Source organism: Plantibacter sp. MPB07 (assembly GCF_046619465.1).
Classification (GTDB): Bacteria; Actinomycetota; Actinomycetes; order Actinomycetales; family Microbacteriaceae; genus Plantibacter; species Plantibacter auratus.
Genome location: NZ_CP177043.1, coordinates 173,015 through 228,681 on the forward strand (window position 1 = coordinate 173,015; position 55,667 = coordinate 228,681).

Annotated in this window: 65 protein-coding genes (2 of these 65 running past the window's edge); 58 read left to right on the forward strand and 7 right to left on the reverse strand. The window is 67.8% G+C overall.

What is annotated here, in order from left to right; genetic code table 11:
* The 54 genes from ACLIME_RS00765 to ACLIME_RS01030 all read left to right on the forward strand — a co-directional run.
* A protein-coding gene (locus ACLIME_RS00765) for an AAA family ATPase (protein ID WP_079001701.1) crosses the window boundary here: on the forward strand, positions 1-819 show its 3' portion. 150 nt of this gene lie to the left of the window's left edge; 819 of the gene's 969 nt are visible here — the last part of the coding sequence; its start codon lies off the left edge, out of view; it ends in the stop codon at positions 817-819.
* Positions 816-2,195 (forward strand): DUF58 domain-containing protein, encoded by a 1,380-nt coding sequence (locus ACLIME_RS00770; RefSeq protein ID WP_411557995.1) that lies wholly within the window; start codon positions 816-818, stop codon positions 2,193-2,195. Before ACLIME_RS00765 ends, ACLIME_RS00770 begins: the two co-directional genes overlap by 4 nt.
* The gene (locus ACLIME_RS00775) at positions 2,192-4,645 is read left to right on the forward strand and encodes a transglutaminase domain-containing protein (RefSeq protein ID WP_411557996.1); all 2,454 of its coding nucleotides are present in this window, start codon (positions 2,192-2,194) and stop codon (positions 4,643-4,645) included. The genes ACLIME_RS00770 and ACLIME_RS00775 overlap by 4 nt, the downstream gene beginning before the upstream one ends.
* Before the next feature lie 37 nt (positions 4,646-4,682).
* Entirely contained in the window at positions 4,683-5,324 is a 642-nt protein-coding gene (locus tag ACLIME_RS00780) for a spermidine/putrescine ABC transporter substrate-binding protein (RefSeq protein ID WP_192004665.1), read from the forward strand.
* A 120-nt stretch (positions 5,325-5,444) separates the two neighbouring features.
* The gene (locus ACLIME_RS00785) at positions 5,445-6,920 is read left to right on the forward strand and encodes a hypothetical protein (protein WP_411557997.1); all 1,476 of its coding nucleotides are present in this window, start codon (positions 5,445-5,447) and stop codon (positions 6,918-6,920) included.
* Positions 6,921-7,267: 347 nt separating this feature from the next.
* Positions 7,268-7,642 carry a 30S ribosomal protein S12 gene (rpsL, locus tag ACLIME_RS00790; protein WP_056008169.1) on the forward strand — a complete coding sequence of 125 codons (375 nt, stop codon included), beginning with the start codon at positions 7,268-7,270 and terminating at the stop codon, positions 7,640-7,642.
* On the forward strand, positions 7,642-8,112 hold the full coding sequence (gene rpsG, locus ACLIME_RS00795; protein WP_064296707.1) for a 30S ribosomal protein S7: 471 nt from the start codon (positions 7,642-7,644) through the stop codon (positions 8,110-8,112). The genes rpsL and rpsG overlap by 1 nt, the downstream gene beginning before the upstream one ends.
* Positions 8,113-8,199: 87 nt before the next feature.
* The gene (fusA, locus tag ACLIME_RS00800) at positions 8,200-10,314 is read left to right on the forward strand and encodes an elongation factor G (protein ID WP_079705261.1); all 2,115 of its coding nucleotides are present in this window, start codon (positions 8,200-8,202) and stop codon (positions 10,312-10,314) included.
* A gap of 141 nt (positions 10,315-10,455) precedes the next feature.
* Positions 10,456-11,646, forward strand: coding sequence for an elongation factor Tu (gene tuf / locus ACLIME_RS00805; RefSeq protein WP_064296705.1), 1,191 nt, complete (start codon positions 10,456-10,458; stop codon positions 11,644-11,646).
* A gap of 170 nt (positions 11,647-11,816) precedes the next feature.
* Positions 11,817-13,637: a DUF4012 domain-containing protein gene (locus tag ACLIME_RS00810; protein ID WP_411557998.1), complete on the forward strand. Its 1,821-nt coding sequence runs from the start codon at positions 11,817-11,819 to the stop codon at positions 13,635-13,637.
* 469 nt (positions 13,638-14,106) lie between these two features.
* Positions 14,107-14,415 (forward strand): 30S ribosomal protein S10, encoded by a 309-nt coding sequence (gene rpsJ / locus ACLIME_RS00815; RefSeq protein WP_005050520.1) that lies wholly within the window; start codon positions 14,107-14,109, stop codon positions 14,413-14,415.
* 24 nt (positions 14,416-14,439) lie between these two features.
* Positions 14,440-15,093: a 50S ribosomal protein L3 gene (gene rplC, locus ACLIME_RS00820; protein ID WP_056008154.1), complete on the forward strand. Its 654-nt coding sequence runs from the start codon at positions 14,440-14,442 to the stop codon at positions 15,091-15,093.
* 4 nt (positions 15,094-15,097) lie between these two features.
* A complete protein-coding gene (gene rplD, locus ACLIME_RS00825) occupies positions 15,098-15,763 on the forward strand; it encodes a 50S ribosomal protein L4 (RefSeq protein ID WP_079705263.1) in 666 nt (221 codons plus the stop codon).
* Entirely contained in the window at positions 15,760-16,059 is a 300-nt protein-coding gene (gene rplW / locus ACLIME_RS00830) for a 50S ribosomal protein L23 (RefSeq protein WP_056008147.1), read from the forward strand. The genes rplD and rplW overlap by 4 nt, the downstream gene beginning before the upstream one ends.
* A 28-nt stretch (positions 16,060-16,087) precedes the next feature.
* On the forward strand, positions 16,088-16,927 hold the full coding sequence (gene rplB, locus ACLIME_RS00835; RefSeq protein WP_064296701.1) for a 50S ribosomal protein L2: 840 nt from the start codon (positions 16,088-16,090) through the stop codon (positions 16,925-16,927).
* A gap of 12 nt (positions 16,928-16,939) precedes the next feature.
* Positions 16,940-17,221: a 30S ribosomal protein S19 gene (gene rpsS / locus ACLIME_RS00840; RefSeq protein WP_064296700.1), complete on the forward strand. Its 282-nt coding sequence runs from the start codon at positions 16,940-16,942 to the stop codon at positions 17,219-17,221.
* Positions 17,222-17,247: 26 nt separating this feature from the next.
* Positions 17,248-17,640: a 50S ribosomal protein L22 gene (rplV, locus tag ACLIME_RS00845; protein ID WP_056008137.1), complete on the forward strand. Its 393-nt coding sequence runs from the start codon at positions 17,248-17,250 to the stop codon at positions 17,638-17,640.
* Entirely contained in the window at positions 17,640-18,428 is a 789-nt protein-coding gene (gene rpsC / locus ACLIME_RS00850) for a 30S ribosomal protein S3 (RefSeq protein WP_064296699.1), read from the forward strand. Before rplV ends, rpsC begins: the two co-directional genes overlap by 1 nt.
* Positions 18,429-18,430: 2 nt before the next feature.
* Positions 18,431-18,850 (forward strand): 50S ribosomal protein L16, encoded by a 420-nt coding sequence (gene rplP / locus ACLIME_RS00855; RefSeq protein WP_056008131.1) that lies wholly within the window; start codon positions 18,431-18,433, stop codon positions 18,848-18,850.
* A complete protein-coding gene (rpmC, locus tag ACLIME_RS00860; RefSeq protein WP_079705264.1) occupies positions 18,850-19,185 on the forward strand; it encodes a 50S ribosomal protein L29 in 336 nt (111 codons plus the stop codon). The genes rplP and rpmC overlap by 1 nt, the downstream gene beginning before the upstream one ends.
* A gap of 2 nt (positions 19,186-19,187) precedes the next feature.
* A complete protein-coding gene (rpsQ, locus tag ACLIME_RS00865; protein WP_056008125.1) occupies positions 19,188-19,508 on the forward strand; it encodes a 30S ribosomal protein S17 in 321 nt (106 codons plus the stop codon).
* Between the two features lie 31 nt (positions 19,509-19,539).
* A complete protein-coding gene (rplN, locus tag ACLIME_RS00870) occupies positions 19,540-19,908 on the forward strand; it encodes a 50S ribosomal protein L14 (RefSeq protein ID WP_064296696.1) in 369 nt (122 codons plus the stop codon).
* Between the two features lie 3 nt (positions 19,909-19,911).
* Entirely contained in the window at positions 19,912-20,271 is a 360-nt protein-coding gene (gene rplX / locus ACLIME_RS00875) for a 50S ribosomal protein L24 (RefSeq protein ID WP_056008121.1), read from the forward strand.
* Positions 20,271-20,855, forward strand: coding sequence for a 50S ribosomal protein L5 (gene rplE / locus ACLIME_RS00880; RefSeq protein WP_056008119.1), 585 nt, complete (start codon positions 20,271-20,273; stop codon positions 20,853-20,855). The genes rplX and rplE overlap by 1 nt, the downstream gene beginning before the upstream one ends.
* A gap of 145 nt (positions 20,856-21,000) precedes the next feature.
* On the forward strand, positions 21,001-21,399 hold the full coding sequence (gene rpsH, locus ACLIME_RS00885; RefSeq protein ID WP_064296695.1) for a 30S ribosomal protein S8: 399 nt from the start codon (positions 21,001-21,003) through the stop codon (positions 21,397-21,399).
* 6 nt (positions 21,400-21,405) lie between these two features.
* Positions 21,406-21,942 (forward strand): 50S ribosomal protein L6, encoded by a 537-nt coding sequence (gene rplF / locus ACLIME_RS00890; protein ID WP_064296694.1) that lies wholly within the window; start codon positions 21,406-21,408, stop codon positions 21,940-21,942.
* A gap of 2 nt (positions 21,943-21,944) precedes the next feature.
* Complete coding sequence (gene rplR, locus ACLIME_RS00895) at positions 21,945-22,304, forward strand: 50S ribosomal protein L18 (protein ID WP_064296693.1); 360 nt, start codon at positions 21,945-21,947, stop codon at positions 22,302-22,304.
* Positions 22,305-22,342: 38 nt separating this feature from the next.
* Complete coding sequence (gene rpsE, locus ACLIME_RS00900) at positions 22,343-23,011, forward strand: 30S ribosomal protein S5 (protein ID WP_229939737.1); 669 nt, start codon at positions 22,343-22,345, stop codon at positions 23,009-23,011.
* Positions 23,011-23,193, forward strand: a complete 183-nt coding sequence (gene rpmD, locus ACLIME_RS00905; RefSeq protein WP_079001710.1) for a 50S ribosomal protein L30 — start codon at positions 23,011-23,013, stop codon at positions 23,191-23,193. The genes rpsE and rpmD overlap by 1 nt, the downstream gene beginning before the upstream one ends.
* The gene (rplO, locus tag ACLIME_RS00910; protein WP_411557999.1) at positions 23,193-23,777 is read left to right on the forward strand and encodes a 50S ribosomal protein L15; all 585 of its coding nucleotides are present in this window, start codon (positions 23,193-23,195) and stop codon (positions 23,775-23,777) included. Before rpmD ends, rplO begins: the two co-directional genes overlap by 1 nt.
* Before the next feature lie 93 nt (positions 23,778-23,870).
* Entirely contained in the window at positions 23,871-25,199 is a 1,329-nt protein-coding gene (secY, locus tag ACLIME_RS00915; RefSeq protein WP_064296691.1) for a preprotein translocase subunit SecY, read from the forward strand.
* Positions 25,196-25,804: an adenylate kinase gene (locus ACLIME_RS00920; RefSeq protein ID WP_159877955.1), complete on the forward strand. Its 609-nt coding sequence runs from the start codon at positions 25,196-25,198 to the stop codon at positions 25,802-25,804. The genes secY and ACLIME_RS00920 overlap by 4 nt, the downstream gene beginning before the upstream one ends.
* Positions 25,805-25,870: 66 nt before the next feature.
* Positions 25,871-26,665: a type I methionyl aminopeptidase gene (gene map, locus ACLIME_RS00925; RefSeq protein ID WP_411558811.1), complete on the forward strand. Its 795-nt coding sequence runs from the start codon at positions 25,871-25,873 to the stop codon at positions 26,663-26,665.
* A 57-nt stretch (positions 26,666-26,722) separates the two neighbouring features.
* Complete coding sequence (locus tag ACLIME_RS00930; protein ID WP_411558000.1) at positions 26,723-27,607, forward strand: aminodeoxychorismate lyase; 885 nt, start codon at positions 26,723-26,725, stop codon at positions 27,605-27,607.
* Between the two features lie 149 nt (positions 27,608-27,756).
* The gene (infA, locus tag ACLIME_RS00935) at positions 27,757-27,978 is read left to right on the forward strand and encodes a translation initiation factor IF-1 (RefSeq protein WP_017885304.1); all 222 of its coding nucleotides are present in this window, start codon (positions 27,757-27,759) and stop codon (positions 27,976-27,978) included.
* An 80-nt stretch (positions 27,979-28,058) separates the two neighbouring features.
* Positions 28,059-28,172, forward strand: coding sequence for a 50S ribosomal protein L36 (rpmJ, locus tag ACLIME_RS00940; protein WP_021759549.1), 114 nt, complete (start codon positions 28,059-28,061; stop codon positions 28,170-28,172).
* Between the two features lie 162 nt (positions 28,173-28,334).
* On the forward strand, positions 28,335-28,709 hold the full coding sequence (gene rpsM / locus ACLIME_RS00945; RefSeq protein WP_064296688.1) for a 30S ribosomal protein S13: 375 nt from the start codon (positions 28,335-28,337) through the stop codon (positions 28,707-28,709).
* A 41-nt stretch (positions 28,710-28,750) separates the two neighbouring features.
* Positions 28,751-29,149, forward strand: coding sequence for a 30S ribosomal protein S11 (gene rpsK / locus ACLIME_RS00950; protein ID WP_056008094.1), 399 nt, complete (start codon positions 28,751-28,753; stop codon positions 29,147-29,149).
* A gap of 157 nt (positions 29,150-29,306) precedes the next feature.
* Positions 29,307-30,299: a DNA-directed RNA polymerase subunit alpha gene (locus ACLIME_RS00955; RefSeq protein ID WP_056008091.1), complete on the forward strand. Its 993-nt coding sequence runs from the start codon at positions 29,307-29,309 to the stop codon at positions 30,297-30,299.
* Between the two features lie 44 nt (positions 30,300-30,343).
* Entirely contained in the window at positions 30,344-30,901 is a 558-nt protein-coding gene (gene rplQ, locus ACLIME_RS00960) for a 50S ribosomal protein L17 (protein WP_064296687.1), read from the forward strand.
* 94 nt (positions 30,902-30,995) lie between these two features.
* Positions 30,996-32,009 (forward strand): GNAT family N-acetyltransferase, encoded by a 1,014-nt coding sequence (locus tag ACLIME_RS00965; RefSeq protein ID WP_411558001.1) that lies wholly within the window; start codon positions 30,996-30,998, stop codon positions 32,007-32,009.
* A complete protein-coding gene (gene truA / locus ACLIME_RS00970) occupies positions 31,999-32,943 on the forward strand; it encodes a tRNA pseudouridine(38-40) synthase TruA (RefSeq protein WP_411558002.1) in 945 nt (314 codons plus the stop codon). Before ACLIME_RS00965 ends, truA begins: the two co-directional genes overlap by 11 nt.
* Before the next feature lie 176 nt (positions 32,944-33,119).
* Complete coding sequence (gene rplM / locus ACLIME_RS00975) at positions 33,120-33,566, forward strand: 50S ribosomal protein L13 (protein ID WP_071259493.1); 447 nt, start codon at positions 33,120-33,122, stop codon at positions 33,564-33,566.
* Between the two features lie 28 nt (positions 33,567-33,594).
* Positions 33,595-34,080, forward strand: coding sequence for a 30S ribosomal protein S9 (gene rpsI, locus ACLIME_RS00980; RefSeq protein ID WP_064296683.1), 486 nt, complete (start codon positions 33,595-33,597; stop codon positions 34,078-34,080).
* 25 nt (positions 34,081-34,105) lie between these two features.
* Positions 34,106-35,467 (forward strand): phosphoglucosamine mutase, encoded by a 1,362-nt coding sequence (glmM, locus tag ACLIME_RS00985; RefSeq protein WP_159877963.1) that lies wholly within the window; start codon positions 34,106-34,108, stop codon positions 35,465-35,467.
* A 46-nt stretch (positions 35,468-35,513) separates the two neighbouring features.
* The gene (gene coaA, locus ACLIME_RS00990) at positions 35,514-36,467 is read left to right on the forward strand and encodes a type I pantothenate kinase (RefSeq protein WP_064296681.1); all 954 of its coding nucleotides are present in this window, start codon (positions 35,514-35,516) and stop codon (positions 36,465-36,467) included.
* A 126-nt stretch (positions 36,468-36,593) separates the two neighbouring features.
* On the forward strand, positions 36,594-38,441 hold the full coding sequence (glmS, locus tag ACLIME_RS00995; RefSeq protein ID WP_079706234.1) for a glutamine--fructose-6-phosphate transaminase (isomerizing): 1,848 nt from the start codon (positions 36,594-36,596) through the stop codon (positions 38,439-38,441).
* Between the two features lie 74 nt (positions 38,442-38,515).
* Entirely contained in the window at positions 38,516-38,872 is a 357-nt protein-coding gene (locus tag ACLIME_RS01000; RefSeq protein ID WP_064296680.1) for a holo-ACP synthase, read from the forward strand.
* A complete protein-coding gene (gene alr, locus ACLIME_RS01005) occupies positions 38,869-40,029 on the forward strand; it encodes an alanine racemase (protein ID WP_411558003.1) in 1,161 nt (386 codons plus the stop codon). Before ACLIME_RS01000 ends, alr begins: the two co-directional genes overlap by 4 nt.
* Positions 40,026-40,526, forward strand: coding sequence for a tRNA (adenosine(37)-N6)-threonylcarbamoyltransferase complex ATPase subunit type 1 TsaE (gene tsaE / locus ACLIME_RS01010; protein WP_411558004.1), 501 nt, complete (start codon positions 40,026-40,028; stop codon positions 40,524-40,526). Before alr ends, tsaE begins: the two co-directional genes overlap by 4 nt.
* A 10-nt stretch (positions 40,527-40,536) precedes the next feature.
* Positions 40,537-41,166, forward strand: coding sequence for a tRNA (adenosine(37)-N6)-threonylcarbamoyltransferase complex dimerization subunit type 1 TsaB (gene tsaB, locus ACLIME_RS01015; RefSeq protein WP_411558005.1), 630 nt, complete (start codon positions 40,537-40,539; stop codon positions 41,164-41,166).
* Positions 41,163-41,699: a ribosomal protein S18-alanine N-acetyltransferase gene (gene rimI, locus ACLIME_RS01020; RefSeq protein ID WP_411558006.1), complete on the forward strand. Its 537-nt coding sequence runs from the start codon at positions 41,163-41,165 to the stop codon at positions 41,697-41,699. The genes tsaB and rimI overlap by 4 nt, the downstream gene beginning before the upstream one ends.
* Positions 41,696-42,754: a tRNA (adenosine(37)-N6)-threonylcarbamoyltransferase complex transferase subunit TsaD gene (gene tsaD / locus ACLIME_RS01025; RefSeq protein ID WP_411558007.1), complete on the forward strand. Its 1,059-nt coding sequence runs from the start codon at positions 41,696-41,698 to the stop codon at positions 42,752-42,754. The genes rimI and tsaD overlap by 4 nt, the downstream gene beginning before the upstream one ends.
* A 94-nt stretch (positions 42,755-42,848) precedes the next feature.
* A complete protein-coding gene (locus ACLIME_RS01030; RefSeq protein ID WP_411558008.1) occupies positions 42,849-43,625 on the forward strand; it encodes a DUF4190 domain-containing protein in 777 nt (258 codons plus the stop codon).
* 39 nt (positions 43,626-43,664) lie between these two features.
* Here ACLIME_RS01030 and ACLIME_RS01035 read toward each other — a convergent pair whose 3' ends face one another.
* Positions 43,665-44,870, reverse strand: a complete 1,206-nt coding sequence (locus ACLIME_RS01035; protein WP_411558009.1) for a THUMP-like domain-containing protein — start codon at positions 44,868-44,870, stop codon at positions 43,665-43,667.
* A gap of 158 nt (positions 44,871-45,028) precedes the next feature.
* Here ACLIME_RS01035 and groES point away from each other — a divergent pair, with 158 nt between their 5' ends.
* The 3 genes from groES to ACLIME_RS01050 all read left to right on the forward strand — a co-directional run bounded on the left by groES (position 45,029) and on the right by ACLIME_RS01050 (position 47,924).
* Positions 45,029-45,325: a co-chaperone GroES gene (gene groES / locus ACLIME_RS01040; protein WP_056008047.1), complete on the forward strand. Its 297-nt coding sequence runs from the start codon at positions 45,029-45,031 to the stop codon at positions 45,323-45,325.
* A 201-nt stretch (positions 45,326-45,526) separates the two neighbouring features.
* Positions 45,527-46,459: an EamA family transporter RarD gene (rarD, locus tag ACLIME_RS01045; protein WP_411558812.1), complete on the forward strand. Its 933-nt coding sequence runs from the start codon at positions 45,527-45,529 to the stop codon at positions 46,457-46,459.
* Between the two features lie 187 nt (positions 46,460-46,646).
* The gene (locus ACLIME_RS01050) at positions 46,647-47,924 is read left to right on the forward strand and encodes an ABC transporter substrate-binding protein (protein WP_079705276.1); all 1,278 of its coding nucleotides are present in this window, start codon (positions 46,647-46,649) and stop codon (positions 47,922-47,924) included.
* A 342-nt stretch (positions 47,925-48,266) separates the two neighbouring features.
* Here ACLIME_RS01050 and ACLIME_RS01055 read toward each other — a convergent pair whose 3' ends face one another.
* The 5 genes from ACLIME_RS01055 to ACLIME_RS01075 all read right to left on the reverse strand — a co-directional run bounded on the left by ACLIME_RS01055 (position 48,267) and on the right by ACLIME_RS01075 (position 53,631).
* A complete protein-coding gene (locus tag ACLIME_RS01055) occupies positions 48,267-49,211 on the reverse strand; it encodes a hypothetical protein (protein ID WP_192004679.1) in 945 nt (314 codons plus the stop codon).
* A gap of 477 nt (positions 49,212-49,688) precedes the next feature.
* Complete coding sequence (locus tag ACLIME_RS01060; RefSeq protein WP_064296669.1) at positions 49,689-50,465, reverse strand: ABC transporter ATP-binding protein; 777 nt, start codon at positions 50,463-50,465, stop codon at positions 49,689-49,691.
* A complete protein-coding gene (locus ACLIME_RS01065) occupies positions 50,462-51,433 on the reverse strand; it encodes an ABC transporter ATP-binding protein (protein WP_411558010.1) in 972 nt (323 codons plus the stop codon). The genes ACLIME_RS01060 and ACLIME_RS01065 overlap by 4 nt, the downstream gene beginning before the upstream one ends.
* Positions 51,423-52,403, reverse strand: a complete 981-nt coding sequence (locus tag ACLIME_RS01070; RefSeq protein WP_124768833.1) for a branched-chain amino acid ABC transporter permease — start codon at positions 52,401-52,403, stop codon at positions 51,423-51,425. Before ACLIME_RS01070 ends, ACLIME_RS01065 begins: the two co-directional genes overlap by 11 nt.
* A gap of 10 nt (positions 52,404-52,413) precedes the next feature.
* Complete coding sequence (locus ACLIME_RS01075) at positions 52,414-53,631, reverse strand: branched-chain amino acid ABC transporter permease (protein WP_079706237.1); 1,218 nt, start codon at positions 53,629-53,631, stop codon at positions 52,414-52,416.
* Between the two features lie 315 nt (positions 53,632-53,946).
* Between ACLIME_RS01075 and guaB the strand changes: the two genes are divergently transcribed.
* Positions 53,947-55,449: an IMP dehydrogenase gene (guaB, locus tag ACLIME_RS01080; RefSeq protein WP_079705279.1), complete on the forward strand. Its 1,503-nt coding sequence runs from the start codon at positions 53,947-53,949 to the stop codon at positions 55,447-55,449.
* Between the two features lie 61 nt (positions 55,450-55,510).
* Here guaB and ACLIME_RS01085 read toward each other — a convergent pair whose 3' ends face one another.
* Positions 55,511-55,667, reverse strand: partial view of a hypothetical protein gene (locus ACLIME_RS01085; RefSeq protein ID WP_411558011.1) — the 3' portion only. 5 nt of this gene lie beyond the right edge of the window; the window shows 157 of its 162 coding nt (coding positions 6-162); its start codon lies off the right edge, out of view; its stop codon occupies positions 55,511-55,513.

Consider the following 55,667-nt stretch of genomic DNA (forward strand, 5'->3'; position numbering starts at 1 on the left):
TACCCGGGCACGGGCAAGACCGTGCTCGCCAAGGCGCTCGCGAACACGCTCGACGGCACGAGCTCGCGGATCCAGTTCACGCCCGACCTCCTGCCGTCCGACGTCACCGGTGTGACGATCTACGACCAGGGCAAGGGGATCTTCGAGTTCCACAAGGGACCGATCTTCGCCTCCATCGTGCTCGCGGACGAGATCAACCGCGCCTCGCCGAAGACGCAGTCGGCGCTCCTCGAGGTGATGGAGGAGGGCATCGTCACGATCGACGGCACGAGTTACGAGGCCGGCAAGCCGTTCATGGTCATCGCGACGCAGAACCCGATCGAGCAGGCAGGGACGTACAAACTGCCCGAGGCGCAGCTCGACCGCTTCCTCATCAAGACCACGCTCGGCTACCCCGACCGCCAGACCTCGGTGAACCTGCTCCTCGACGCCTCGAACCGGGCGCGCGCGACCAAGGTCCAGCCGATCATCGCCTCCAGCGCGGTCATCACCATGGCGCAGCTCGCCACCGAGGTGCACGTCGACGGCAGCATCCTCGAGTACGTCGCCGACGTCGTCGCGGCGACGCGGGACGACCAGGACGTCGCGCTCGGCGTGAGCATGCGTGGTGCGCTCGCCCTCGTGCGCGCCGTCAAGACCTGGGCGATCTCGCAGGGACGCACCTATGTCACCCCCGACGACGTGAACGACCTCGCGCAGGCCGTCCTCGCGCACCGCATCATCATCGACCCCGAGTCCGACTTCGCCGGCGTGACCGCGCAGGACGTCGTCGCCCGGGTCCTCGTCAGCATCGCTCCGCCGGCGTACCGCGCAGCATGAGCGAGACCCTCGAGCAGCGCGCCGCCGCCGCGCCGGACGGATCCGATCCGGTCCGCACGGCGACGGTCGGCGCGCCTGCCGAGGCGGGGCCCGAGGGTCCCGATGCGCACACCGATGGCGCGCCGGCTCCCGCTCGACGGCCGAACCCGTTCCGCAGCGCGCTCGACGGCGTCGGTGCCGTCGTCGTGCCCTGGGCCAGGGTCGTCTGGTCGGCTGCGCAGCCCGTGCTCGCTGTCGTCAGCGGCCTCGGCTGGGTCGTGCTCGCGATCGGCGTCATCGCGACCGTCGCCGGCTTCATCCTGGGGTGGGCGGAGCTCGTCTTCCTCGGCTTCGTGCCGCTGGCCGCGTTGCTGGCCTCCGTCGCGTACCTCTTCGGGCGGTCGACCTTCCGCATCTCCATCCACTTGAACCCCAGCCGCGTCACCGTCGGGGAGCGCGCGATCGGGCAGGTCCTCATCGCCAACCCCGGCAACCGCGCCACGACGCCCACGCGCCTCGAGGTCCCCGTGGGCTACGGCCTCGCGGAGTTCGCGATCCCGGCGATCCCGAAGGACGGCGAGCACGAGGAGCTGTTCGCCGTCCCGACGAACCGGCGAGCCGTCATCCCGGCCGGGCCTGCCGTGTCGGTCCGCGGCGATCAGCTCGGTCTGCTGCGCCGCGAGGTGCGCTGGACGGAACCGGTCGAGCTCTTCGTGCACCCTGAGACCACGCGGCTCCACCCGACGGCCGCCGGTCTCATCCGCGACCTCGAGGGCCTCGTCACGAAGACCATCACGAACAACGACATCTCCTTCCACGCGCTCCGCGGGTACGTCCCCGGTGATGACCGCCGCTACATCCACTGGAAGTCCTCCGCGAAGACGGGCCAGCTCATGGTGCGGCAGTTCGAGGAGACTCGGCGGTCGCAGCTCACCATGGTGATGACGACCGACTCCCGCTACTACGCCGACGATGAGGACGAGTTCGAGTTGGCGGTGTCGCTCACCGCGTCGATCGCGACCCAGGTGATCCTCGACCAGGTGCCGATCAGCGTCGTGACCGACCGGCTCGCGCTGCGGACCCACACCGTGACCTCCTTCCTCGACGACAGCTGCAGGCTGCAGCTCGCCGAGGGCACCTTCGACACCCCACGCACCTTCGCCCGGGAGACCACGAAGCGTCTGCCTGCACCGAGTGTCGTCATCATCGTCGCCGGTTCGCGGCTCGAGGCACAGGAGTACCGGGGGATCCAACGCCTCTTCGGTCCCGACGTCAACGTGTTCGGCATCCGCGTCGAACGCGGTGCACGGGCCGGCATCAAGGACGTCGCCGGGATGAACGTCATGACGGTCGGGGCACTGAGCGACCTCGCCAAGGTCATGTCGAGGGCCCTGTGAGCGGGGTCGACGAGCGCACGACCGTGCGCCCCGGACGCGTTCCCGCCGGCTCGGCCGCGGACGTCGACGTCCAGGGCATCGTCCCGACCTTCGTCGCGCCGTGGCCGTTGCCCGGCCGCTCCTGGATCGACCTCGTGGTCGTCTTCGTCCTCGCGGCCCTCGGCCTGCTCGGCTTCGGTGCGGCGCTCAGCGGCACCGGCTTCCTCCTCGCCGGCCTCGGCGGTCTCGCGCTCGGCATGGGGGTCGGTGTCGCCTCCCACGCGCTCCGGCTGAACGCCCTCCTGACCGGTCTCTCGACCGTCCTCGTCTTCTACGTCTTCGGCAGTGCCCTGGCGATGCCGTCGGTCGCGACGTTCGCGATCCTCCCGAACCTGCGGACCCTCGGTGGGATCAGCATCGGGGCGGTGTTCGGGTGGAAGGACTTCGTCACCCTGCAGACCCCGCTGAGCGCGCCCGCCTACATCATGACCCTGCCCTACGTCGCGGGGATGCTCGTCGGGGTGGTCTCCGCCGTGCTCGCCGTCCGCTGGCTGCCGCGCCGTCCGCAGGTCGCCGTGCGCTGCGCCGTCCTGCTCGTCGGCCCGACCGTACTGTACGCGCTCGGCGTCCTCCTCGGCACGCAGACGCCCTTCCTGGCGGCCGTCCGCGGGATCGCGTTCGCGCTGATCGCCCTCCTCTGGCTCGGGTGGCGGCCGGGTGCCGGTCGTGGCGAGAACGCGGCGGCGTCGACCACCGCCGTCCTCCGTCGCAAGAAGATCATCGGCACGGCCGTCCTCGCCGCCGTCGCGGTCGTCGTCGGCGGCGGCGCGGCCGTGGTCGCCTCACCGCCCACGGACTCCCGGTTCGTCCTCCGCGAGGTCGTCACCCCGCCGTTCGACCCCCTGGAGTACCCGAGCCCACTCGCCGGGTTCCGCGAGTACACGAAGGACCTCGCCGAGACGAAGCTCTTCACCGCCACCGGCCTCAAGCCGGGGGATCGGATCCGTCTGGCGGCCATGGACAGCTACGACGGACGCCTGTGGACCGTCTCGGGACCGTCCACGGCGACCGACGGCTCCGGTGCCTTCGAACTCGTCGGCGACCAGCTGCCCGGACCGGAGCTCATCACGGCCGGTGGCGACCGCCGGGTGTCGATCGACATCACCGGCTACGACGACATCTGGGTGCCCAGCGTCGGATATCCGAGCGCGCTCACCCTCGACGGCAAGGCGGCGGAGCGATCCGAGGACATCCGCTACAACGCCGAGAGCGGCGCGGCCGTCGTCACCTCGGGGATCGGCACCGGCGACGACTACGAGGAGCGGACCACGACGCAGGCCGTCCCGAGCGACACGGCCCTCGCGACGACACCGACCGCAGCGGTCGAGCTGCCGCCCGTCACCAACATCCCCGACATCGTCGTCGCGAAGGCCTCGGAGTTCGTCGGCACCGAGACGACGCCCATGGCCCAGCTGCGGAGGATCGAGCAGACGCTCCGCACCACCGGGTTCCTCAGCCACGGACTCGCCTCGGACAGCTCTCCGTCGCGCGCCGGCCACGGCGCCGACCGGATGTCGGAGCTGTTCACCCGCACACCGATGGTCGGCGACGAGGAGCAGTACGCGTCGGCGTTCGCGCTCATGGCCCGCTCGCTCGGCTACCCCGCGCGGGTCGTCATGGGCTTCGCGCCCGAGGTGACCGAGGGCCAGGGTTCGGTGCAGGTCGTCGGAGACGACGTGACGGCGTGGGTCGAGGTGCCCTTCGAGGGCTACGGCTGGGTGGCGTTCTCACCGACCCCCGATGAGACCGAGATCCCGCAGGACCAGGACCCGAAGCCCAAGACCGAGCCGCAGCCGCAGGTGCGTCAGCCGCCGCGCAGCGACAACCTCGACGACAGCCTCCTCACCGAGGCCTCGATCGACGATGGCGACGACAAGGACAAGAACGACGGACTCGTGATCCCGGAGTGGGTCTGGTGGCTCGCGCTGATCGTGGGTGTCCCGGTGTCGCTGTACTTCATCCCGCTCCTCGCCATCTCCGGCGCGAAGCGTCGGCGGACGAAGCGTCGCCGCGCGGGCAGTGGTGACCGCAGCGCCGCCGGTGCGTGGGACGAGCTGATCGACCGCTACGCCGAACTCGGGTACATGGTGCCCCCGGCCGCCACGCGGTCGGCCACGGCGTCCATGCTCGGTGCCCAGGAACCGGAGGGCGCGACCACGCTCACCGCGCTCGCGGGGACGACCGACGATGTCGTCTTCTCCGGTCGTGACGTGGACGACACGACGGCCGACGAGCTGTGGCAGCGGTCGGAGGCCGAGGCCTCCCGGGCGCAGGGAGCGCTCGGCTGGTTCGCCCGCCAGCGGAGCCGCTTCCGCTACCGCGCGAAGCGCAGTCTCGTGAGTCGGCTGCAGCCGTCCGGTGCGCTCGCCCGTCGAGCAGCACGGGACCAGCGCGCCGCCGGGCGGCGCTGAGGCCGATGCGGCCGCCGAGGCGCTACCCTCGGTGAGTATGGAGCGCTCGCTCGAGACCAGCGTGAGCCAGGCCGTCGACGCCTGGCTCCGGTGGCTGCCGCGCTGGCACCCCGCCGCCCACCGTGGACGCACCCGGATCTGCCGCCGGTGCATCGGGTCGCCGATCCTGCGGGCGGCCGGCCTCGTGGACGACGTCCCGCACCAGGTGCAGCACGGCCTCGCCACCCGGATGAAGGCAATCGTCGACCACGCGGTGGCGGAGTACACCGAGCGGAACCTCCCCGTCCTCCGCGCCGAACTGCGCGCGGCGGACCTGCGCGAGGCGCAGCGCTCCTACCGCCCCGGGGAGGGGCTCGACCCGGAGTTCGACGGGTTGCAGCTCGACCCCGACCCGGATCCCGAGCAGCCCTACCTCTTCACCCTCGCGGAGCTCGGCGAATCCCAGGCGAGGACGGTCCCGCCACCTCCGCCGTTGTCGGACGACGCGAAGGAGGCGCTGCGCACCGAGATCGCCCTCGCCGACCAGTGCGCGAACGAGACCGGGCGCCGCATCTGCGAACTCCTCGTCGGGCACCGCCTCGCCATCCACGACGCCGTGGAGCGGTACGTCGAACCGCAGGTCACCGCGCTCCTCGACGACCTCGCGCTGGAGCTGGATTCCCCCACCTCGCCCTGGTAGCCGTCGGGGTTCACCCGGACGCAGGAGGGGAGATCTCCCCATCGTGCTGTCCGACACCCGTCACTATACTTTCGAGCACTTGTCATCAGCACGATCCATGCTCATTGGGGGCGCAACACCATGACCGATCCCGGAGATCAGAACCCGCAGCAGCCCCAGTGGCAGCGACCACCCGCTCAGCCCGACCCGCAGCAGGGGTGGCAGGGCAACGGCCCGCAGCAGTCGGGCTCAGGCCAGCAGCAGACGGGGCAGTACGGACAGCAGTCGCCGTACGGGCAGTCGCCGACGCAGCCGTCTGGGCAGTACGGGCAGCAGTCCGGCCAGTACGGTGAGCAGTCGTTCGGCCAGCAGGACCAGCAGACGGGCCAGTACGGGCAGCAGTCCGGTCAGTACAGCCAACAGACCGGTCAGTACGGTCAGACGGCGCAGTACGGCCAGCAGCCGACCGAGCAGTTCGGTCAGCAGGGAACCGGTCAGTACGGCCAGCAGCCCACGGGGCAGTACGGCCAGCAGCCCACCGAGCAGTACGGCCAGGCGCCCTACGCGCAGGGCGCCGGCGGGTACGGCGGCGGCCAGCAGCCGCCCAAGAAGAAGCTCTCGAAGAAGGGGCTCACCGGCATCATCGCCGGCGGGAGCGCCCTCCTCCTCATCATCGTCGGTGGCATCGTCGGCGTCAGCGTCGGCAACGCCCTCCACGCCCCGGAGGTGACGGTCAAGAGCTACCTCGACGCCCTCAAGTCGGGCGACGCCGAACAGGCGCTCAAGCTCTCCGGTACCGAGGTGTCGGCGGCCGACGTGCTGCTGACCGACGACGCGTACAAGGCGGCGTCCGGCAAGGTCTCCGGCTACACGATCGGGAAGACGACGACCAGCGGGAACACCGCGACCGTCGAGGCCCGTCTCACCCAGGGCGGCGAGAGCGTCGACCAGGAGTTCACGCTCACCAAGGTCGGCAAGGACGCCGTGCTCTTCGACAAGTGGAAGCTCGAGGCTCCCGAACTCAGCACGGTCCAGGTCGACGTGGTCGCCCCTGAGGACGCGGTGGCGACGGTCGGCGGCGTCGACCTCACCGACGTCGAACCGATCGCCGAGGGTTCGTACCAGCTGCGCGCCCTCCCGGGCACCTACGACGTCGCCCTCAGCGAGAGCGACTGGTACACCGCCGAGGCGACGACCACCACGGCCGTGGGCTTCGGTCAGGCCGCGGAACCCGCGACGCTCGCCGTCGCCCTCACCGACGCCGGGACGACCGCCGTCGAGGAGGCCGTCAACGCGTACATCGACGGCTGCGGTGCGGCGACGGAGCTCGCCCCGGAGGGGTGCCCCTTCGAGATCCGCAACGACACCGGCTTCACCCCCTCCGGTGTGACCTGGAAGTTCGACACGCGCCCGACCTTCACGATCGGTGACTTCGCGGGCGGCGGCTGGACCGTCGACTCCGAGACCGTCGGACGCATGTCGATGACCTGCACGCTGACCGACCCGGCCACCGGCCAGACCGGTCCGGGCTACAGCATCAACCCCGTCGACTTCGTCGTCGGCGGCACGATCGAGGGCTTCACCGACGAGGGCGCGACCTTCGTCCCGTCCCCGTAGACGCCGAGCTGTACGGCCCCTGGGAGCGATGCTCCCAGGGGCCGTCGTCGTTTGACCACAGCCTGTCGGCGGGCTAGTCTTGTTTGGGTGTGCGCGCTGTCGTGCGCTCTCGTGCTGTCCACGTTCTCCGGAGCCTGGCTCGGGGGAGTGGACAGCAGTCTTGCACCATCGGGTTGATCCCCGCCGGGCTGGTCCCGGTTGCCGATCGCCCCCACGGCATACCCACCACGAAAGCGACGCGCACTCGCGCGGCGCCGGTGGGTCCATACGACCTCGTGATCCGGGAGACCGGTCCACGAATGCTGCAGTACCACTGTCACCGTGCAGTCATCATCAAGGAGCAAGTAGTGCCAACCATTCAGCAGTTGGTTCGGAAGGGCCGCAGCCCCAAGGTCGTCAAGACCAAGGCGCCCGCCCTGAAGAGCAACCCCCAGCAGGCCGGCGTGTGCACCCGCGTGTACACCACCACCCCGAAGAAGCCGAACTCGGCGATGCGCAAGGTCGCCCGCGTGAAGCTGCGCAACGGCACCGAGGTCACCGCGTACATCCCCGGTGAGGGCCACAACCTCCAGGAGCACTCGCTGGTCCTGGTCCGTGGTGGTCGTGTGAAGGACCTCCCGGGTGTCCGTTACAAGATCGTCCGTGGCGCCCTCGACACGCAGGCCGTCAAGAACCGCAAGCAGGCTCGCAGCCGCTACGGCGCGAAGATGGAGAAGAAGTAATGCCTCGCAAGGGTCCAGCTCCGAAGCGTCCCGTCGTCGCCGATCCCGTCTACGGCGCCCCCATCGTCAGCCAGCTCGTCAACAAGATCCTGCTGGACGGCAAGAAGGGCCTCGCTGAGCGCATCGTCTACGACGCACTCGAAGGCGTCACCGCCAAGAACCAGGGCGACGCCGTCGTCACGCTCAAGAAGGCGCTCGACAACGTCCGCCCGACCCTCGAGGTGCGTTCGCGCCGCGTCGGTGGTTCCACCTACCAGGTGCCGGTCGAGGTCAAGCCTCACCGCGCCAACACCCTCGCCCTGCGCTGGCTCGTGAGCTACGCGAAGGGCCGCCGCGAGAAGACGATGACCGAGCGTCTCCAGAACGAGATCCTCGACGCATCGAACGGTCTCGGTGCAGCTGTCAAGCGTCGTGAAGACACGCACAAGATGGCCGAGTCGAACAAGGCGTTCGCGCACTACCGCTGGTAGTCGCCGCCCGATGCGAGGGCGGGCGATCCGCCCGCCCTCGCGTCACCGAGTGAATCAGCTCACCCCTACCTATCCCCGGAGGACCCCGTGGCACAAGACGTGCTCACCGACCTGAACAAGGTCCGCAACATCGGCATCATGGCCCACATCGATGCCGGCAAGACCACCACCACCGAGCGCATCCTGTTCTACACGGGCGTCAACCACAAGATCGGCGAGACCCACGACGGTGCGTCGACGATGGACTGGATGGCGCAGGAGCAGGAGCGCGGCATCACCATCACGTCCGCCGCGACGACCTGTTTCTGGAACAAGAACCAGATCAACATCATCGACACCCCCGGCCACGTCGACTTCACGGTCGAGGTCGAGCGTTCGCTCCGCGTGCTCGACGGCGCGGTCGCGGTGTTCGACGGCAAGGAGGGCGTCGAGCCCCAGTCCGAGACCGTCTGGCGTCAGGCCGACAAGTACGACGTCCCGCGCATCTGCTTCGTCAACAAGATGGACAAGCTCGGCGCCGACTTCTACTTCACCGTCGACACGATCATCAGCCGCCTCGGCGCGAAGCCGCTGGTCATCCAGCTGCCGATCGGTGCCGAGTCCAACTTCGAGGGCGTCGTCGACCTCGTCGAGATGCGTGCGCTCACCTGGCGCGGAGACGCCAAGGGTGACGTCGAGATGGGCGCCAAGTACGCCATCGAGGAGATCCCGGAAGACCTCAAGGAGAAGGCGGCCGAGTACCGCACCGCGCTCCTCGAGGCCGTCGCCGAGACCGACGACGCACTCATGGAGAAGTACTTCGGTGGCGAAGAGCTGACCGTCGCGGAGATCAAGGCCGCGATCCGTCACCTCACCATCACGAGCACCATGTACCCGGTCCTCTGTGGCTCCGCGTTCAAGAACCGCGGCGTCCAGCCGATGCTCGACGCCGTCATCGACTACCTCCCCTCCCCGCTCGACGTCCCGGCCATCGAGGCCCACGACGCGCGCGACGAGGAGAAGGTCGTGGAGCGTCACCCCGACTCGACCGAGCCCTTCACCGCGCTCGCGTTCAAGGTCGCGGTGCACCCGTTCTTCGGTCGCCTGACCTACGTCCGCGTCTACTCGGGTCGTCTCGACTCCGGTGCGCAGATCATCAACTCGACCAAGGGCAAGAAGGAGCGCATCGGGAAGATCTTCCAGATGCACGCCAACAAGGAGAACCCGGTCGACTTCGTCACCGCCGGTCACATCTACGCGGTCATCGGCCTGAAGGACACCACCACCGGTGACACCCTGTCCGACCCGCAGAACCAGGTCGTCCTCGAGTCGATGAGCTTCCCGGAGCCCGTCATCGAGGTCGCGATCGAGCCGAAGACCAAGGCCGACCAGGAGAAGCTGGGCACCGCGATCCAGAAGCTGGCCGAAGAGGACCCGACGTTCCGCACCGAGCAGAACACCGAGACCGGCCAGACGGTCATCAAGGGCATGGGCGAGCTCCACCTCGACATCCTCGTCGACCGCATGAAGCGCGAGTTCAACGTCGAGGCCAACGTCGGCAAGCCGCAGGTCGCGTACCGCGAGACCATCAAGCGGAAGGTCGAGAAGTACGGCTACACGCACAAGAAGCAGACCGGTGGTTCGGGTCAGTTCGCGAAGATCCAGTTCGATCTGGAGCCGATGGACGTCACTCCGGAGACGACCTACGAGTTCGTGAACGCCGTGACCGGTGGTCGCATCCCGCGCGAGTACATCCCGTCGATCGACGCCGGTTTCCAGGACGCCCTGCAGGTCGGTGGCCTCGCGGGTTACCCGGTCGTGGGTGTCAAGGCGATCATCACCGATGGTGCGGCGCACGACGTCGACTCCTCGGAGATGGCGTTCAAGATCGCCGGCTCGATGGGTCTCAAGGAGGCCTACTCGCGTGCCAACCCCGTCCTCCTCGAGCCGCTCATGGCGGTCGAGGTGCGTACTCCTGAGGAGTACATGGGCGACGTCATCGGAGACCTCAACTCGCGCCGTGGACAGATCCAGTCCATGGACGACGCCACCGGCGTCAAGGTCATCCGTGCCAACGTGCCGCTCTCCGAGATGTTCGGCTACATCGGCGACCTCCGGTCGAAGACCTCTGGTCGTGCCGTGTACTCGATGACGTTCGAGAGCTACGCGGAGGTCCCGAAGGCTGTCGCCGACGAGATCATCCAGAAGAACAAGGGCGAGTAGTCACTCACTCTCTCTTCACCGCGGTCCGGCCGGGTGTGCGAACACCCGGGCGGATCGCGTAACATGAATACACATCCCTGCAGTGCGTCGGGCATCGAATGGTGCCCGGCGTCCCGCACAACGTCCTGAGGAGGACTCACAGTGGCAAAGGCCAAGTTCGAGCGGACCAAGCCGCACGTCAACATCGGTACGATCGGTCACGTCGACCACGGCAAGACCACGCTCACCGCGGCGATCTCGAAGGTCCTGGCGGACAAGTTCCCGTCCGCGACCAACGTGCAGCGCGACTTCGCGTCGATCGACTCCGCGCCGGAAGAGCGTCAGCGTGGTATCACGATCAACATCTCGCACGTCGAGTACGAGACCCCGAAGCGCCACTACGCGCACGTCGACGCCCCCGGTCACGCTGACTACATCAAGAACATGATCACCGGTGCTGCGCAGATGGACGGCGCGATCCTGGTCGTCGCCGCCACTGACGGCCCGATGGCTCAGACGCGTGAGCACGTGCTGCTCGCCAAGCAGGTCGGCGTCCCCTACCTGCTCGTCGCGCTGAACAAGTCCGACATGGTCGACGACGAGGAGATCCTGGAGCTCGTCGAGCTCGAGGTCTCCGAGCTCCTCGCCTCGCAGGGCTTCGCTGAGGACGCACCGGTCGTCCGCGTCTCGGGCCTCAAGGCGCTCGAGGGCGACGAGAAGTGGGTGCAGAGCATCCTCGACCTCATGGACGCCGTGGACGCCAACGTCCCCGACCCCGTGCGCGACAAGGACAAGCCCTTCCTCATGCCGATCGAGGACGTCTTCACGATCACCGGTCGTGGAACCGTCGTCACGGGCCGCGCCGAGCGTGGCACGCTCGCGATCAACTCCGAGGTCGAGATCGTCGGCATCCGCCCGACGCAGAAGACGATCGTCACGGGTATCGAGATGTTCCACAAGCAGCTCGACGAGGCATGGGCCGGCGAGAACTGTGGTCTCCTGCTCCGCGGCACGAAGCGTGAAGACGTCGAGCGCGGCCAGGTCGTCGTGAAGCCGGGTTCGGTCACGCCGCACACGAACTTCGAGGGCACCGCGTACATCCTGTCCAAGGATGAGGGTGGGCGTCACAACCCGTTCTACGCGAACTACCGTCCGCAGTTCTACTTCCGCACCACCGACGTCACCGGCGTCATCACGCTGCCCGAGGGCACCGAGATGGTCATGCCCGGCGACACCACCGACATGACCGTTGAGCTGATCCAGCCCATCGCCATGGAGGTCGGCCTCGGCTACGCCATCCGCGAGGGTGGCCGCACCGTCGGCGCCGGCACCGTCACCAAGGTGCTCGCGTAAGCATCCGCTGACGCGAACCCCTGATCGACCTCAGGGTCGGCACGGTTCCACACGAAGGGCCCGGAGCATTTCGCTCCGGGCCCTTCGTCGTGCGCGCTGTCGGCCGATCGGCAATCCAGTGACTCATATGTAAGATATCGGTTGACCCATTCTGCATCGAGCCGCCCGAGGTGACCGTGTCCCGTTCGTCCATCCGCCCGCGTCGTCTGTCGCGCCCACGTGTCCTGATCCCGAGCGCCGTCGCCCTGTCCGTCCTGCTCGGCATCGCTGCAGCCTCCGTGTCGGCGGCGGTGGAGGCCATGTCCGTCCGGGAGGAGCTCGAGTCGGTCCTGCCGGAGCTCGAGACGATCCGGGCGGGCGGCGATGGCGGCGGCACCGACGCGATCGATCCTGCCGCCGTGGAGCGTGCAGGAGATGCGGTCGAGCGGGCACTCGCGTCGACGCAGCGGCCTGACTGGTGGCTTGCGGAACGCGTGCCCGTCTCCGGGGCGAACTTCGAGGCGGTGCGCACGGCCGTCGAGGCGGCGCACGTGGTCGTCGACGAGGTCGTCGAGCCGGTCCTCGCCCTGTCCCTCGACGGACTGGCGGTCGACGGGCGACTGGACACGGAGCGAGTGGGGAGACTTGCCCGGAGCTCGGCGCGTGCGCTCGAGCGACTCGAGGAGCAGGTGGCGCGCCTCGACCGTCTCGACCGTTCGGTGCTCCTGCCGCAGGTGGTGTCGGCGCTGGGTGGACTCGACGGACCGCTGCGCGAGGCCTCATCGCTCGCCGCGCGGCTCGCACCGGTGCTTCGGGCGCTGCCCGGGTTCCTGGGGGAGGAGGGTCCGCGAGACGTTGTCGTGCTGTTCCAGAACTCGGCGGAGAGCCGGGCCCTCGGCGGCATCGCAGGAGCTTCGGTGCTCGTGCACATCGAGGAGGGGGTGCTCAGCGTGACCAGGACCCTCGGCGGCGCGGACTTCGTGTCGCACGCCGATCCGGTGGTGCCCCTGCCGGCCGATGCCGACGCGCTCTACCGGACCGAGGGCTACGCTGCAGCAGGCACCTCCATCCATGAGGTGACGGCGCGGCCGGACTTCCCGTACGGTGCGCAGGTGGCCTCGCGGCTGTGGGAGGAGAGCCAGGGCGTCGTGCCGGACCTGGTGCTGGCCGTGGATCCGGTCGCGTTGTCCCACCTGCTGCGAGCGACCGGCCCCGTGGAGCTGGCCGACGGCACGGAGGTGTCGAGCGAGACGGTGGTCGACGAGCTCCTGAACAGCGTGTACCGAGACCACCCCGGTCTCAGCGACGAGGCGAACCGGGCCCAGGACGCGACCTTCACCGCCGTCGTGCAGGCGCTCACGTCGCAGCTGCAGGCGGGGTCCATGGAGGTGCCCCGGGCGATCGACGGCTGGGTCCAGGCGGTCGACGAGCGGCGTCTGCTCGCCTGGAGTCCCGACCGCGTCGAGGAGCGGGCGCTGGTGCTCGCCGGGGTCGGCGGCGCCCTGCCCGAGCGTTCATCTCGTTCGGTGCCGTTCGGGCTGTACCTCTCGGACGCGGTCGGGTCCAAGCTCGAGTACTACCTCCGACAGCAGGTCCGTGTCCGTGCGGGGTCGTGCGACGTCGACGGAGCCCGCACGGTGATGGTCACGTCGGAACTCTCCAACACGCTCGACACGGAGCCGGAGCTCGACACGGAGGCGTTCGACTACATCGCCGGGTTCCACGAGCGTGAGGGGCTCCCACGTGGTTGGATGCGCCTGCGGGTCATGGCCTACGCTCCCGACGGAGCCGACATCCGCTCGGTTCGCGTTGACGGCGCCGAGGTCCCGTACACGGCCGGATCGGACGACGGACGCCCGGTGGCCTACGTGGTGGTGACGATCGCGCCGGGCGCGACGGTGACGCTCGACGTCGATGCGGACGTGTCCGGCGCGACGGTCGACGCGGTGCGGTTCGCGGGCACACCAGGGGTGCGTCCGGTCGAGGTCGACAACGTCGTCGAGCCCTGCTGAGCAGCAGCGCCTCGGTGCTCTCGACGCCCGAGACTGGGCGGATCCTGACCATCCGCCGCGCGCGACACGCCCGGGTTGCACGCATGGTGGATCCGTGGCAAACTAGTCCAGTTCAGTATTTCGGACGAGCGTGCCCGTGCGCGCTCCGGCGGATCACTGCCAGGTAGTGCATAGGAGCTCCCAGACGCGGCAACGCGACAGGGATCGAGCCTAGGCCGCGGGTAGCAGAACACCAATCACTTCATCGCAATCCAGGTCGTAGCAGTGCTACGCCCAGCGCCGACCACGAGTCGGGGTGGATGCCGGTGGATGACCACGAGGGTCGCAAGACACGAGTGGTCGTTGACAGCAGAACAGTGGTGCGACACCAGTAGTGCCAATGGCGCGGAGCAACCGAACGTTGCAAAGCGCACGATATGCGTCCAATACGGAGCGATCCGCACGACGCGAGACAGAGAGTGAGTCACACATGGCGGGACAGAAGATCCGCATCCGACTGAAGTCGTATGACCATGAGGTCATCGATACTTCGGCGCGCAAGATCGTCGACACGGTCACCCGTGCAGGCGCAACCGTCGTCGGCCCCGTGCCGCTTCCGACGGAGAAGAACGTGGTCTGCGTGATCCGTTCGCCGCACAAGTACAAGGACAGCCGGGAGCACTTCGAAATGCGCACCCACAAGCGTCTGATCGACATCATCGACCCGACCCCGAAGGCCGTCGACTCGCTCATGCGTCTCGACCTGCCGGCGGACGTCAACATCGAGATCAAGCTCTGAGCTCGGTAGAGACGGAAGGAAGACATGTCTAACACGAAGACCAGCAAGGGTCTGCTCGGCACCAAGCTCGGCATGACCCAGGTGTGGGACGAGAACAACAAGCTCGTTCCCGTCACCGTCATCGAGATCACGCCCAACGTGGTCACGCAGGTTCGCACCCCCGAGGTCGACGGCTACGACGCCGTGCAGATCGCGTACGGCCAGATCGATCCCCGCAAGGTCAGCAAGCCTGACGCGGGTCACTTCGACAAGGCCGGCGTGACGCCGCGTCGTCACCTCACCGAGGTCCGCACCGCCGACGCATCCGAGTACTCGCTCGGCCAGGAGCTCACCGTCGACGGTGTCTTCGAGGCCGGCCAGAAGGTCGACGTCGTCGGCACTTCGAAGGGTAAGGGTTTCGCCGGTGTCATGAAGCGTCACAACTTCAAGGGAACGGGCGCATCTCACGGTGCTCACCGCAACCACCGCAAGCCGGGCTCCATCGGCGCCTCCTCGACCCCGAGCCGTGTCTTCAAGGGCATGCGCATGGCCGGTCGTATGGGTGGCGAGCGCGTCACCGTGCTGAACCTCCGCGTTCACGCCATCGACGCCGAGAAGGGCCTGCTGCTCGTCAAGGGTGCCGTTCCCGGCGCTCGTGGCCGCATCGTATTCGTCCGCACCGCAGTGAAGGGAGCGTAGTTCCATGGCTATCGCTACTCTCGACGTGCTCGACACCAAGCTCAAGAAGGCCGGCACCGTCGACCTTCCTGCCGAGGTGTTCGACGTTCAGACCAACATCCCGCTCATCCACCAGGTGGTCGTCGCGCAGCTCGCTGCCGCCCGCCAGGGGACGCACAAGACCAAGCGCCGCGGCGAAGTGTCCGGTGCCGGCCGCAAGCCGTTCAAGCAGAAGGGTACGGGTAACGCTCGTCAGGGCTCCATCCGTGCACCTCAGATGACCGGCGGTGGCATCGTCCACGGTCCAGTGCCCCGCAACTACGCACAGCGCACCCCCAAGAAGATGATCGCCGCGGCTCTCCTCGGCGCCATCTCCGACCGCGCACGCGGCAGCCGCCTGCACGTCGTCGACTCCCTCTCGATCGGTGAGAAGCCGTCGACGAAGGCCGTGTCCGAGTACCTGACGAACGTCGCTTCCTCGAAGCACGTCCTGATCGTCCTCCAGCGCGACGACGAGGTCAGCCTCCGGAGCGTCCGCAACCTGCAGAACGTGCACGTGCTGTCGTACGACCAGCTGAACGCATACGACGTGCTCGTCTCCGACGACATCGTCTTCACCAAGGCCGCCTTCGAGGCATTCGTCGCCAGCAAGACCGGCAACACGGCCGCAACCGAGGAGGTCTCGGCATGACCGCGATCAACAAGGACCCCCGCGACGTCATCTTCGCGCCGGTCGTCTCCGAGAAGAGCTACAGCCTGATCGACGAGGGCAAGTACACCTTCCTCGTCGACCCGCGCTCGAACAAGACCGAGATCAAGCTCGCCATCGAGAAGATCTTCGGTGTCGAGGTCGCTTCGATCAACACCCTCACCCGTCAGGGCAAGACCCGTCGCACCAAGTTCGGCACCGGCAAGCGCAAGGACACCAAGCGCGCCATCGTGTCGCTCAAGTCGGGTTCCATCGACATCTTCACGGCTGTTGGCTAAGACGGCCGGGAACGAAGAGGAATAAGAAATGGCTATTCGTAAGTACAAGCCCACGACTCCTGGTCGTCGCGGTTCGTCTGTCGCGGACTTCGCGGAGATCACCCGCACCACGCCGGAGAAGTCGCTGCTTCGTCCGTTGTCGAAGACCGGTGGTCGCAACAACCAGGGCCGCATCACGACGCGTCACATCGGTGGTGGCCACAAGCGCCAGTACCGTCTGATCGACTTCCGTCGCAACGACAAGGACGGCGTCAACGCCAAGGTCGCTCACATCGAGTACGACCCCAACCGCACCGCGCGTATCGCGCTGCTCCACTTCGTGGACGGCACCAAGCGGTACATCCTCGCTCCGAACAAGCTCAGCCAGGGCGACGTGGTCGAGTCGGGTGCCGGCGCGGACATCAAGCCCGGGAACAACCTGCCGCTGAAGAACATCCCCACCGGTACGGTCATCCACGCGATCGAGCTCCGTCCCGGCGGCGGCGCGAAGATGGCCCGCTCCGCGGGTGCATCGGTGCGTCTCGTCGCGAAGGACGGCCCGTACGCGCAGCTCCGTCTGCCGTCCGGTGAGATCCGCAACGTCGACCTGCGCTGCCGCGCCACCATCGGTGAAGTCGGCAACGCCGAGCAGTCGAACATCAACTGGGGTAAGGCCGGCCGTAAGCGCTGGCTGGGCGTCCGCCCGACCGTCCGTGGTGTCGCGATGAACCCGATCGACCACCCGCACGGTGGTGGTGAGGGCAAGACCTCCGGTGGACGTCACCCGGTCAGCCCGTGGGGCCAGAAGGAAGGCCGCACGCGCCACCCCAACAAGGAAAGCGACAAGCTCATCGTTCGTCGTCGTACCGCCGGCAAGAAGCGTAAGTAGGAGTAAGAGAAGATGCCACGCAGTCTCAAGAAGGGCCCCTTCGTCGACGACCACCTGCTCCGCAAGGTCGTCACGGCGAACGAGGCCAACAACAAGAACGTGATCAAGACCTGGTCGCGTCGATCGATGATCATCCCGGCGATGCTGGGTCACACCATCGCCGTCCACGACGGTCGCAAGCACATCCCGGTGTTCGTCACCGAGACGATGGTCGGGCACAAGCTCGGCGAGTTCGCGCCCACCCGCACCTTCCGTGGACACGTGAAGGACGACAAGAAGGGCCGTCGCCGCTAACGCGGTGACGTGAAGGAGGAAGAGAAATGGTGGAGTCGATCGCCCGCGTGCGACACATCCGCGTCACCCCCCAGAAGGCCCGTCGTGTCGTCGCGCTCATCCGTGGCAAGCAGGCTCAGGAGGCCTTGGCCATCCTGAAGTTCGCACCACAGAGCGCCAGCGAGCCCATCTACAAGCTCGTTGCCTCGGCCATCGCGAACGCTCGCGTCACGGCCGACAAGGACAACGTGTTCCTTGACGAGCAGGACCTGTACATCGCGAAGGCGTACGTCGATGAGGGTGCAACCCTCAAGCGTTTCCGTCCCCGCGCACAGGGCCGCGCGTTCCGCATCCTCAAGCGCACCAGCCACATCACCGTCGAGCTCTCGACGCCTGATGAGACTGCCGGCGCTGCCAAGGCCAAGAAGGTGAGCAAGTAATGGGTCAGAAAGTCAATCCATACGGCTTCCGTCTGGGAATCACGACCGACCACGTGTCGCGTTGGTTCTCCGACAGCACGAAGAAGGGTCAGCGTTACAGCGACTTCGTCGCGGAAGACGTCAAGATCCGCCGTCTGCTGGCGACCTCGCTCGACCGCGCTGGTGTCAGCCGCATCGAGATCGAGCGCACCCGTGACCGCGTCCGCGTCGACATCCACACCGCCCGTCCGGGCATCGTGATCGGTCGCCGTGGCGCCGAGGCCGAGCGCATCCGCGCCGACCTCGAGAAGCTCACGAAGAAGCAGATCCAGCTGAACATCCTCGAGGTCAAGAACCCCGAGGCCGACGCTCAGCTCGTCGCGCAGGGCATCGCCGAGCAGCTCTCCGCACGTGTGGCCTTCCGCCGCGCGATGCGTAAGGGCCTGCAGGGCGCTCAGCGCACGTCCACCGTCAAGGGTGTCCGCATCCAGGTGTCCGGCCGCCTCGGCGGCGCCGAGATGAGCCGTTCCGAGTTCTACCGCGAAGGCCGTGTGCCGCTGCACACGCTCCGCGCGAACATCGACTACGGCTTCTACGAGGCGAAGACCACGTTCGGCCGCATCGGCGTGAAGGTCTGGATCTACAAGGGCGACATCACCAACAAGGAGCTTGCTCGCGAGCAGGCCAACCAGAAGTCGACGCGTCCGGAACGTCGCGACGGTGGCGACCGCCCCCGTCGGAACGCCGGTCCGAGCAGCGCCCCCAAGGCAGCTGCTGAGGCGCCCGCCGCCGCAGGAGTTGAGGCATAACCATGTTGATCCCACGCAAAGTCAAGCACCGGAAGCAGCACCACCCCGGCCGTTCCGGCCAGGCGACCGGTGGCACCAAGGTGTCGTTCGGTGAGTACGGTATCCAGGCCCTGACGCCCGCTTACGTGACCAACCGTCAGATCGAGTCCGCTCGTATCGCCATGACGCGTCACATCAAGCGTGGCGGAAAGGTGTGGATCAACATCTACCCCGACCGTCCGCTGACCAAGAAGCCCGCCGAAACCCGCATGGGTTCCGGTAAGGGTTCGCCCGAGTGGTGGGTCGCGAACGTCAAGCCGGGTCGTGTGCTGTTCGAGGTCGCCGGAGTCGATGAGACCCTGGCCCGCGAGGCGCTCACCCGTGCAATCCACAAGCTGCCCCTCAAGGCACGCATCATCAAGCGCGAGGAGGGCGACGCATAATGGCGATCGGATCCAAGGAGCTCACCCCCGTCGAGCTCGACACCTTTGAAGACCAGCGCCTCCTCGAGGAGCTCCGCAAGGCCAAGGAAGAGCTGTTCAACCTGCGCTTCCAGTCGGCAACGGGTCAGCTCGAGAACCACGGCCGCCTGCGCGCCGTGAAGCGCGACATCGCTCGCATCTACACGGTCATCCGTGAGCGCGAGCTCGGCATCCGTGCCACGCCGACCGTCGAGGTCGTCGAGGCCAAGGCTGAGAAGAAGACCAAGAAGGCCAAGGCCGCACCGAAGTCCGAGGACACCGCTGCAGCCGACGCCGAGACCACGAAGGAGGCCTAGACATGGCTACCGCTACTGACAAGGCCCCCGAGGGTCACGAGTCGGCCGAGCACGACGTCAAGGACGCCGCTGCTCGTGGCTACCGCAAGACCCGCCGTGGTCTGGTGACCAGCGACAAGATGGAGAAGACCATCGTCGTCGAGGTCGAGGACCGCGTGAAGCACCCGCTCTACGGCAAGGTCATCCGCCGCACCTCCAAGGTCAAGGCTCACGACGAGGCGAACTCCGCCGGCATCGGCGACCTCGTCCTGATCAGCGAGACCCGCCCCACCAGCGCCACCAAGCGCTGGCGTCTGGTCGAGATTCTCGAGAAGGCCAAGTAGGCCTCGCGGCTTACTGAGAGGAAAGCGAACAATGCTTCAGCAAGAATCACGAGTCAAGGTCGCCGACAACACCGGCGCCAAGGAGCTCCTGACCATTCGCGTGCTCGGTGGCTCCGGCCGCCGCTACGCGGGCCTCGGTGACACCATCGTCGCGACCGTCAAGGACGCGATCCCCGGTGGCAACGTCAAGAAGGGCGACGTCGTCAAGGCGGTCATCGTCCGCACCCGCAAGCAGACCCGTCGTTCCGACGGTTCGTACATCAAGTTCGACGAGAACGCCGCTGTCATCCTGAAGGCTGACGGGGACCCCCGTGGTACCCGCATCTTCGGACCGGTCGGTCGCGAGCTTCGTGACAAGAAGTTCATGAAGATCGTCTCGTTGGCGCCGGAGGTTATCTAAGTCATGGCAAAGATCAAGAAGGGCGACCTGGTTCAGGTCGTCTCCGGCCCGAAGCAGGACCGCGGTGGTTACCGCGGCAAGCAGGGTCGCGTCATCGAGGTCCTGGCGGACAAGAACCGGGTGATCGTGGAGGGCGTCAACTACGTCACGAAGCACTCCCGTGTCGGCCAGACCCAGCGTGGAACCAAGACCGGCGGCATCGAGACCGTCGAGGCTTCGATCCACATCTCCAACGTCGCGCTCGTCGACCCGGAGACCAAGGGCCCGACCAAGGTCGGCCACCGCAACGAGGAAGTCACGAAGGACGGCGTCACCAAGACGGTCCGCGTTCGTTACGCCAAGAAGTCAGGTAAGGACCTGTAATGACCGACACAGAAGTGGCGACTGGCAAAATCCAGCCCCGTCTCAAGCAGAAGTACCGCGCTGAGATCCTTCCGCAGCTGCAGAAGGACTTCGGCTTCACGAACGTGCACCAGGTGCCCGGACTCGTGAAGGTCGTCGTCAACACCGGTGTGGGCGAGGCCGCTCGCGACAGCAAGGTCATCGACGGCGCTGTTTCGGACCTCACCAAGATCACCGGCCAGAAGCCGCAGGTCACCAAGGCACGCAAGTCCATCGCGCAGTTCAAGCTGCGCGAGGGTCAGCCCATCGGCGCCCACGTCACGCTTCGTGGCGACCGCGCTTGGGAGTTCCTCGACCGCCTGCTGAGCCTCGCTCTTCCGCGTATCCGCGACTTCCGCGGTCTCTCGGACAAGCAGTTCGACGGCAACGGCAACTACACCTTCGGTCTCCAGGAGCAGTCCATGTTCCACGAGATCGACCAGGACAAGATCGATCGTGTCCGCGGCTTCGACATCACTGTCGTGACCACGGCCAAGAACGACGACGAGGGTCGCGCGCTGCTCAAGGCGCTCGGCTTCCCGTTCAAGGCGGCTGAGTCCAAGTAGGCTGAGCTTCTGCCCGGTCCTCGGTGTATGTCGAGGACCGGGCTTCCGCCCGTTCGGGGCACTCCTGCCCAGAACGGTTCAACCACCACAGGTCGGCACCCTTGCACAGGATGTCGAAACCTGGTGAACAAAGGAAACACTCGATATGACCATGACAGATCCGGTCGCAGACATGCTGACCAGACTGCGCAATGCGAACTCGGCGCACCACGACACCGTGTCGATGCCGCACTCCAAGCTCAAGGTGAACATCGCCGAGATCCTCAAGTCCGAGGGCTACATCTCCGGCTGGGAGGTCGCTGACGCGGCCGTCGGACAGACGCTCTCGCTGAGCCTCAAGTTCGGCCCGAACCGCGAGCGATCCATCGCCGGCATCAAGCGCGTCTCGAAGCCCGGCCTCCGCGTCTACGCGAAGTCGAACGAGATCCCCAAGGTCCTCGGCGGCCTCGGCGTCGTCATCCTGTCCACCTCCAGCGGCCTCCTCACGGACCGCCAGGCCGAGAAGAAGGGCGTGGGTGGGGAAGTCCTCGCCTACGTGTGGTAGCCAGTCATGTCTCGTATTGGAAGACTCCCCATCGACATCCCGGCAGGCGTCACCATCGACGTCGCCGGTCAGAACGTCACCGTCAAGGGCCCGAAGGGTGAGCTTCAGCTCACCGTCGCGAGCCCCATCGAGGTCAAGCTCGAAGACGCACAGCTGCTCGTCACGCGTCCCGACGACGAGCGCAACTCGCGCTCGCTCCACGGCCTGACCCGCACGCTCATCGCGAACCAGATCATCGGCGTCACCCAGGGCTACACCAAGGGCCTCGAGGTCGTCGGTACCGGTTACCGCGTCGCTCAGAAGGGCAGCGCCGTCGAGTTCGCGCTCGGCTTCTCGCACCCCGTCACCGTCGAGCCGCCGGTCGGCATCACGCTGACCGTCGAGGGCAACAACAAGCTCACGGTCGCCGGTATCGACAAGCAGGCCGTCGGCGAGGTCGCCGCCAACATCCGTAAGATCCGCAAGCCCGAGCCGTACAAGGGCAAGGGTGTGCGCTACGCCGGCGAGATCGTGCGTCGCAAGGCCGGAAAGGCTGGTAAGTAACCATGGCTCGTCCAACGAAGACTGCCGCACGTGGCCGTCGCCACACGCGTCTGCGCAAGAAGGTCGAGGGTACCGCGGTCCGTCCGCGCCTCGTCGTCAACCGTTCAGCCCGTCACGTGTTCGTGCAGGTTGTCGATGACACGAAGGGTCACACCCTCGTCTCCGCCTCGACCATGGAGGACACCCTCCGGACGTTCGACGGCGACAAGACCGCCAAGTCGCGCAAGGTCGGCGAACTCATCGCCGAGCGTGCCAAGGCAGCCGGCATCGACGATGTCGTATTTGACCGTGGAGGCAACCGCTACGCAGGTCGCGTGGCAGCAATTGCCGATGGTGCTCGAGAGGGCGGATTGAACCTGTGAGCGAAGACAACAAGCAGCAGCAAGAGCCTGTGGCGACCGTGGCCGAGGCCCCGGTCGAGACCGCGGCATCGACGGCGCCCACCGGCGACCGCGAGCCGCGCGAGGCGCGCCGCGGAGGCCGCGAGCGCAACCCCAACCGCGACCGCGGTAGCCGCGACAGCGACAAGAGCCAGTTCCTGGAGCGCGTCGTGACCATCAACCGTGTCTCGAAGGTCGTGAAGGGTGGTCGTCGCTTCAGCTTCACCGCCCTCGTGGTCGTCGGTGACGGCAACGGCATGGTCGGCGTCGGCTACGGCAAGGCTCGCGAAGTCCCGCTCGCGATCGCGAAGGGCGTCGAAGAGGCGAAGAAGAACTTCTTCCGCGTCCCGCGCGTCGGCTCGACCATCCCGCACCCCACCCAGGGTGAGGCAGCAGCCGGTGTGGTGCTCCTGCGCCCCGCCGCCGCTGGTACCGGTGTCATCGCCGGTGGTCCCGTCCGCGCCGTCCTCGAGTGCGCCGGGATCCACGACGTGCTGAGCAAGTCGCTCGGTTCGTCCAACACGATCAACATCGTCCACGCGACCGTCACGGCGCTGAAGCAGCTCGAGGAACCTCGTGCCGTCGCAGCCCGTCGTGGTCTCGAGTTCGACCAGGTCGCTCCGGCCCGCCTGCTCCGTGCAGAGGCAGAGGCCGTTCAGGCGGCCGCTGCTGCGAAGGTAGGTGCCTGATGGCCCAGCTGAGGATCACCCAGATCAAGGGCAGAATTAGTGAGAAGCAGAACCAGCGCGACACGCTTCGCAGCCTGGGTCTCCGTCGCATCGGTGCTGTCGTCGTCCGTCCGGACAACGCGCAGAACCGCGGCTACGTGAACACTGTTGCTCACCTCGTACAGGTTGAGGAGATCGACTAATGGCTGAGAAGAACGAAACCACTGAGGAGAAGGCCCCCAAGGCAGCTCCGAAGACGGCTGCCGCGAAGGCCGAGCCCAAGGCGAAGGCGGCCCCCAAGGCCGCTGCAGCCAAGAAGCCCGCGAAGGACGAGCCCGCTGAGAAGCGCGAGCAGGTCCTGAAGGTGCACCACCTGCGTCCGGCCGCCGGGGCCAAGAAGTCCCGGATGCGCGTGGGCCGTGGTGAGGCGTCCAAGGGTAAGACCGCGGGTCGCGGTACCAAGGGTACGAAGGCGCGTTACAACGTCAAGGTCGGCTTCGAGGGTGGGCAGATGCCGCTGCACATGCGCACCCCGAAGCTCCGTGGCTTCAAGAACCCCTTCCGCGTCGAGTACCAGGTCGTGAACCTGGAGAAGCTCGCCGAGCTGTACCCGAAGGGTGGCGACGTGACCACGGTCGACCTCGTCGCCAAGGGTGCCGTCCGGAAGAACGAGAAGGTCAAGGTTCTCGGAAACGGTGACATCTCGGTTAAGCTGAATGTCGCGGTTGACAAGGTCTCCGGCTCAGCTGAGCAGAAGATCGTGGCAGCCGGGGGCAGCGTCAAGTAGCCCTCGGCCGGCTCCGCACAGGAGCTCACTCGGGTGGCCGGCATCATGCCGGTCACCCGGGCCGACCCCGCAACATCTCACAGGAGGCCCCTTTTGTTCAGCGCCATCGGCCGGATCTTCCGGACCCCGGATCTTCGTCGCAAGATCGGGTTCACGCTCGGGATCATCGCCATCTACCGGCTGGGGTCCTTCATCCCCGCTCCGTTCGTGAACTTCCCGAACGTGCAGCAGTGCCTCGCGAACCAGCAGGCCGCCGGCGCATCAGGCCTCTACGAGCTCGTCAACCTCTTCAGCGGTGGCGCGCTCCTCCAACTCTCCATCTTCGCGCTGGGCATCATGCCCTACATCACCGCGTCGATCATCGTCCAGCTCCTCCGCGTGGTCATCCCGCACTTCGAGACGCTGCACAAAGAAGGCCAGGCCGGCCAGGGCAAGCTGACGCAGTACACGCGTTACCTCACGATCTTCCTCGGCATCCTCCAGTCGACGACGCTCATCACGGTCGCCAAGAGCGGTGCACTGTTCGGCAACCAGGGCGGCGTCTGCGCCGACCTCATCACCGCCCAAGGCGGCACCTGGTACGGCATGCTCCTCATGGTCGTCACCATGACCGCGGGCACCGGCCTCGTCATGTGGATGGCCGAGCTCGTCACCGAGCGCGGCGTCGGCAACGGCATGTCGCTCCTCATCTTCACCTCGATCGCAGCCACCTTCCCGGGCTCGCTGGCCGCCATCTGGACCGCGAAGGGCCCAGAGGTCTTCCTTCTCGTGCTGGCCGTCGGCCTCGTGATCGTCGGACTCGTCGTCTTCGTCGAGCAGTCGCAACGTCGCATCCCGGTGCAGTACGCGAAGCGGATGGTCGGACGCAGGACGTACGGCGGCAACAACACGTACATCCCCATCAAGGTCAACATGGCCGGTGTGGTGCCCGTCATCTTCGCGTCGTCGATCCTGTACCTGCCGGCCCTCATCGCGCAGTTCAACCAGCCGACGACCGGCACCCCGGCGCCCTGGGTCCTGTGGATCCAGCAGTACCTCACCAAGGGTGACCACCCGCTGTACATGCTCATGTACTTCCTGCTCATCGTCGGCTTCACCTACTTCTACGTCGCGATCACCTTCAACCCCGAAGAGGTCGCCGACAACATGAAGAAGTACGGCGGGTTCATCCCCGGCATCCGTGCCGGCCGCCCGACGGCCGAATACCTCGACTACGTCCTGACCCGCGTGACCCTGCCCGGATCGATCTACCTGGGGTTGATCGCCCTCCTGCCGCTCATCGCCCTGGCGCTGGTGGGCGCGAACGCCAACTTCCCGTTCGGCGGCGCATCGATCCTCATCATCGTCGGTGTCGGGCTCGAGACGGTCAAGCAGATCGACTCGCAGCTCCAGCAGCGTCACTACGAAGGGCTCCTGCGTTGAGCGCGGCAGCCGGCAAGCCCCGTCTGCTCATCGTCGGTCCTCCGGGATCCGGCAAGGGCACCCAGGCGGCCTTCCTCGCGGAGCGCTTCGACATCCCCGCGATCTCGACGGGCGACATCTTCCGCGCGAACATCAAGGAGGGTACGGCGCTCGGGAAGCAGGTCCAGGCGATCGTGAGCGAGGGCGGGTACGTTCCCGACTCGTTGACGAACGAGATCGTCCGCGACCGGCTCCACCAGCCCGACGCCGTCGAGGGGTTCTTGCTCGACGGGTATCCGCGGACCACCGACCAGGTGGTCGCGCTCGACGCGCTGCTCGCGGAGAACGACGCGAGCCTCAACGCTGTCGTGCAGCTGCAGGCCGACACAGAAGAGGTCGTCGCTCGACTCCTCAAGCGTGCCGCCGAGCAGGGTCGCACCGACGACACGGAGGAGGTCATCCGCCACCGGCTCGACCTCTACGCACAGGAGACCGCGCCGCTGATCGAGGTCTTCACCGCTCGCGGGCTCGTCGTGGCGGTCGACGGCCTCGGTGAGGTCGACGAGGTCACCGCGCGGATCGACGCGGCCCTTGCTGCCCGCGGCATCATCGTCCCGGCCGTCTGACGCACCGACACGTCAACCACGGTGTTCCGGAAGTCGATCTACAAGACCCCTGACCAGATCCGCGCCATGATCGCGCCGGGGCTGGCCACCGCGGCCTCGCTCGATGCAGTGCGCGCTCTCGTCGCCCCCGGGGCGACGACGCTGCAACTCGACGCGGCTGCCGAGGCGGCCATCGTCGCGGCCGGCGGGCACTCCAACTTCAAGCTCGTCCCCGGCTATCGCCACACGGTCTGCGCCTCGGTCAACGAGGACGTGGTCCACGGCATCCCCGGGTCTCGCGTGCTGCAGGCGGGCGACATCGTGTCGATCGACAGCGGCGCCGAGATCGACGGCTGGAACGGCGACTCCGCGATGACCATCGTGCTGCCCGACCCCACGCGCCCGGAGCTCGTCACCGAGCGCGAGCGGCTCTCGGCGGTGACGGAGGGTTCGCTGTGGGCCGGAATCGCCGAGCTCGCGACCGCCCGACACCTCAACCAGGTCGGTGCAGCGATCGAGGAGTACGTCGAGGACCACTCACCCGAGGGGAAGCCCTACGGGATCCTCACCGACTACGTCGGGCACGGCATCGGACGCACGATGCACGAGGCGCCACCGGTGTTCAATTACCGTGTCCGCCAGCGTGGCCCCGAAGTGAAGCCCGGACTCGTGGTGGCCATCGAACCGATGGTGGTCGCCGGGAGCCCCGACACCTTCGTCCGCGACGACGAATGGACCGTCGCCACGCTCGACGGTGGTTCGGCTGCGCACTGGGAGCACAGCGTCGCCGTGCACCGCGACGGCATCTGGGTCCTGACCGCTCACGATGGCGGCGCCGCGGCTCTCGCCGCGTTCGGCGTCACCCCCGTCCGTCCCGCCTGACCGAGCGGCAGCCCGGTCGCCGTCCGGACCTCGTCCGTCCCGGTAGAGTTGCTCGGCATGAGCGTGCCGATCGTGTTCCTTCTCGACGTCCTCCCCGCGGACACCGTCATCGACGACGCCGACCTCGCGGCCACGATCACGCCGGCCGGCGACGGGTCCGGCGTCTTGAGCGTCTTCGATCTGGGCCCCGCGCGGGGGGACGGGATCTTCGAGACGATCGGTGTCGTCGACCGGCACCCGCAGTCGGTCGAGGCGCACCTCGATCGACTGACCGAGTCGGCGGCGATCCTCGATCTGCCCGCGCCGAACCACGCACAGTGGCGGCTCGCGATCTCGCGCGCGATCGCAGAACTCCCCGACGTCGATCAGAGCGCCGTCCGACTCGTCGTGACGCGGGGGAGTGGCGGACGCCCGACCGCGTGGATCTCGGCGACGCCGGCTGACGGGTTCCCCGAGCGCGAGAACGGCATCGAGGTCGTCCTGCTCGACCGCGGTCTCGCGAGCGACGTGCAGGAGCGTTCGCCGTGGCTGCTCGCCGGTGCCAAGACGCTGTCGTACGCGGTCAACATGGCCGCGCTCCGTGAGGCGCACCGACGTGGAGCGGACGACGTGCTCTTCCTCAGCAGCGACGGCTTCGTCCTCGAGGGCCCCACCTCCACCGTTGTCGTCCGGATCGGCGGAACATTCGTGACACCGCCTCCGTCGAGTGGCATCCTGCCCGGCACCACGCAGCTCGCGCTCTGGGCCCATCTCGTGGAGCAGGGGCTCCCGCACGAGTACCGGATGCTGACACCGGAGGACGTGCACGGCGCGGAAGCGGTGTGGTTGCTCTCCAGCGTCCGACTGGCCGCGCCGGTGCGTGCCGTGGACGGACGTCCGCTGCCGATGGACGCCGGTCTCACGGCGCAGATCAACGACGCGCTGCGCTCCCGCACCGACTGACGGGCCTTGGCCGACGTTGAGTTGGCGAAACCCGGAAACATAGCATAGAATCGATCTTTGGTGCTTTCTGCATGCCTTCGGCGAGCCGACATCCGCACCGCAATCCATCCGCACGACCAGTGCGACTCAACCTGAGCGACAGTGAGGCTATGGCCAAAAAAGACGGCGTCATCGAGATCGAGGGCCAAGTGGTCGAGGCTCTGCCCAACGCGATGTTCCGCGTTGAGCTGACCAACGGACACAAGGTACTTGCCCACATTTCGGGCAAAATGCGTCAGCACTACATCCGCATCCTCCCAGAGGACCGCGTGATCGTGGAACTGACCCCCTACGACCTGACCCGTGGTCGGATCGTCTACCGCTACAAGTAGGTCGCGCTGTAAGTAACGGCCGGACGCGCCGCCACCATCCGGTGGTGGGCCCGGCACGATGACAGCGAAAAGAGAGAACTATGAAGGTCAAGCCCAGCGTCAAGAAGATCTGCGACAAGTGCAAGGTCATCCGTCGCAACGGCCGCGTCATGGTCATCTGCGAGAACCCGCGCCACAAGCAGCGTCAGGGTTGATCTCAGAGGATCTGCAGCACGCAGCCCTGAGCAACACAGCACCACCCCTCTAACGGCAGTTCCAGATCCCGCAGCACATCGTGCGCCGCGGGTGACACCTCGGGTCGGAGGCCCGAGCACCGGAGCTGCTCCACACCTCCACAACTCCTAGGAGAAGCCACCATGGCACGTCTCGCCGGCGTAGACATCCCACGCGACAAGCGCGTGGAAGTTGCACTGACGTACATCTACGGTGTTGGCCGCACGCGGTCACTCAAGACCCTCGCCGACACCGGCATCAGCGGAGACATCCGCGTGAAGGATCTCACCGATGACCAGCTGATCGCCCTGCGCGATTACATCGAGGGCACCTTCAAGGTCGAGGGTGACCTCCGCCGTGAGGTCGCCGCCGACATCCGCCGCAAGGTGGAGATCGGGTCCTACCAGGGCATCCGTCACCGTCGTGGACTTCCGGTCCGCGGCCAGCGCACCAAGACCAACGCGCGCACCCGCAAGGGCCCGAAGCGCACCGTCGCCGGCAAGAAGAAGGCTCGCTAGGCCCCGCCTAGTCGCCTCGTCATAGGACTCAGGAGATATTCATGGCAGCACCAAAGTCGGCCGTTCGGAAGCCGCGTAAGAAGGAAAAGAAGAACATCGCCGTGGGCCAGGCCCACATCAAGTCGACGTTCAACAACACGATCGTCTCGATCACCGACCCCTCGGGCGCGGTCATCAGCTGGGCTTCGTCCGGTGGCGTCGGCTTCAAGGGTTCGCGCAAGTCGACCCCGTTCGCCGCACAGCTCGCCGCCGAGTCGGCTGCGCGTCAGGCGCAGGAGCACGGCATGAAGAAGGTCGACGTCTTCGTCAAGGGACCCGGCTCCGGCCGCGAGACCGCGATCCGTTCCCTCCAGGCCGCAGGCCTCGAGGTCGGCTCGATCAACGACGTCACGCCTCAGGCACACAACGGCTGCCGCCCCCCGAAGCGTCGCCGCGTCTAATTCCTTCGGTTCACCGGCCGTGATCCGTCCGTAGCGATCGTCTGATCGCCGCGGACGGATCACGGCATGGTCCTGGTGACCAGGGCCAGCGAACACCATTCACTACCTCGCCAACGCAAGTGTCATATAGCGGACACTTAGCCGAAAGGAATCCATAGTGCTCATCGCACAGCGCCCTACGCTCACCGAAGAATCCATCTCGGAGTTCCGCAGCCGGTTCATCATCGAGCCGCTCGAGCCAGGCTTCGGGTACACCCTCGGGAACTCGCTCCGTCGCACCCTGCTGTCGTCCATCCCGGGTGCAGCCGTCACCAGCATCCGCATCGACGGCGTGCTGCACGAGTTCAGCACGATCCCCGGTGTCAAGGAAGACGTCACCGAGATCATCCTGAACATCAAGGGCCTCGTCGTCTCCAGCGAGCACGACGAGCCGATCACGGCGTACCTCCGCAAGACCGGCGCAGGCCAGGTCACCGCAGCCGACATCTCGGCTCCGGCCGGCGTCGAGGTCCACAACCCGGACCTCGTCATCGCGACCCTCAACGACAAGGCGAAGTTCGAGCTCGAGCTCACGATCGAGCGTGGCCGCGGCTACGTGTCGGCCACGCAGAACCGCAACGAGTTCAGCGAAGCCGGTCAGATCCCCGTCGACTCGATCTACTCGCCCGTCCTCAAGGTGACCTACCGCGTCGAGGCGACTCGTGCCGGTGAGCGCACCGACTTCGACCGCCTGGTCGTCGACGTCGAGTCGAAGCCGGCCATCACGCCGCGCGACGCCATCGCGTCGGCCGGTCGTACGCTGACCGAGCTGTTCGGCCTGGCTCGCGAGCTCAACACCGCCGCAGAGGGCATCGAGATCGGCCCCGCGCCGGTCGACGCCGTGCTGCCGGGCGAGCTCTCGATCCCGATCGAGGACCTCGACCTCTCCGTGCGCTCGTACAACTGCCTCAAGCGCGAGGGCATCAACAACGTCAGCGAGCTCGTCGCGCTGTCGGAGACGCAGCTCATGAACATCCGCAACTTCGGACAGAAGTCGGTGGATGAAGTTCGCGACAAGCTCACCGAGATGGGCCTCTCCCTGAAGGACTCGGTTCCCGGGTTCGACGGCGCCCACTTCTACAGCGGCTACGACGACGAGACCGTCTCCTAGCACGCGATCCACCTGACGACTTTCCAACCTGAAGAGAGACAAGAATGCCTACTCCCACCAAGGGACCCCGCCTCGGAGGCGGACCTGCCCACGAGCGTCTCCTGCTCGCCAACCTCGCTGCTGCGCTGTTCACCCACAAGCGCATCCAGACCACCGAGACCAAGGCGAAGCGCCTGCGTCCGCTCGCTGAGCGCCTGATCACCTTCGCGAAGCGCGGCGACCTGCACGCCCGCCGTCGGGTGCTCGCGACGATCACCGACAAGAGCGTCGTCCACGAGCTCTTCACGGAGATCGCGCCCCTCGTCGCCGACCGTCAGGGTGGCTACACGCGCATCATCAAGACCGGTTACCGCAAGGGCGACAACGCTCCGATGGCCGTGATCGAGCTCGTCCTCGAGCCCGTCACGCCGAAGGCGAAGCCGGCCAAGCAGTCCGCGAAGCACGCCGCAGCGCCGGTCGACGAGGCTCCGGCCGAGGAGACCCCCGCCGAGGTCGAAGCCGACGCGGAGGCTACGGAAGCCGTCGAGGCGACCGAGACCGACGGCGAGTCCGTCGACGCCGGCGAGACCACCGACGAGGCTCCCGCGAAGGACGCCAAGTAGGTTCAGCGACACACGAACGGAACCCCGCTCTCCACGTGGAGGGCGGGGTTCCGTCGTTCCTGGCGGCGCTGCGACGGTGTCCTAGGCTGGAGACATGAGTACCACTCCCGCCGTTCCGGCCGGCCTGCCGGCCCTGCCACAGCACCCCGACGTCGATCACTGGCGTCCGGCGGTCCGCGCGGACATCGACGACATCGTGGCGCTGTGCCGTGCCATGGATCCGTTCGACAACCCCCACCGGGTGACGAGCCGCGACGAGATCGCGGACCAGTTCGACCACGCGTGGATCGACATGGCTGCGGACAGCCTGCTGGCGATCGCCGCCGACGGCACGCTGGTCGCCTACGCGATGGTGGTCCTGTCGCCCTCGCGAGACGTGTCCGTGTATTCGTACGTCTTCGGCGGCGTGCATCCCGCATGGCGTGAGCGGGGGATCGGCCGAGTGCTGCTCGCGTGGTCGCTGGAACGGTCCGAGCAGCAGCTGGCCTCCGTCGAGACGGGTGCTCCAGCTTCCTCCCGTGCCTACGTCGACGAACGGAACCCGGGGGCGGCGCGCCTGTTGGAGCGGTTCGGCTTCGGCGTGGCGCGGTACTTCACGATCATGGAACGCGATCTCTCCGCGCCCGTCGACGAGATCGACGTGCCCGACGGTGTCCGACTCGAGGCGTACCACCCGGACGTGGCCGAACGCACGAGGGAGGCTCGGAACGACTCGTTCCGGGACCACTGGGGCAGCCTGGAGACGGTCCCTGCGATGTGGGCGCAGTTCGTCGGCGGATCCCACTTCCGCGACGACCTCTCGGTGGTCGCGATCGACGACGATGGACGGGTCGTCGGCTTCACGCTGGCCGAGGTGGACGAGGACAGCTGGTCCGCGCAGGGGTTCACCAGCGCGTACATCGCGCTCGTCGGGACCGTGCGCGACTGGCGTGGCCGACGACTCGCACCGGCTCTGCTGGCCACCGCGCTTCGCCGGATCCAGGCAGCCGGCCTCGAGCGGGCGACCCTGGAGGTCGACACGGCCAGCCCCACGGGTGCACTCGGGCTGTACGAACGACAGGGCTTCGTCGCGACGACGCGTGATCTGGCGTACGTCCGTGAGCGCTGAGCAGGTCGCGGCAGCGGACGTCCTCCCGACCCAGCGGTTCCGGCTCGCCATCGCCTACGACGGCACGGACTTCGCCGGATGGGCGAAGCAACCGGGGCTCCGGACGGTCGAGGGGGTCCTGGAGGAGGCGCTCTATCGCGTGCTCGGCAAGACCGTCCCGCCCATGCCGCGGTTCGTGGTGGCCGGACGCACGGATGCCGGGGTGCACGCGGCAGGTCAGGTGGCGCACCTCGACCTCACCGAGCCGCAGCTCGCGAAGATCACGCGATTGCAGGGGCGCCACGCCGAGTTCCACGACGGTACGCCGCGGAACGAGACCGCGAGCTCGCTCCTCGTGCGTCGACTGAACGGCGTGCTCGGGATGGACCGCGACGTCGTGATCCACACGGCGGAACCGGCGGCGGAGGGCTTCGACGCGCGCTTCTCGGCGGTCTGGCGTCACTACCGTTACCGTCTCGCGGATGCCGACGTCCGCAAGGACCCGATCCTCCGGCGGACGACGAGCTGGACGACGGCGTCGCTCGACGTCGAGCTGCTCCACCGGGCGGCCACCTCGCTCGTCGGGCTCCACGACTTCCAGGCGTACTGCAAACCGCGACCACGCGCGACGACCATCCGGACCCTGCAGTCCTTCAGCTGGGCGCGGGACGAAGCGGGCGTGCTCGTGGCGAGCCTCACCGCCGACGCGTTCTGCCACAGCATGGTGCGGGCGCTCGTCGGCGCTTGCGTCGCCGTGGGGGAGGGGCGCATGTCGCTCGAGGAGGTCGTCCGGCTCCGCGACGGCGGGCGGCGGGAGATCGATTTCCGGGTGATGCCGGCGCGCGGACTCACCCTCGTCGAGATCGGTTACCCCGAGCCGGGGCTGCTGCACGCACGGGCCGCCGAGACCCGTCAGCGGCGGAGCCACGAGCAGGTGGAGGCGAGCGCCGAGTGAGGTTCCCGGTGGGAATTGACCGCCGGGACGTCGTCGCGTAGACTCTCCCGTTGGTGCCTGCGCCTTCTGCGGCGCGGTACCCGAAGTTGAGCCCTCCACCTCGGGCGTTCCGTTCGGAACACCCAACAGGAGCGGGATTCACGAACGACCAACTCCGACCAGAAAGCAGCACTATTGTGACGCGCACGTATTCCCCGAAGGCCAGTGAGATCACGCACGACTGGGTCGTCATCGACGCCACCGACGTGGTCCTCGGCCGCCTGGCCAGCCACGCTGCAGCGCTCCTGCGCGGCAAGCACAAGGCGACCTTCTCCCCTCACATGGACGGTGGCGACTTCGTCATCATCATCAACGCCGACAAGGTGGCCCTCACCGGCGCCAAGCTCCTGCAGAAGAAGGCCTACCGCCACTCCGGTTACCCGGGCGGGCTCTCGGCCGTCACCTACGCCGAGCTCCTCGAGAAGAACCCGATCCGCGCCGTCGAGAAGGCGATCCGCGGCATGCTGCCGAAGAACACGCTCGGCCGCGACCAGCTGAAGAAGCTCAAGGTCTACACGGGCAGCGAGCACCCGCACGCCGCTCAGCAGCCCAAGCCGTTCACGCTCGACCAGGTCGCCCAGTAAGCACCGGACAAGAAAAAAGGATTACACAGTGGCGAACATCGCAGATTCCATCGAAGAGACCCCGCAGAGCTACTCCACCGAGTCGGCTCCTGAAGCAGCAGTCACCGCGCCTCGCGCCGTGCTGAGCGTCCCCGGCGCAGCCGTCGGCCGTCGCAAGCAGGCCATCGCCCGCGTGCGTCTCGTCCCCGGCAGCGGCACCATCACGGTCAACGGCCGCACGCTCGAGGACTACTTCCCGAACAAGCTGCACCAGCAGCTCATCAACGACCCGTTCACCGTCCTCGACCTGGCCGGCGGCTACGACGTCATCGCACGCATCTCCGGTGGTGGCCCCTCGGGCCAGGCCGGCGCGCTGCGCCTCGGCATCGCTCGCTCGCTGAACCAGATCGACGAGGAGAACAACCGCGCCACCCTGAAGAAGGCCGGCTTCCTCTCCCGCGACGCTCGCGTCAAGGAGCGCAAGAAGGCCGGACTCAAGAAGGCCCGTAAGGCTCCGCAGTTCTCGAAGCGCTAAGCGCTCTCAAGACAAGCGAAGCTCGATGCCTCAGCTGTTTGGTACCGACGGCGTACGCGGACTCGCGAACGCCGACCTGACGGCAGACCTCGCTCTCGGCCTTGCCCAAGCCACCGCAGTGGTGCTTGGGCAAGGCCGTAGTGCTGAGGCCCGCCGTGCCGCCGGGAAGCGCCCGGTCGCCGTGCTCGCACGCGACCCACGTATCTCCGGCGAGTTCCTGTCCGCCGCCGTCGCGGCGGGCCTGGCGTCCTCGGGCGTCGACGTGCTCGAGGCAGGCGTGCTGCCCACGCCCGCGACGGCGTTCCTCATCGCCGACATCGACGCCGACTTCGGTGTGATGATCTCCGCCTCGCACAACCCCGCGCCCGACAACGGGATCAAGATCTTCGCCCGCGGCGGCACGAAGCTGCCCGACGCCGTGGAACGCCGGATCGAGGAGTACCTCGACCGCCCCAAGCTCAGCCCGACCGGCGCAGACGTCGGCCGGATCATCCGCTTCGCCGACGCCGAGGACCGCTACGTCCTCCACCTGCTCGGCAGCCTCCCGAATCGCCTGGACGGGATCCATGTCGTCCTCGACTGCGCGCACGGCGCGGCCGCGGGAGTGTCGCCGGAGACCTTCCGCGACGCCGGGGCCACGGTCACGATCATCGGCAACGACCCCGACGGCATGAACATCAACGACGGCGTCGGCTCCACGCACCTCGACCTCCTGTCCAAGGCGGTCCTCGAGCACGGTGCCGACCTCGGCATCGCACACGACGGCGACGCCGACCGTTGTCTCGCGGTCGACGCTGCGGGCAAGGTCGTCGACGGCGACCAGATCATGGCCATCCTCGCGGTGTCGATGCAGGAGCGCGGCAAGCTCAAGGACGACACGCTCGTCGCCACGGTGATGAGCAACCTCGGCCTGCACGTCGCGATGCGCGAGCACGGCATCAACGTCGTCCAGACCGGGGTCGGCGACCGCTACGTCCTCGAGGCGATGAACGCGAACGCCTATTCGCTCGGCGGTGAGCAGTCGGGCCACGTGATCATGGCCGACTACGCGACCACCGGCGACGGCATCCTCACCGGCCTGCACATCGTGGCCGAGATGGCGCGCACCGGGAAGACGCTGGCGGAGCTCGCCGCGGTGATGCAGGTGTACCCGCAGATCCTCGTCAACGTCACGGGTGTCGACCGCACGCGCCTCGTCGGCGACGAGGTCGTCGACGCTGCCGTACAGGCTGCCGAAGCCGAGCTCGGAGACGACGGACGCGTGCTGTTGCGGCCGTCCGGCACCGAGCAGCTCGTCCGGGTCATGGTCGAGGCGGCCGACCAGCCGACCGCCGATCGCCTGGCGCACCGCCTCGCCGACGTCGTCCGCGAGCGACTCGCCATCTGAGTCGTCCGGCGGCGGGTCGGCACCTCAGCTGTGGAAGAGTGATCGCATGACTTCGACGACGACGGGCGGTGCCTCCGGGCAGCCGACGCCCTACGTGGAGATCGACCGTGCCGAGTGGGCGCGACTCGCTCCGGAGACGGCCACACCGCTCAGCGAGACCGAGGTCGTGCAGATCCGTGGCCTCGGCGACCGTCTCGACATGCGGGAGGTCGAGGAGGTCTACGTGCCGCTCAGCCGGCTGCTGAGCCTGTACGCGAAGGGCACCCAGGACCTCGGGCGAGCGACGAGCCGGTTCCTCGGCGACCAGGCGCTCCGGACGCCGTTCGTGATCGGTGTGGCGGGTTCCGTGGCCGTGGGCAAGTCGACCATCGCGCGGCTGCTGCGCGAACTGCTGTCGCGCTGGCCGGACACCCCGCACGTCGAACTCGTGACGACCGATGGCTTCCTCTACCCGAACGAGGAGCTCCAGCGGCGCGGCATCATGGATCGCAAGGGCTTCCCCGAGTCGTACGACCGGCGCGCGCTCCTGCGGTTCATCACCGCGGTGAAGAGCGGTGCCGCCGAGGTGCGGGCACCGTTCTACTCGCACCTGCGTTACGACATCATCCCGACGGCGCAGGTCGTCGTCCGGCGCCCCGACGTCCTGATCGTCGAGGGCTTGAACGTGCTGCAGCCGGCTGCGACGGCGAGCGGACTCGCGATCAGCGACCTGTTCGACTTCAGCATCTACGTCGACGCACGGACGCGCGACATCGAGTCCTGGTACGTCGACCGCTTCATGGCGCTCAAGCGGGGCGCGTTCTCGAACCCGAACTCCTTCTTCAACGTGTTCGCCGAGCTCTCCGATGAGGAGGCGGCCGATCAGGCGCGTGGGTTCTGGCGCTCGATCAACGAGCCGAACCTCATCGACAACATCCGCCCGACCCGCTCACGCGCCAAGCTCGTGCTGCGGAAGGACTCCGATCACACGGTGTCCTCGGTGCTGCTCCGCAAGCTCTGAGCAGCGGCAGGGGAAGGGCCCGGGAACCGGTGGATCTCGGCAAGACCGTCCTGCTCCGAGGCTGAGCGCCGGCACCTCGAGGTTGGTGCAGGATCCTCGCAAAATCGCCCGATTATGCTGCTCTACATGTGTGGAATCGTAGGGTACGTCGGGAACGACAAGACGGTGGACGTCCTCATGGGCGGACTCAAGCGGCTCGAGTACCGGGGGTACGACTCAGCCGGGATCGCCGTGCTCGACGCGACGGGTTCGCTGAACACCCGGAAGCGCGCCGGGAAGCTGGCCGTCCTCACCGAGGACCTCGCCGCGAACCCCATCGCGCCGGGCTCGACCGGTATCGGTCACACCCGTTGGGCGACCCATGGTGGACCGACGGACCGCAACGCGCACCCGCACCTCGGGGACGAAGGACGCCTCGCGCTCATCCACAACGGCATCATCGAGAACTTCGCCGAGCTGCGCGCAGAGCTCCTCGCGGACGGCTTCACCTTCGAGAGCGACACCGACACCGAGATCGCCGCCGTGCTCATCGGCCGCGAGTACCGTTCCACCGGCGACCTCACCGAGGCCTTCCGTCGTGTCGTCGCTCGCCTGGACGGCGCCTTCACGCTGCTCGCCATGCACCAGGACCTGCCCGGCGTCGTCATCGGTGCGCGTCGGAACTCGCCGCTCGTCATCGGGCTCGGCGACGGCGAGAACTTCCTCGGGTCGGACGTCGCCGCGTTCGTGCAGTACACCCAGCGCGCGGTCGCGATCGGTCAGGACCAGATGGTCGTCATCACGCCTGACGACGTGACGGTCACCGACTTCTCCGGCAACCACGTCGTGACCGAGCCGTTCGAGATCCAGTGGGACGCTTCGGCGGCCGACAAGGGCGGCTGGTCGAGCTTCATGGCGAAGGAGATCAGCGAGGAGCCCGACGCGGTCGCGAACACGATCCGCGGACGGGTCGAGGGCGGCCAGGTCGTCATCCCCGAACTCGCCGGTCTCGACGAGCTCTTCCTCGACATCAACCGCATCGTGATCATCGCGTGTGGCACCGCCGCCTACGCGGGCACGGTCGGCACCTACGCGATCGAGCGCTGGGCCGGGATCCCGGTCACCGTCGAGCTGAGCCACGAGTTCCGCTACCGCGACCCGGTCATCGACGCGCGCACGCTCGTCATCTCGGTGAGCCAGTCGGGCGAGACCATGGACACGCTCATGGCGGTGCGTTTCGCGAGCGAGTCCGGCGCGAAGACGCTGTCGATCTGCAACACCCAGGGCGCCACGATCGCGCGCGAGTCGGACGCCGTGGTGTACACCCACGCGGGGCCCGAGGTCGCGGTCGCGTCCACGAAGGCGTTCACCGCTCAGATCACGGCGCTCTACCTGTTCGGGCTGCACCTCGCGCGGGTCCGCGGCACCCAGACTCCGCAGTTCCTGGCGTCGCAGGTCGAGGAGCTGCAGGCCGTGCCCGACAAGATCGCCAGCATCCTCGGCGCCTCCGAGAAGATCGCGCAGCTCGCCCACTGGATGGCCGACTCCCGCGCGGTGCTCTTCCTCGGTCGCCACGTCGGGTACCCGATCGCGCTCGAGGGTGCGCTGAAGCTCAAGGAGCTCGCGTACATCCACGCTGAAGGCTTCGCCGGTGGCGAGCTCAAGCACGGCCCGATCGCCCTGATCGAGCCGGGCCAGCCCGTCTTCGTCGTCGTCCCGAGCCCACGTGGCTCGGCGATCCTGCACCCGAAGGTCATCTCGACCATCGAGGAGATCCGCGCACGTGGTGCCCGGGTCATCGCGATCGCGGAGCAGGGCGACGCCGCCGTCCTGCCCTCGGCCGACGAGGTCATCCCGATCCCGCTCGCCGGCCCGCTGTTCGAGCCCCTGCTCGCCGTCATCCCGCTGCACATCTTCGCGATGGAGCTCGCGACGGCGAAGGGCCTCGACGTCGACCAGCCGCGCAACCTCGCGAAGTCCGTCACAGTCGAGTAGGAGCGGTCCGCGGGGTCCGAGGTGGCCCGTCGAGCGGGCCTCCGGGCCGCACACGACGGCCGTAGAGTAGAGGGATGATCATCGGCATCGGGGTGGACCTGGTCGACCTCGCACGGTTCGAACGGGCGATCACGCGCACCCCGAACCTGCTGGCCAGGCTCTTCGTCCCGTCGGAACGCGACCTCCCGCTGCGGTCCCTCGCCGGACGGTTCGCCGCCAAGGAGGCGCTCATCAAAGCACTGGGTTCCTCGGACGGTATCCGGTGGCAGGAGATGGCGATCGTGAACGGCCCGGAGGGGAAGCCCGACTTCGCGCTGTCCGGTGTCACGGCGGGTGTCGTGGCCGAGCGGGGGATCACGAGCATGCACCTGACCATGACGCACGACGCCGGGGTCGCCGTCGCGTTCGTCGTCGCGGAGCGGGAGGGATGACGCCCGTGTCCGAGCACGACGAGCGACCGACCCGCGAGGCGATCATCGACCTCGACGCCCTGCGCCACAACGTCCGTCGTCTGCGCGAGCTGACCGGCGTCGGTGAACTCATCGTCGTCGTCAAGGCCGACGCCTACGGGCACGGTGCCGAGGCGATCGCCCGCGCGGCGGTCGAGGCCGGGGCCGATCGCCTGGGCGTCGCCGACATCACGGAGGGCGTCGCGCTGCGCGCTGCCGGTGTCACGGCACCGATCCTCGCCTGGCTGCACGGCCCGCAGGCCGCTTTCGGCGCCGCACTCGACGCCGGGATCGACCTCGGTCTGTCGTCGGTCGCGCAGCTCGACCGCGTGATCGAGGCCGCTCGGGATCGGCTGTCCGTCGTGCCGGTCGTCCAGTTCAAACTCGAGACCGGGCTCAGCCGGAACGGCGCGGCCGAAGCCGACTGGCCGGAGCTCTTCCAAGCCGCCGCAGCCGCCGAGGCCGCCGGGCTCGTCCGGGTCGACGGGCTGTTCTCGCACGTCTCCAACACCTCCACCGTCGACGACCGGGCCGCCGCCGTCCGCTTCGAGCGCGGCGTGGCCCTCGCCACGGAAGCCGGTCTCGCCCCGCGGAGTCTGCACCTCGCCGCGTCGGCAGCAGCGCTCGGCGAGCCGTCCCTCCGCTACGACGCCGTCCGCCTCGGACTCGCCGTGTACGGTCTCTCGCCCTTCGAACCCACCGAGGACGCCGACCGCTCGGCCGCCGCCTTCGGCCTCCGGCCCGTCATGACCCTCCGGGCGACGGTCGCCGCCGTGCGTCGGGTCGAACCGGGTGCCGGGGTGTCCTACGACTACAGCTATCGGACCAGCACGCCGACGACGCTCGCCCTCATCCCGCTCGGATACGCCGACGGTGTGCCGCGAAGCGCCTCGAACGCCGGTCCGGTCGTGATCAACGGACGCCGCTACCGGGTGTGCGGGCGGATCGCGATGGACCAGTTCGTCGTCGACGTCGGTGACGACGCGGTCGCCGTGGGTGACGACGCCGTGCTCTTCGGCGATCCGGTGTCCGGCGCGCCGCGCGTCGAGGAGTGGGCGGAGGCCGCCGGCACCATCAACTACGAACTCGTCACCCGCATCGGGCCGCGCGTGGTCCGGACGACCGGGGAGCGGTCATGACCGATCACGTCCTCACCCCGGGCACCGTCGAGGTGGCGACGCCCGAAGAGATGCACGCGTACGGCGTCCGCCTCGGCAAGGAACTGCGTGCAGGGCAGCTCCTGGTCCTGACCGGGCCGCTCGGAGCGGGCAAGACGACCCTCACGCGAGGGATCGGCGAGGGACTCGGCGTCCGCGGCCCCGTCACCAGCCCCACCTTCGTGCTCGCCAGGACGCACCCGAGCCTCGTCGGCGGTCCGCCGCTCGTCCACGTGGACGCCTACCGGCTCGGCTCGGCGCTCGAACTCGACGACCTCGACATCGACTTCGCCCGGTCCGTCGTCGTCGTGGAGTGGGGAGCCGGGTTACTCGACGGCGTGGTCCCCACGTGGTTCGAGCTCGTCATCGAGCGTCCGACCGGAGCCGGCGACGAGCCCGCGACGGACGACACCGGTGAGGAGCCGATCGAGCGCCGGACCCTCACGCTCTCGCGGCACCCCGCCATCGACGCCGGGTAGGCTGGACGACGTGCTGTTGGCGATCGATACATCCGCGGGTTCGAGCGTCGCCGTCGTCACCCTGGGTGGCGAGGTGCTGGCCGAACGGTCCTCCGACGACCCGATGCGGCACGCCGAGGTCATCGGGACGCTCATCGCCGGATGCCTCGACGACGCCGGGATCGAGGTCGCCACGCTCACCGGGCTGGTCGCGGGTATGGGACCAGGGCCGTTCACCGGACTCCGGATCGGGATCGCCGCGGCCCGCAGCTTCGGGATCGGCGCAGGCCTCCCGGTGCACCCCGTGGTGAGCCACGACGCGATCGCGCTCGACGCCTACCGTTCCGGTTCCGCCGCAGCCGACGCCACGCTCCTCGTGGTCACGGATGCCCGCCGTCGCGAACGCTACTGGACCAGCTACGCCGGACTCGACGCAGCCGGCCTCCCGGTCCGCGTGCAAGGGCCGGCCCTGGCGAAACCCGACGAGCTGCCGACCTCCGAATCCGCGCGCCTCGACGCGCTGGTCGTCCCCGCCGGGGCACTGGGACAGGTCGCCGCCGCACTCCTCGCCACCGACGGCGCGTTCGCGGGGGAGGAGCCGTTGTACCTCCGCTCGCCCGACGTCACGATGTCAGCGGGCGCCAAGCGGGTGACGGCGTGAGCTGGTCGCTGCGCCGCGCCGGTGTCGCCGACCTCGACGCGATCATGGAGCTCGAGCACACCGTTTTCGTGAACGACGCGTGGTCGGCGGACATGATGCGCGCCGAGCTGTCGTCGCCGCACGGCTACTACCTCGTCGCGACGGAGGTCGACGCCGACGACGCGACACTCGCCGGCTACGGCGGTCTCTTCGCACCGTCCCGGTCCGACGACGCCGACATCCAGACCATCGCCGTCGCCGGGCACGCCAGAGGACGAGGGCTCGGACGACTCCTCATGCAGGCGCTCATCGAGCAGGCCCGGCAGCAGGACGTCACCCAGGTGTTCCTCGAGGTCAGGGCCGACAACCCCGTGGCGATCGCACTGTACCGGAGTCTCGGCTTCGAGGAACTCGGCGTCCGCCCCGGCTACTACCAGCCGGACGACGTCGACGCCATCGTCATGCGACTCACGGTCCAGCCGAGGCCACCCATGCCCGCCCACGGGCAGTCCCCGCTCGACCCGACCGACCAGCACCCCGGGAGCATCGCGTGAACCGTGCAGAACCGCTCGTCCTCGGCATCGAGACGAGCTGCGACGAGACCGGGATCGGCATCGTCCGCGGACACCACCTGCTGGCGAACACCATCGCCTCGAGCATGGACGAGCACGCACGGTACGGCGGCGTCGTCCCGGAGGTCGCCGCACGAGCCCACCTCGAGGCGCTCGAGCCCACGCTCACGGCGGCGCTCGCCGAGGCCGGCATCGCGTTGGCCGACCTCGACGCCGTCGCGGTGACGAGTGGCCCCGGCCTGTCCGGCGCACTCATGGTCGGCGTCGGCGCAGCGAAGGCGCTCGCCGTGTCCCTCGGTAAACCGCTGTACGCCGTGAATCACCTCGTCGGTCACGTCGGCGCGGACGTCCTCGATTCCGACGACGGGACGATCGAGTACCCGACGATCGCCCTGCTCGTGTCCGGTGGGCACACCTCGCTGCTCCTCGTGCGGGACCTCGTGTCGGATGTCGAACTGCTCGGCGAGACCATCGACGACGCGGCGGGCGAGGCCTTCGACAAGGTCGCGCGCATCCTGGGTCTGCCCTACCCGGGCGGGCCGCAGATCGACCGGGCGGCCGTCGGCGGCGACCCGAAGGCGATCCGCTTCCCCCGCGGACTCAGCCTGCCGAAGGACATGGAGCGGCATCGCTACGACTTCTCCTTCTCCGGCCTGAAGACGGCCGTGGCACGCTGGGTCGAGGCGAAGCAGGACGCGGCGGAGCCGGTCCCTGTCGCGGACGTCGCCGCCAGCTTCCGCGAGGCCGTCGTCGACGTGCTCGTCTCGAAGGCGGTCAAGGCGTGCACCGAGCTCGGCGTGCCCCGCCTGCTGCTGGGGGGCGGTGTCATCGCGAACGCACGGCTCCGCGAGGTGGCAGCCGAACGCACCGCCTCGGCCGGGATCGAACTCCGCATCCCGCCGTTGCAGCTGTGCACCGACAACGGCGCGATGATCGCCGCGCTCGCCGCGCAGCTCATCTCCGCCGGACACGAGCCGTCCTCGCTCGACTTCGGCGCCGACTCGACCCTGCCGGTCACCGAGATCCAGGTGCACTGACCGCTCGACGAGCCGTCTCGCGGCCGTCGACCGGGTGCGCAGACGTCGGCGCATAGGATGGGCCGGTACCCGGTCACGGATCGAAGGAGCGGCGATGGATCAGCACGAGCACCCCGACGGACGACCTCAGCACCAGGACGGTGCGGTGGACGGGCAGTCGCGCCCGCCGCAGGCCGAGCAGCCGAACGGGCAGCCGCAGCAGCCGTGGGGGCAGCAGCCCCAGCCCCAGCAGCCCTGGTCGCCGTACCAGCCGCCACAGCCCTCCCAGCAGGCCGGCGTCGCGCCGCAGGGCCAGCAGCAGCCGTATCAGCCTCAGCCCCAGGGCCGGCAGCCGTACCCGCCTCAGCCCCAGGCCCAGGCCCAGGCCCAGGCCCAACAGCCGTACCAGCCTCAGGGTCAGGCCTCCCCGCCGCCCACGGATTGGCAGCGCGGCTCCGGCGCGCCCGTCACACCGCCGACGCGCCCTGCCCAGCAGGGTTCGTCCCCCTCGGCGCCTCCGGCGGGTTGGCAGGGCGATCACGCGACCTATCTCCAGACGGTGCCGACGGCGGTCTACCAGGCGCCGAGTCAGGGTGGCTACGCCGCGTACCAGCAGTCGCAGACGCAGACCCCTGCCGCGTCGACCGGGACCTCGCGGAGCACCTGGTCGCTCATCACCGGTGTCGTCGGGCTCGTCGTGTCGGTCTTCGTCGGTTGGGGCTTCCCCCTGTCGATCGCCGCGATCGTGCTCGGGTTCGGAGCCAGGCGTCGCGAGCCGCAGGGCCGAGGTCGCGCCCTCACCGGCCTCGTGACCGGGTTCGTCGGCCTCGCCTGCTCGGTCGGCTGGCTCGTCTACAGCGTCGTCGTGATCATCGGGTACGTCTCGACCTGATCCTCTTCGGGGCGCCGCGGCCCGGTGGAGGCCGTCGGGTCAGGCGTCGGTGGCCGGCGTCACCCGTTCGACGAGCAGCGCACTGTGTTTGCCGGCGATCCTCGTGAGGATGATCGTGGCCGAGCCGTCGCCCTTCAGCGCGAGGCGCTTCCGGAACGCCGCGGGGTCGACGTCGACGCCGCGTTTCTTGATCTCGAGCACGCCGATCCCGCGATCCCGCATCGTGCGCTTGAGGACCTTCTCGTCCATCGGCAGCCGTTCGAGGACCCGGAAGGTCGTGGCGAACGGCGAGCTCGTCGCGGTGTCGGAGGTCAGGTAGGCGATGCCCTGGCCGAGCATGCCGGCCTCCAACCGGATGGCGAGGTCGCCGATGAGTCGGGCCCGGATCACGGATCCGTCGGGTTCGTGCACGTAGTCGCCGAGCTCCCGCACCGGGGCGTCGTCGGCGTCGGCCTCGGCGTGCAACTCGTGGTGGACGCCGTCCGAGAGGAGGAGCGCGGACCGTCGGACATCCGGACGGGCCAGCGGGCCGAACCAGAGCGCCATCTCGACGAGCTGTCCGTCGACCGACACCCACTGCGCCTCGGCGTCGTCGGGGATGAGGGAGCGGTCGAATCCAGGCCCGAGCTTGACGCCTGTGGGAAGGCGGGTCGCCGCACCGAAGACCAGGTCGAGGGACGGGGTGTAGTCGGCGGCACTCGACAGCCGCGCGGTGTCGGCGTGTCCTGCGGTGCGCCGCGCGGGATCGAACCAGACCGCGTCGAAGTCGTCGAGGGAGACGTCCTCGGCGGCGGCGTTCCGCACGGTCGCCGTGGGGAACGGAGCGAGATTGTAGCTGGCGATGGCCGCGGTGACCTCGTCGATGTCGACCGCCGTGACCTCCAGGTCGAGCGAGGCCATGGCCATCGAGTCGGCGCCGATGCCGCTGCCGAGGTCGGCGATGCGCGTGAGGCCGGCCCGGGCGAACCGCCCGGCGTGCAGCGCGGCGACGGGAAGGCGTGTGGCCTGTTCGAGCCCGGCCTCGGTGAACAGCATGCGGCCGGCGAACGGTCCGAACTTGCCGACAGCCTTCTGCCTCAATCGCGACTGCGTGAGGACCGCCGCGACCAGCTCGGGGGAGTGGCCCTCCTTGCGCAGGCGCCCGACCAGGCGGACGGCCTCGTCCTTCGTCGGGTAGGGCGGGAGGGAGTCGAGGAGCCTGAGGCCGTCGGCCGTGAGGAGTTCGACGAGTTCCGAACGGTCCATGGTCAGCGGGCCTCGGGCGGAGCTGGATGCATCCGGCAACGGTAGCAGTCGCTGATTGGCACTCGCATTGCATGAGTGCCAGAACATGCCTACACTGGAATCAGCACTCTCGCAGTGTGAGTGCTAACCACGTCTTCGTTTCAAGAAAGAGGTCAACCGTGTCGGTCTCCATCAAGCCGCTCGAGGATCGCATCGTCATCAAGCAGGTCGAGGCAGAGCAGACCACCGCTTCAGGTCTGGTCATCCCCGACACCGCCAAGGAGAAGCCCCAGGAGGGCGAGGTCGTGGCGGTCGGACCCGGTCGCATCGACGACAACGGCAACCGCGTGCCGCTCGACGTCGCCGTCGGCGACAAGGTGATCTACTCCAAGTACGGTGGCACCGAGGTCAAGTACGCCGGTGAGGACTACCTCGTCCTGTCCGCGCGCGACGTCCTCGCAGTCGTCGTCCGCTAGTCACCAGCGCACGGATCCGGCGGCTCAGGCCGCTCAACAGCCCGAATGGCATTCGCCGTTCGGGCTGTGTCCGTTTCCGGAGGGTGTCGCGGGGAGTCGCGGGTCTAGCCTGGACCAGTGCAGAACCCCAGCGATCCAGCCGACGTCGACATCCACCCCGTCACCGTCGACGGGGGAGGGGACCGACGTGCGAGCGTCGCCGTGCCCCAGCAGGGGAGCCGGTCCGGACTGCTCTCGGCGGTCGCCGCCTACTGCCTCTGGGGAGCGCTCCCGCTCTACTTCATCGCCCTCGCACCGGCCGGCGCCTTCGAGGTGGTGGCGTGGCGGATCCTGTTCTCCCTCGTCTTCTGTGCCGTCCTCATCCTGGCGACCCGCTCCTGGCGTCGGCTGTTCGGCATCCTCCGCCAGCGCCGAATCGTGCTCACGATGGGTCTCGCCGGGGCGCTCATCTACGTCAACTGGCAGACGTACGTCTACGGTGCGCTCAACGGCCAAGTGGTCGAGGCGTCGCTCGGGTACTTCATCAACCCGATCGTGACCGTCTTCCTCGGCGTCTTCTTCCTTCGCGAGCGGCTGCGTCCAGCCCAATGGGCTGCGGTGGTCGTGAGCGTGATCGCGGTCCTGGTCCTCGCGATCGGACACGGCAGCGTCCCCTGGATCGCCCTCATCCTGGCCTTCTCGTTCGGCCTCTACGGCTACATCAAGAAACTGGTGGGTGGCTCGGTCGACGCAGTGTCCGGGTTGACGCTCGAGACCGTGTGGCTGATGCCGGTCGCGATCGCCCAGCTCATCGCCGTCGGCGTGACCGGTGGGCTGACCATCGGCACCGCGGGCGTCGGGCACGCCCTGCTGCTCGTCGGCGCCGGCGTCATCACCGCCGTCCCGCTCCTGCTGTTCGCGGCGGCGGCCCGCCGCCTCCCGCTCACCTGGATGGGTTTCATCCAGTACTTCGCACCGATCATCCAGTTCGTCGTCGGTGTCGCGGTCCTGCACGAGGCGATGCCGCCGGAGCGCTGGTTGGGCTTCGGTCTCGTGTGGCTGGCGCTCGCGATCCTCACCGTCGACATGCTCGTCGCCTCCACCCGGGGTCGTCGGGCCGCCGGGGCCGAACGGCGCCGCTCGATGAGGGTCTGAACAGCGGATTCCAGCGCTGATCGCGCGACCACTGCAGGAAAAGCGCGAAACTGGCCCTCCTGAGGTAACGATTTGGTCGTGTTACACGCTTGTAACGTCAACGACATTGTCCAGCGCACGTGCAGCGGATAACTTGACTCAACGGCAGCCCCTGGAGCTGCCACTCTTCTGACAAGCAAGGAGTACCATGAGCGTCTTTTCGAAGGCCACGGCCGCTCGCTCCCGCCCACGTTCCATCGTTCTCGGTGGTATCGCACTGATCGGAGCCAGCGCGCTGGTTCTGAGCGGTTGCGCCTCAAGTGGTAGCGGCGACAGCGGCAGCAGCAGCAAGCCTGCTGGCGACCTGACCCTGAAGCTCGGCACGGCGTTGCCGCAGACCGGTAACCTCGCGTTCCTCGGCCCGCCCGAGGAGGCCGGTGTCGGTCTCGCGGTCAAGGAGGTCAACGACGCCGATCTCGGCATCAAGATCGACCTGACGCTCGGCGACTCGGGTGACTCCGACAACAAGGCGTACGCGACCGAGGTCCCCCGTCTGCTCTCCGAGGGCGTCACGGCCATCATCGGTGCAGCGTCCTCGGGTGTGTCGAAGCTCTTCATCGACGAAGTCACCGGCGCAGGCGTCATCCAGTTCTCCCCGGCGAACACCTCCGCGGACTTCACGACGTGGGACGACAACGGTCTCTACTGGCGGACGGCGCCGTCCGACGTGCTGCAGGGCGAGGTCCTCGGGAACCTGATCGCGGAGGACGGCAACGCCACCCTCGGCATCATCTACCTGAACGACTCCTACGGCACCGGCCTCGCGAAGTTCACCAAGGAGGCGTTCGAGAGCGCCGGCGGTGAAGTGGTCGCCGAGCAGTCGTACAACACCGGTGACACCTCGTTCGACGCGCAGATCAGCGCGGTCAAGGCGGAGAACCCCGACGCGATCGCGATCATCGCGTTCGAGGAGACCAAGACGATCGTCCCCGGTCTCGCCGGCTTCCCCTCGGACAAGCTCTACTTCGTCGACGGCAACCTCGCCGACTACAGCGCGGACTTCGCTCCGGGCACCCTGACGGGCGCCAAGGGCACGCTGCCCGGTCTCGACACCGCGAAGCTCGGTGACTTCACCGACCGCCTCCAGGCGTTCGTGAAGGACGAGGGCGGCGAGCCGCTGAAGGACTACAGCTACGCGGCTGAATCCTACGACGCCGTCATCCTGCTCGCCCTCGCGGCGCTGCAGGCCGGTTCGACCGAGGGTGCCGACATGGCGGCCCAGCTCCAGTCCGTGTCCGGTGGCAAGGACAAGGGCGAGAAGGTGACCACCTTCGAAGAGGGTGCCAAGGCCATCGCCGACGGCAAGAAGATCGACTACGACGGCAACTCCGGTCCGATCACGTTCGACGAGAACGGTGACCCGACCGAGGCGACCATCGGTATCTACCAGTACGGTGACGACAACAAGTACACCCGCACCAACTAGTCGCCCGCGCGACTGACGAAGGCCCCGGAGTGATCCGGGGCCTTCGTCGTGTCCGGCCGTAACTCTGCCCGCTGCCCTGAGTGTTGCGCCGTGTGTGGCGGCGCCAGCGCGGTGCGCTGACGCGAGCGCGGGTCCAGCGCGTGGGCGCGGGTCTCTGGAGACCCGCGCCCACGCGCCTGCGGCGCGCTCACGCCGATTCCGAGCCCATGCGGCACAGCGGGTCGCGCTCACGCCGACGCACCGCGCTGGCGACGGGTCGCCTGCCAGCGCACCGCGCTGACGGAGGGTGCGGCGCGGTCACGTCGGCGCACCGCGCTGACAGCGACCAGCTGGGCGCCCGAGTCAACGGAACGCGCGTTGCAGTCCCGCGCGTTCGAGCTTCGCGGCGAGCCGGCTCGGATGGACGAGGTCCTCCCAGGTGGCGCGGACGACCGTGTAGCCGAGCGCGCGCAGCCGATCCTCCCGATGCTTCTCCGCCAGGACGATGTCGGCCACGTCCCGTCCTTGCGTGAACTCCTCCCGCACATACTTCTGCCGGCCGTCGAGTTCGAGGATGATGCGCTCGTCCGGCCAGACCGCATCGACCACACCGACTGGTCCGTCCGCGTCGGAGAACGCCTGCTGGAGCACCGGCAGGGCGAAACCGAGCTGCGCGATCACGACCCGCATCTTCGATTCGCCACCGTTCGCGGCGAGGGGGTCCGCGAATTCGATCGCAAAGCGCACCTGCCGTCCTCCCCGACGGCCCGGCAGGTCTCGTGCGAGCGAGCGGAGCACCGTCTCGTCGGTGAGCTTGAGCCGGAGGGCAGCGTCGGCGACGGCGACGGCGTCCTCGAGGCGGGCGATCCGAGCGAGATCGACGACGGTCCGTGCCGGGTCCGTGACCGCGAGCCCGTACCGCATCCGTCGGGCGACGGAGCCCTGCGTCGTGTGACGGATGATGCCGGGGGCCGAACGCCCTCCGCGATCACCGCTCGTCAGCGTGTGCACCTCGGGAGGCCACGGACCCACGATCGGAAGTCCCCACAACCGCGCCGCCGAGTAGTGGCTGAACAGAGCGTCCTTGCGGAGCGCGACGGCCGCCGCATCGATCCGGACCCGGTAGCGGTCATCGGGGGACAGGGAACTCCATATCGGTTCAGGGACGTAGATGCCCTTCCGCAGACGCACCAGGTCGCCGTCGCGGTGGGCGGCGCTCACCAGGCGCTCGGCACCGACCCGACGTGCGTCGCGGACGAGGAGGAGTCCGTTCGGGCGGAGGAGCAGGTTGAGATCGAAGGATTCCATCGCCTCACCGTGCCCGTTCGCTTCCGCCGTCACCTCGTGTCGTGGAAGCGATGTGGAGAACTGCTCCCATCCAGCCTCCGGTGGAGCGAGGGTGGAGCGGCGCCCAGCGCGGTGCGCTGACGCCAGCGCGGGTCGTCGGCCTCAGCGCGGGTCGCTGTGCCGCGGGGGCGGGGATTCGGCGTGAGCGCGGGTCCAGCGCGTGAGCGCGCGCCTCCGGAGACCCGCGCTCACGCGCCAGGACCGCGCTCGCGTCAGCGCACCGCGCTGGCGAAAGGAGGAGGGAGAATGCACAACTCCTCCGTCCCCGTCTCAGGAGGCCGTCTTGGTACGACGGTGCCCCTCGGGGGAGGGAGGAGTTGTGGTTCGTTCACCGGTCGGGATCCGGTGGCTTCTGGCCCGTCGCTCGGCACGCGGCCGGGACGAGCATGTTCGAGGGTACCGAAGTACCCGCCGACCCGCGAGTGGGGATCGCCCTGATCAGTCTTCGTCCTGGCCGAGCGTGCCCAGGTAGAGGCCGATCACCTTGTCATCCGAGAGGAGCTCGCGGCCCGTCCCGGTGTAGGCGTCACGACCCTGGTCGAGCACGTACCCGCGGTCGCAGATCTGCAGACAGCGACGTGCGTTCTGCTCCACCATGATCGTGGTGACGCCGGCCTTGTTGATGTCCGAGACCCGGATGAACGCGTCGTCCTGGCGCACCGGCGACAATCCCGCGGACGGCTCGTCGAGGAGCAGCACGTGCGGATCCATCATGAGGGCCCGCGACATCGCGACCATCTGGCGCTCACCACCCGACAGTGAACCGGCGCGCTGCTTGAGCCGCTTGCCGAGTTCGCTGAAGATCCCGGTGACGAACTCGAGGCGTTCGTTGTACTGCTTCGGCTTCTGGAACAGCCCCATCTTGAGGTTGTCCTCGATGGTGAGGCTCGGGAACACGTTGTTCGTCTGCGGGACGAACCCGACGCCGCGGGCCACGAGCTTGTTCGCCCGGAGCCCCGTGATGTCCTCGCCGTTCAGCAGCACCTGTCCGCTGCGCACCTTCACCTGACCGAAGATCGCCTTCAACAGCGTCGACTTCCCCGCACCGTTCGGTCCGATGATGCCGATGAGCTCGCCCTTCCGGGCGGTCAGGTTGGCACTGTTCAGGATGTTCACGCCGGGGAGGTACCCGGCGGTCAGATCGGTGACCTCCACGACCATCTCGGCGGTCTTGACCGCAGTGCCGCCGACCGGAGCACCCTTCACGTCGCTCATTTCCGTTCCTCCTCCGGCTCGGCACCAGCCGCGAGCCGTTCGTCCTCGATCTCGGCGAGCAGCTCCTCGGCCGCAGCGCTGTCCTCTCCGGCGATCCTGCCGGTCACGACCCCGAGGTCGACGTCCTGGTGGCTCCCGAGGTAGGCGTCGATGACGGCGGGATCCTCCATGACGGTGTCTGGCGGGCCCTCGGCGACGACGCGACCCTCGGCCATGACGACCACCCAGTCGGCGATGTGCCGGACCATCTGCATGTCGTGCTCGACGAACAGCACGGTCATGCCCTCGTCCTTCAGCGCCAGGATGTGGTCGAGCAGGGACTGCGTGAGCGCCGGGTTGACGCCGGCCATCGGCTCGTCGAGCATGACGAGCTTCGGGTCGCTCATGAGCGCCCGCGCCATCTCGAGGAGCTTCCGCTGCCCACCGGAGAGGCTGGCGGCGTAGTCGTCACGCTTCGTGTCGAGCTTGAAGCGACGCAGGAGGTCCATCGCCTTGACCTCGAGGTGCTCCTCCTGCTTCCGCCAGAGCGGCTTCACGAGGCTGGAGAAGATGCCCTCCCCGGTCTGGCCGGTCGCGCCGAGCTTCATGTTCTCGAGCACCGTGAGCAGGCCGAGCGCCTTCGTCAGCTGGAAGGTCCGGACCTGACCCATGCGGGCGACCTTGAACGCCGGGACGCCCCCGAGGCTCTTGCCGTCGAAGTTCCACGTCCCGGTGTTCGGCTTGTCGAAGCCGGTCAGCAGGTTGAACAACGTGGTCTTACCGGCACCGTTCGGGCCGATGAGGGCGGTGATCGCGTTGCGGGGCACCTCGAGGTGCTCGACGTTCACCGCCTGCAGGCCGCCGAAGGTCCGGGTGACCTGGTCCGCGATGAGGATCGGGTCGACCTTCTTGACGCCCGGGACGATCTCGCCGACGTGGAGGCCGGTGGTCTTGACCGGTCGCGAGGTGGGTGAGCTGTTACTTGACAAAGGTCAGCTCCTTCTTGTTTCCGAGGATGCCTTGCGGCCTGAAGATGACGATCAGCATGAGCGCGACACCGACCAGCACGTAGCGGAGCGTCGACGCCTGCGTCGAGCTCATGAACGGCAGGACGTCCGCCTTCACGAGCGCCGGGAGGACGTTCGAGAGGAACGCCATGATCACCCAGAAGATCACCGAGCCGAGCAGCGGCCCGAAGACCGTCGCGGCTCCACCGAGGAGCAGGATCGTCCAGATGAAGAAGGTGAGACTCGTGACGTACACGCTCGGCACGACCGCGGAGGGGAGTGCCAGCACCACCCCGCCGAGTGCGCCGAAGACACCACCGACGACGAGCGCCTGCATCTTGTAGGCGAACACGTTCTTGCCGAGGGCGCGCACGGCGTCCTCATCCTCGCGGATGCCCTTCAGCACACGGCCCCACGGGCTGCGCATGAGGAGGAACACGAGGAGGGCGGCGACGGCGAGCAGCAGGATGCCGAAGATCCGAACCCACCACTGGTTCGCGTTGAGCTCCCACGGGCCGAAGCCGTAGATGCCCTCCGGGATCGGGTTCGCGGCCCGGAACCCTGCGTGGTAGTTACCGAGTCCGTCGGCCGAGTTCGTGAACTCGTCGAAGACCTGCGTGGTGAAGAGGAGTCGGACGATCTCGGCCGCCGCGATGGTGACGATGGCCAGATAGTCCGCCCGCAGTCGCAGGGTCGGGATGCCGAGGATGAAGGCGAAGACCACCGAGGCCAGACAGCCGACGATGATGCCCGCCCACCACGGGAGGTTGAAGCTCAGGATCGAGATGGCGTAGCCGTAGGCGCCGAGCGCCATGAACCCAGCCATACCGAAGTTCAACAGACCGCCGTAGCCGAAGTGCACGGCCAAGCCGAGTGCTGCGAGCGCGTACGCGATCGTCTCCGGGCTGATGACCCAAGCGAGCGTGTTCGAGAGAATGCTTCCCCAGTCCATGCGCGTGCCCCTAACCGATTCTCTCGCGACGTCCGAGGATGCCCTGCGGTCTCACGAGGAGCACCGCGATGAGCACCACGAGGGCGCCGACGTACTTGATGTCAGACGGGATCCAGAGCGTCGAGACCTCGACGAGGATGCCGATGATGAGGGCGCCGACCATGGCGCCGAAGGCGGTTCCGAGCCCGCCGAGGGTGATGGCCGCGAAGATGAGGAGGAGCAGCTGCGCTCCCATGTCCCACTTGATGCCCGGTCGGAAGTACGCCCACAGGATGCCGGAGAGGCCGGCGAGGGTCGCTGCGAGGATCCAGACGATGCGGACCACGCGGTCGACGTCGATGCCGCTGGCCGCTGCGAGGCTCGGGTTGTCCGAGATGGCTCGCGTCGCCTTGCCGGTCTTCGTCTTGATGAGCCACCAGGCCACGCCGAGGAGCACCACGACGCTGACCGCCATGCTGATCATGTCGGTGACGCTGAGCGAGACCGTGCCGAACAGCTTGATGTTCTCCTCTCCCGAACCGGGCAGCTGGAACGTGCCGCCGCCGACGAAGTAGAGGAAGACGTAGCGGAGCGCCAGCGACAGGCCGATCGAGACGATCATCACCTGCACGATGCCGACGCCCTTGCGTCTCAAGGGTCTCCAGATGCCGGCGTCGAGCGCGAAGCCGAACGCGGCACTCAACGCGAGGGCGATGATGATGGCCAACCAGATCGGCCATTGCAGGAACACCCCGAACACGAGCGCCATGATCGCGCCGAAGGTCACCATCTCCGCGTGGGCGAAGTTGCTGAGTCCGGTGGTGCCGAACACCAGGGAGGCTCCGATGGCAGCCAGGGCCAGCATGAGCCCGAAGTTCAGGCCGTTGACGAGTCGTTCTGCGAGTTGATCCCAGAAGCTGACGGTGACGCGGACGCCCTCGCCGAGGAAGAAGTTCACGGACTTCGATTGGGTGAGGCCGAACTCGGCCTCGATGGTCGAGCCGCCCTCGGCGACGATGACGCCCTTCGGGAGGGTCTCCTCGTCGAGCGTTACCTTGTACGTACCTTTCTCGGGGACGCCGATCTTCCACTTGCCGTCGGCGTCGGTGTCGACATCGGCCTTGTAGCCGTTGCCGTCGACCGTGATGTTCACGCCTTCGAGTGGTTTGTCGTCGTACTTGACGTTCCCAGCGAAGTAGAAGTCGTACTCCTCGCCCACCTCGTCAGCATGAGCCGGGACGGCGCTCATGACGGACGTGAGGGTGATGGCCCCGAACAACAGGGCGATGAGGAGCACGAATCTCCGTGCCAGTCTCGGGTTTCGGGTCGTTCCAGCGAACTTCACTGCACCTCCAGTGCCGGGCCACTTCCGTGGACCGTTCTCCTGCGTCGGACAACGCTGTTCGACGATAGAACCTGATTATTGCCTACATGTTTCGCCCGTGCGTATTTCTCCGCATCGATTTGTCGGGATCGTGGAATAGGGGTAGGCCCTGCTCGGTTACGATGGTGATACCGGCAGGTCTGCGTTTCTCCGGTGTGTTCGTGGCTATGAGAGGGATAAATGGACCAGCCTGATCCGTTCGGATTCGTAGGACTCACGTATGACGATGTGCTGCTGCTGCCCGGGCACACCGACGTCATCCCGAGCGAGGCGGAGACCTCGTCCCGCCTGACGAAGCGGATCACCGTGAACACGCCGCTGCTGTCGAGCGCGATGGACACCGTGACCGAGGCCCGCATGGCGATCGCGATGGCTCGCGAGGGCGGCATCGGCATCCTGCACCGCAACCTGTCGATCTCCGACCAGGCCGAACAGGTCGACCGCGTGAAGCGGAGCGAGTCGGGCATGATCACGAACCCGATCACCACCACGGCCGACGCCACCGTCGCCGAGGTCGACGAGCTGTGTGGCCAGTTCCGCATCTCGGGCCTCCCGGTCGTCGACGACAAGGGTGTGCTCGTCGGCATCATCACGAACCGCGACATGCGCTTCGTGTCGCCGTTCGAGAAGGCCACGACCCGCGTCAGCGAGGTCATGACGAGCACCGGTCTCGTGACCGCTCCCGTCGGCACCGACCGCAACGCGGTGATGGCGCTCCTCGCGCAGCACCGCATCGAGAAGCTGCCCCTCGTCGACGAGGCGGGCAAGCTCAAGGGCCTCATCACCGTCAAGGACTTCGACAAGAGCGAGAAGTACCCGCTGGCCACGAAGGACGACACGGGTCGTCTGCGGGTCGGTGCGGCCATCGGCTTCTTCGGCGACGCCTGGTCCCGTGCGGGCCAGCTGCTCGACGCCGGCGTCGACGTCATCGTGGTAGACACTGCCAACGGTGAGAGTGCCGGCGTGCTCGACATCATCCGCAAGCTCAAGGCCGACCCGGCGTTCGCCGGTGTCGACGTCATCGGCGGCAACGTCGCGACCCGCTCCGGCGCGCAGGCCCTCATCGAGGCCGGTGCTGACGCGATCAAGGTCGGCGTCGGTCCGGGTTCCATCTGCACCACGCGCGTCGTCGCCGGTGTCGGTGTCCCGCAGGTCACGGCCGTCTACGAGGCGTCGCTCGCGGCGCGCGAGGCGAACGTCCCGGTCATCGCCGACGGCGGTCTGCAGTACTCGGGCGACATCGCGAAGGCACTCGTCGCGGGTGCCGACACCGTCATGCTCGGCTCGCTCCTCGCCGGCACCGACGAGAGCCCCGGCGACCTCGTGTTCGTGGGCGGCAAGCAGTTCAAGAACTACCGCGGTATGGGATCGCTCGGAGCCATGCAGACGCGTGGCGAGAAGACCTCGTACTCGAAGGACCGCTACTTCCAGGCCGACGTGCCGAGCGACGACAAGCTGATCCCCGAGGGCATCGAGGGCCAGGTGCCCTACCGCGGCCCGGTGTCGGCCGTCGCGTACCAGCTCATCGGCGGGCTGCGTCAGTCCATGTTCTACGTCGGCGCGCGCAACATCGGCGAGCTGAAGGCCAAGGGCAAGTTCGTCCGCATCACCTCGGCGGGCCTCAAGGAGTCGCACCCGCACGACGTGCAGATCGTCGTCGAGGCGCCGAACTACCGCAAGTAGGCACCCGCACGAACACCGACGGTCCGGCAGGCTTCCGCCTGCCGGACCGTCGCGTATCAGGTCAGCGCTCCAGTCGGTGATCGATACGTCTCAGCACGGCCCACGCCGCGATGGTGACCAGCGCCAAGACGGTCGCGCCCAGGACAGCGGCCGCGACATCGAGACGGTTGATCACGGCGATGATCGCGAACGTCGCAGCTCCGAAGAAGATGCTCGTC

Bases quoted from the DNA above. Each gene is read 5' to 3' on its own strand.
- ACLIME_RS01060 (WP_064296669.1), bottom strand. From the start codon at position 50,465: ATGAGCGACGTGAAGGGTGCTCCGGTCGGCGGCACTGCGGTCAAGACC.
- rplQ (WP_064296687.1), top strand. From the start codon at position 30,344: ATGCCTACTCCCACCAAGGGACCCCGCCTCGGAGGCGGACCTGCCCAC.
- rplP (WP_056008131.1), top strand. From the start codon at position 18,431: ATGTTGATCCCACGCAAAGTCAAGCACCGGAAGCAGCACCACCCCGGC.
- rplN (WP_064296696.1), top strand. From the start codon at position 19,540: ATGCTTCAGCAAGAATCACGAGTCAAGGTCGCCGACAACACCGGCGCC.
- ACLIME_RS00780 (WP_192004665.1), top strand. From the start codon at position 4,683: ATGGAGCGCTCGCTCGAGACCAGCGTGAGCCAGGCCGTCGACGCCTGG.
- rplR (WP_064296693.1), top strand. From the start codon at position 21,945: ATGGCTCGTCCAACGAAGACTGCCGCACGTGGCCGTCGCCACACGCGT.
- rplB (WP_064296701.1), top strand. From the start codon at position 16,088: ATGGCTATTCGTAAGTACAAGCCCACGACTCCTGGTCGTCGCGGTTCG.
- ACLIME_RS00965 (WP_411558001.1), top strand. From the start codon at position 30,996: ATGAGTACCACTCCCGCCGTTCCGGCCGGCCTGCCGGCCCTGCCACAG.
- ACLIME_RS01055 (WP_192004679.1), bottom strand. From the start codon at position 49,211: ATGGAATCCTTCGATCTCAACCTGCTCCTCCGCCCGAACGGACTCCTC.
- rplC (WP_056008154.1), top strand. From the start codon at position 14,440: ATGTCTAACACGAAGACCAGCAAGGGTCTGCTCGGCACCAAGCTCGGC.
- guaB (WP_079705279.1), top strand. From the start codon at position 53,947: ATGGACCAGCCTGATCCGTTCGGATTCGTAGGACTCACGTATGACGAT.
- rpsM (WP_064296688.1), top strand. From the start codon at position 28,335: ATGGCACGTCTCGCCGGCGTAGACATCCCACGCGACAAGCGCGTGGAA.
- rpsK (WP_056008094.1), top strand. From the start codon at position 28,751: ATGGCAGCACCAAAGTCGGCCGTTCGGAAGCCGCGTAAGAAGGAAAAG.
- glmS (WP_079706234.1), top strand. From the start codon at position 36,594: ATGTGTGGAATCGTAGGGTACGTCGGGAACGACAAGACGGTGGACGTC.
- rplO (WP_411557999.1), top strand. From the start codon at position 23,193: ATGGCTGAGAAGAACGAAACCACTGAGGAGAAGGCCCCCAAGGCAGCT.
- coaA (WP_064296681.1), top strand. From the start codon at position 35,514: ATGACTTCGACGACGACGGGCGGTGCCTCCGGGCAGCCGACGCCCTAC.
- rpmD (WP_079001710.1), top strand. From the start codon at position 23,011: ATGGCCCAGCTGAGGATCACCCAGATCAAGGGCAGAATTAGTGAGAAG.
- rplD (WP_079705263.1), top strand. From the start codon at position 15,098: ATGGCTATCGCTACTCTCGACGTGCTCGACACCAAGCTCAAGAAGGCC.
- tsaE (WP_411558004.1), top strand. From the start codon at position 40,026: ATGACCGATCACGTCCTCACCCCGGGCACCGTCGAGGTGGCGACGCCC.
- ACLIME_RS01030 (WP_411558008.1), top strand. From the start codon at position 42,849: ATGGATCAGCACGAGCACCCCGACGGACGACCTCAGCACCAGGACGGT.
- ACLIME_RS01035 (WP_411558009.1), bottom strand. From the start codon at position 44,870: ATGGACCGTTCGGAACTCGTCGAACTCCTCACGGCCGACGGCCTCAGG.
- ACLIME_RS01070 (WP_124768833.1), bottom strand. From the start codon at position 52,403: ATGGACTGGGGAAGCATTCTCTCGAACACGCTCGCTTGGGTCATCAGC.
- rplF (WP_064296694.1), top strand. From the start codon at position 21,406: ATGTCTCGTATTGGAAGACTCCCCATCGACATCCCGGCAGGCGTCACC.
- rpmC (WP_079705264.1), top strand. From the start codon at position 18,850: ATGGCGATCGGATCCAAGGAGCTCACCCCCGTCGAGCTCGACACCTTT.
- infA (WP_017885304.1), top strand. From the start codon at position 27,757: ATGGCCAAAAAAGACGGCGTCATCGAGATCGAGGGCCAAGTGGTCGAG.
- rpsH (WP_064296695.1), top strand. From the start codon at position 21,001: ATGACCATGACAGATCCGGTCGCAGACATGCTGACCAGACTGCGCAAT.
- rpsJ (WP_005050520.1), top strand. From the start codon at position 14,107: ATGGCGGGACAGAAGATCCGCATCCGACTGAAGTCGTATGACCATGAG.
- map (WP_411558811.1), top strand. From the start codon at position 25,871: ATGATCGCGCCGGGGCTGGCCACCGCGGCCTCGCTCGATGCAGTGCGC.
- rplV (WP_056008137.1), top strand. From the start codon at position 17,248: ATGGTGGAGTCGATCGCCCGCGTGCGACACATCCGCGTCACCCCCCAG.
- rpsS (WP_064296700.1), top strand. From the start codon at position 16,940: ATGCCACGCAGTCTCAAGAAGGGCCCCTTCGTCGACGACCACCTGCTC.
- ACLIME_RS01075 (WP_079706237.1), bottom strand. From the start codon at position 53,631: ATGAGCGCCGTCCCGGCTCATGCTGACGAGGTGGGCGAGGAGTACGAC.
- ACLIME_RS01000 (WP_064296680.1), top strand. From the start codon at position 38,516: ATGATCATCGGCATCGGGGTGGACCTGGTCGACCTCGCACGGTTCGAA.
- alr (WP_411558003.1), top strand. From the start codon at position 38,869: ATGACGCCCGTGTCCGAGCACGACGAGCGACCGACCCGCGAGGCGATC.
- rpmJ (WP_021759549.1), top strand. From the start codon at position 28,059: ATGAAGGTCAAGCCCAGCGTCAAGAAGATCTGCGACAAGTGCAAGGTC.
- ACLIME_RS00770 (WP_411557995.1), top strand. From the start codon at position 816: ATGAGCGAGACCCTCGAGCAGCGCGCCGCCGCCGCGCCGGACGGATCC.
- ACLIME_RS01050 (WP_079705276.1), top strand. From the start codon at position 46,647: ATGAGCGTCTTTTCGAAGGCCACGGCCGCTCGCTCCCGCCCACGTTCC.
- ACLIME_RS00930 (WP_411558000.1), top strand. From the start codon at position 26,723: ATGAGCGTGCCGATCGTGTTCCTTCTCGACGTCCTCCCCGCGGACACC.
- rplW (WP_056008147.1), top strand. From the start codon at position 15,760: ATGACCGCGATCAACAAGGACCCCCGCGACGTCATCTTCGCGCCGGTC.
- rplX (WP_056008121.1), top strand. From the start codon at position 19,912: ATGGCAAAGATCAAGAAGGGCGACCTGGTTCAGGTCGTCTCCGGCCCG.
- rplE (WP_056008119.1), top strand. From the start codon at position 20,271: ATGACCGACACAGAAGTGGCGACTGGCAAAATCCAGCCCCGTCTCAAG.
- ACLIME_RS00785 (WP_411557997.1), top strand. From the start codon at position 5,445: ATGACCGATCCCGGAGATCAGAACCCGCAGCAGCCCCAGTGGCAGCGA.
- rpsQ (WP_056008125.1), top strand. From the start codon at position 19,188: ATGGCTACCGCTACTGACAAGGCCCCCGAGGGTCACGAGTCGGCCGAG.
- rpsC (WP_064296699.1), top strand. From the start codon at position 17,640: ATGGGTCAGAAAGTCAATCCATACGGCTTCCGTCTGGGAATCACGACC.
- rpsG (WP_064296707.1), top strand. From the start codon at position 7,642: ATGCCTCGCAAGGGTCCAGCTCCGAAGCGTCCCGTCGTCGCCGATCCC.
- glmM (WP_159877963.1), top strand. From the start codon at position 34,106: ATGCCTCAGCTGTTTGGTACCGACGGCGTACGCGGACTCGCGAACGCC.